This window comes from Kitasatospora sp. NPDC006697 (assembly GCF_042869935.1).
GTDB lineage: Bacteria > Actinomycetota > Actinomycetes > Streptomycetales > Streptomycetaceae > Kitasatospora.
In genome coordinates, this window is the sequence record NZ_JBIAGU010000036.1 from 1 (window position 1) to 54121 (window position 54121).

General features: G+C 74.5%; 59 protein-coding genes (1 of these 59 cut by a window edge). 31 read left to right on the plus strand and 28 right to left on the minus strand.

Annotated elements, in window-relative coordinates; genetic code table 11:
* The first annotated feature begins 132 nt into the window (after positions 1-132).
* On the plus strand, positions 133-750 hold the full coding sequence (locus ACFYNO_RS34800; protein ID WP_388021538.1) for an HIT family protein: 618 nt from the start codon (positions 133-135) through the stop codon (positions 748-750).
* Positions 751-827: 77 nt separating this feature from the next.
* Here the strand turns inward: ACFYNO_RS34800 and ACFYNO_RS34805 are convergent, their stop codons facing one another.
* Positions 828-1604 (minus strand): lysophospholipid acyltransferase family protein, encoded by a 777-nt coding sequence (locus ACFYNO_RS34805; protein ID WP_388021539.1) that lies wholly within the window; start codon positions 1602-1604, stop codon positions 828-830.
* Between the two features lie 244 nt (positions 1605-1848).
* On the opposite strand from ACFYNO_RS34805, the gene ACFYNO_RS34810 reads away from it, so the two are divergent.
* From ACFYNO_RS34810 to ACFYNO_RS34830, 5 genes are all read left to right on the plus strand, one after another.
* The gene (locus ACFYNO_RS34810; RefSeq protein ID WP_388021540.1) at positions 1849-2181 is read left to right on the plus strand and encodes a thioredoxin family protein; all 333 of its coding nucleotides are present in this window, start codon (positions 1849-1851) and stop codon (positions 2179-2181) included.
* A 270-nt stretch (positions 2182-2451) separates the two neighbouring features.
* Complete coding sequence (locus tag ACFYNO_RS34815; protein WP_388021541.1) at positions 2452-3237, plus strand: electron transfer flavoprotein subunit beta/FixA family protein; 786 nt, start codon at positions 2452-2454, stop codon at positions 3235-3237.
* 42 nt (positions 3238-3279) lie between these two features.
* Positions 3280-4245, plus strand: a complete 966-nt coding sequence (locus tag ACFYNO_RS34820) for an electron transfer flavoprotein subunit alpha/FixB family protein (protein WP_388021542.1) — start codon at positions 3280-3282, stop codon at positions 4243-4245.
* Positions 4246-4331: 86 nt separating this feature from the next.
* Positions 4332-5732: an AMP-binding protein gene (locus ACFYNO_RS34825; RefSeq protein WP_388021543.1), complete on the plus strand. Its 1401-nt coding sequence runs from the start codon at positions 4332-4334 to the stop codon at positions 5730-5732.
* Positions 5733-5922: 190 nt separating this feature from the next.
* On the plus strand, positions 5923-6918 hold the full coding sequence (locus ACFYNO_RS34830; protein ID WP_388021544.1) for an NUDIX domain-containing protein: 996 nt from the start codon (positions 5923-5925) through the stop codon (positions 6916-6918).
* Between the two features lie 69 nt (positions 6919-6987).
* On the opposite strand, the gene ACFYNO_RS34835 is transcribed toward ACFYNO_RS34830, so the two are convergent.
* Entirely contained in the window at positions 6988-8352 is a 1365-nt protein-coding gene (locus tag ACFYNO_RS34835; RefSeq protein WP_388021545.1) for a dipeptidase, read from the minus strand.
* Between the two features lie 150 nt (positions 8353-8502).
* Here ACFYNO_RS34835 and ACFYNO_RS34840 point away from each other — a divergent pair, with 150 nt between their 5' ends.
* The 4 genes from ACFYNO_RS34840 (at position 8503) to ACFYNO_RS34855 (ending at position 12098) form a co-directional block, all read left to right on the plus strand.
* Positions 8503-9789, plus strand: a complete 1287-nt coding sequence (locus ACFYNO_RS34840) for a geranylgeranyl reductase family protein (RefSeq protein WP_388021546.1) — start codon at positions 8503-8505, stop codon at positions 9787-9789.
* 128 nt (positions 9790-9917) lie between these two features.
* The gene (locus ACFYNO_RS34845) at positions 9918-11159 is read left to right on the plus strand and encodes a sensor histidine kinase (RefSeq protein ID WP_388021547.1); all 1242 of its coding nucleotides are present in this window, start codon (positions 9918-9920) and stop codon (positions 11157-11159) included.
* The gene (locus ACFYNO_RS34850) at positions 11156-11827 is read left to right on the plus strand and encodes a response regulator (protein WP_388021548.1); all 672 of its coding nucleotides are present in this window, start codon (positions 11156-11158) and stop codon (positions 11825-11827) included. The genes ACFYNO_RS34845 and ACFYNO_RS34850 overlap by 4 nt, the downstream gene beginning before the upstream one ends.
* A 112-nt stretch (positions 11828-11939) precedes the next feature.
* Positions 11940-12098 carry a hypothetical protein gene (locus ACFYNO_RS34855; protein WP_388021549.1) on the plus strand — a complete coding sequence of 53 codons (159 nt, stop codon included), beginning with the start codon at positions 11940-11942 and terminating at the stop codon, positions 12096-12098.
* A 63-nt stretch (positions 12099-12161) separates the two neighbouring features.
* On the opposite strand, the gene ACFYNO_RS34860 is transcribed toward ACFYNO_RS34855, so the two are convergent.
* Positions 12162-13859 carry an MFS transporter gene (locus ACFYNO_RS34860; RefSeq protein WP_388021550.1) on the minus strand — a complete coding sequence of 566 codons (1698 nt, stop codon included), beginning with the start codon at positions 13857-13859 and terminating at the stop codon, positions 12162-12164.
* Positions 13860-14128: 269 nt separating this feature from the next.
* On the opposite strand from ACFYNO_RS34860, the gene ACFYNO_RS34865 reads away from it, so the two are divergent.
* The 6 genes from ACFYNO_RS34865 (at position 14129) to ACFYNO_RS34890 (ending at position 18767) form a co-directional block, all read left to right on the plus strand.
* Entirely contained in the window at positions 14129-14377 is a 249-nt protein-coding gene (locus tag ACFYNO_RS34865) for a hypothetical protein (protein WP_388021551.1), read from the plus strand.
* Between the two features lie 15 nt (positions 14378-14392).
* Entirely contained in the window at positions 14393-15103 is a 711-nt protein-coding gene (locus tag ACFYNO_RS34870; RefSeq protein WP_388021552.1) for a hypothetical protein, read from the plus strand.
* A complete protein-coding gene (locus ACFYNO_RS34875) occupies positions 15104-16015 on the plus strand; it encodes a DUF6895 family protein (protein WP_388021553.1) in 912 nt (303 codons plus the stop codon).
* Entirely contained in the window at positions 16012-17052 is a 1041-nt protein-coding gene (locus tag ACFYNO_RS34880) for a serine hydrolase domain-containing protein (protein ID WP_388021554.1), read from the plus strand. The genes ACFYNO_RS34875 and ACFYNO_RS34880 overlap by 4 nt, the downstream gene beginning before the upstream one ends.
* 112 nt (positions 17053-17164) lie before the next feature.
* Positions 17165-17944: an enoyl-CoA hydratase family protein gene (locus ACFYNO_RS34885; RefSeq protein ID WP_388021555.1), complete on the plus strand. Its 780-nt coding sequence runs from the start codon at positions 17165-17167 to the stop codon at positions 17942-17944.
* A gap of 70 nt (positions 17945-18014) precedes the next feature.
* Entirely contained in the window at positions 18015-18767 is a 753-nt protein-coding gene (locus ACFYNO_RS34890) for an acyltransferase (RefSeq protein WP_388021556.1), read from the plus strand.
* Positions 18768-18788: 21 nt separating this feature from the next.
* Here the strand turns inward: ACFYNO_RS34890 and ACFYNO_RS34895 are convergent, their stop codons facing one another.
* Together ACFYNO_RS34895 and ACFYNO_RS34900 are read right to left on the minus strand one after the other, a co-directional pair.
* The gene (locus ACFYNO_RS34895; protein WP_388021557.1) at positions 18789-19268 is read right to left on the minus strand and encodes a HutD family protein; all 480 of its coding nucleotides are present in this window, start codon (positions 19266-19268) and stop codon (positions 18789-18791) included.
* Positions 19265-20506, minus strand: a complete 1242-nt coding sequence (locus tag ACFYNO_RS34900; protein WP_388021558.1) for an MFS transporter — start codon at positions 20504-20506, stop codon at positions 19265-19267. The genes ACFYNO_RS34895 and ACFYNO_RS34900 overlap by 4 nt, the downstream gene beginning before the upstream one ends.
* Before the next feature lie 17 nt (positions 20507-20523).
* Between ACFYNO_RS34900 and ACFYNO_RS34905 the strand changes: the two genes are divergently transcribed.
* From ACFYNO_RS34905 to ACFYNO_RS34915, 3 genes are all read left to right on the plus strand, one after another.
* Positions 20524-21768: an ROK family protein gene (locus ACFYNO_RS34905; RefSeq protein WP_388021559.1), complete on the plus strand. Its 1245-nt coding sequence runs from the start codon at positions 20524-20526 to the stop codon at positions 21766-21768.
* Positions 21769-21837: 69 nt separating this feature from the next.
* On the plus strand, positions 21838-22665 hold the full coding sequence (locus ACFYNO_RS34910; protein WP_388021560.1) for an alpha/beta hydrolase: 828 nt from the start codon (positions 21838-21840) through the stop codon (positions 22663-22665).
* Between the two features lie 105 nt (positions 22666-22770).
* Complete coding sequence (locus ACFYNO_RS34915; RefSeq protein WP_388021561.1) at positions 22771-23100, plus strand: hypothetical protein; 330 nt, start codon at positions 22771-22773, stop codon at positions 23098-23100.
* A 12-nt stretch (positions 23101-23112) separates the two neighbouring features.
* On the opposite strand, the gene ACFYNO_RS34920 is transcribed toward ACFYNO_RS34915, so the two are convergent.
* Positions 23113-23871 carry an SDR family NAD(P)-dependent oxidoreductase gene (locus ACFYNO_RS34920; protein WP_388021562.1) on the minus strand — a complete coding sequence of 253 codons (759 nt, stop codon included), beginning with the start codon at positions 23869-23871 and terminating at the stop codon, positions 23113-23115.
* Positions 23868-24350, minus strand: coding sequence for a YbaK/EbsC family protein (locus ACFYNO_RS34925; protein ID WP_388021563.1), 483 nt, complete (start codon positions 24348-24350; stop codon positions 23868-23870). The genes ACFYNO_RS34920 and ACFYNO_RS34925 overlap by 4 nt, the downstream gene beginning before the upstream one ends.
* A 94-nt stretch (positions 24351-24444) precedes the next feature.
* Between ACFYNO_RS34925 and ACFYNO_RS34930 the strand changes: the two genes are divergently transcribed.
* On the plus strand, positions 24445-24963 hold the full coding sequence (locus ACFYNO_RS34930) for a helix-turn-helix domain-containing protein (RefSeq protein WP_388021564.1): 519 nt from the start codon (positions 24445-24447) through the stop codon (positions 24961-24963).
* Between the two features lie 5 nt (positions 24964-24968).
* On the opposite strand, the gene ACFYNO_RS34935 is transcribed toward ACFYNO_RS34930, so the two are convergent.
* The 5 genes from ACFYNO_RS34935 to ACFYNO_RS34955 all read right to left on the minus strand — a co-directional run bounded on the left by ACFYNO_RS34935 (position 24969) and on the right by ACFYNO_RS34955 (position 28492).
* Positions 24969-25769 (minus strand): class I SAM-dependent methyltransferase, encoded by an 801-nt coding sequence (locus tag ACFYNO_RS34935; RefSeq protein ID WP_388021565.1) that lies wholly within the window; start codon positions 25767-25769, stop codon positions 24969-24971.
* A gap of 47 nt (positions 25770-25816) precedes the next feature.
* Positions 25817-26341 carry a GNAT family N-acetyltransferase gene (locus tag ACFYNO_RS34940; RefSeq protein WP_388021566.1) on the minus strand — a complete coding sequence of 175 codons (525 nt, stop codon included), beginning with the start codon at positions 26339-26341 and terminating at the stop codon, positions 25817-25819.
* 41 nt (positions 26342-26382) lie between these two features.
* Entirely contained in the window at positions 26383-27009 is a 627-nt protein-coding gene (locus ACFYNO_RS34945) for a hypothetical protein (protein ID WP_388021567.1), read from the minus strand.
* Between the two features lie 122 nt (positions 27010-27131).
* Entirely contained in the window at positions 27132-27656 is a 525-nt protein-coding gene (locus tag ACFYNO_RS34950) for a hypothetical protein (RefSeq protein ID WP_388021568.1), read from the minus strand.
* A 68-nt stretch (positions 27657-27724) separates the two neighbouring features.
* Entirely contained in the window at positions 27725-28492 is a 768-nt protein-coding gene (locus tag ACFYNO_RS34955; protein WP_388021569.1) for a phytanoyl-CoA dioxygenase family protein, read from the minus strand.
* 213 nt (positions 28493-28705) lie between these two features.
* On the opposite strand from ACFYNO_RS34955, the gene ACFYNO_RS34960 reads away from it, so the two are divergent.
* Positions 28706-29794, plus strand: a complete 1089-nt coding sequence (locus ACFYNO_RS34960) for a hypothetical protein (RefSeq protein WP_388021570.1) — start codon at positions 28706-28708, stop codon at positions 29792-29794.
* Here the strand turns inward: ACFYNO_RS34960 and ACFYNO_RS34965 are convergent, their stop codons facing one another.
* Positions 29795-30358, minus strand: a complete 564-nt coding sequence (locus ACFYNO_RS34965; RefSeq protein ID WP_388021571.1) for a hypothetical protein — start codon at positions 30356-30358, stop codon at positions 29795-29797. It abuts the gene before it with no gap.
* Between the two features lie 114 nt (positions 30359-30472).
* On the opposite strand from ACFYNO_RS34965, the gene ACFYNO_RS34970 reads away from it, so the two are divergent.
* On the plus strand, positions 30473-31552 hold the full coding sequence (locus ACFYNO_RS34970) for a hypothetical protein (protein ID WP_388021572.1): 1080 nt from the start codon (positions 30473-30475) through the stop codon (positions 31550-31552).
* Positions 31553-31565: 13 nt separating this feature from the next.
* Here the strand turns inward: ACFYNO_RS34970 and ACFYNO_RS34975 are convergent, their stop codons facing one another.
* From ACFYNO_RS34975 to ACFYNO_RS34995, 5 genes are all read right to left on the minus strand, one after another.
* Complete coding sequence (locus tag ACFYNO_RS34975; RefSeq protein WP_388021573.1) at positions 31566-33509, minus strand: tetratricopeptide repeat protein; 1944 nt, start codon at positions 33507-33509, stop codon at positions 31566-31568.
* Between the two features lie 95 nt (positions 33510-33604).
* On the minus strand, positions 33605-34090 hold the full coding sequence (locus tag ACFYNO_RS34980) for a hypothetical protein (RefSeq protein ID WP_388021574.1): 486 nt from the start codon (positions 34088-34090) through the stop codon (positions 33605-33607).
* 84 nt (positions 34091-34174) lie between these two features.
* A complete protein-coding gene (locus ACFYNO_RS34985) occupies positions 34175-34312 on the minus strand; it encodes a DUF397 domain-containing protein (protein WP_388021575.1) in 138 nt (45 codons plus the stop codon).
* A 144-nt stretch (positions 34313-34456) separates the two neighbouring features.
* Complete coding sequence (locus ACFYNO_RS34990) at positions 34457-34678, minus strand: DUF397 domain-containing protein (RefSeq protein ID WP_388021576.1); 222 nt, start codon at positions 34676-34678, stop codon at positions 34457-34459.
* Positions 34675-35505, minus strand: a complete 831-nt coding sequence (locus ACFYNO_RS34995; protein WP_388021577.1) for a helix-turn-helix domain-containing protein — start codon at positions 35503-35505, stop codon at positions 34675-34677. The genes ACFYNO_RS34990 and ACFYNO_RS34995 overlap by 4 nt, the downstream gene beginning before the upstream one ends.
* Positions 35506-35681: 176 nt before the next feature.
* On the opposite strand from ACFYNO_RS34995, the gene ACFYNO_RS35000 reads away from it, so the two are divergent.
* From ACFYNO_RS35000 to ACFYNO_RS35010, 3 genes are all read left to right on the plus strand, one after another.
* Complete coding sequence (locus ACFYNO_RS35000) at positions 35682-36164, plus strand: ATP-binding protein (RefSeq protein ID WP_388021578.1); 483 nt, start codon at positions 35682-35684, stop codon at positions 36162-36164.
* 137 nt (positions 36165-36301) lie between these two features.
* The gene (locus tag ACFYNO_RS35005) at positions 36302-36595 is read left to right on the plus strand and encodes an SHOCT domain-containing protein (RefSeq protein WP_388021579.1); all 294 of its coding nucleotides are present in this window, start codon (positions 36302-36304) and stop codon (positions 36593-36595) included.
* Positions 36596-36644: 49 nt separating this feature from the next.
* On the plus strand, positions 36645-37745 hold the full coding sequence (locus ACFYNO_RS35010; RefSeq protein ID WP_388021580.1) for a PLP-dependent cysteine synthase family protein: 1101 nt from the start codon (positions 36645-36647) through the stop codon (positions 37743-37745).
* Here the strand turns inward: ACFYNO_RS35010 and ACFYNO_RS35015 are convergent.
* From ACFYNO_RS35015 to mscL, 5 genes are all read right to left on the minus strand, one after another.
* Positions 37742-38539 (minus strand): DeoR/GlpR family DNA-binding transcription regulator, encoded by a 798-nt coding sequence (locus ACFYNO_RS35015; protein ID WP_388021581.1) that lies wholly within the window; start codon positions 38537-38539, stop codon positions 37742-37744. The genes ACFYNO_RS35010 and ACFYNO_RS35015 overlap by 4 nt on opposite strands.
* A gap of 64 nt (positions 38540-38603) precedes the next feature.
* Positions 38604-41009, minus strand: coding sequence for a right-handed parallel beta-helix repeat-containing protein (locus ACFYNO_RS35020; protein WP_388021582.1), 2406 nt, complete (start codon positions 41007-41009; stop codon positions 38604-38606).
* An 81-nt stretch (positions 41010-41090) separates the two neighbouring features.
* Positions 41091-41963: an MOSC domain-containing protein gene (locus ACFYNO_RS35025; RefSeq protein WP_388021583.1), complete on the minus strand. Its 873-nt coding sequence runs from the start codon at positions 41961-41963 to the stop codon at positions 41091-41093.
* Between the two features lie 115 nt (positions 41964-42078).
* A complete protein-coding gene (locus ACFYNO_RS35030; protein WP_388021584.1) occupies positions 42079-42648 on the minus strand; it encodes a DUF6643 family protein in 570 nt (189 codons plus the stop codon).
* A gap of 197 nt (positions 42649-42845) precedes the next feature.
* Complete coding sequence (gene mscL, locus ACFYNO_RS35035) at positions 42846-43286, minus strand: large conductance mechanosensitive channel protein MscL (protein WP_388021630.1); 441 nt, start codon at positions 43284-43286, stop codon at positions 42846-42848.
* 289 nt (positions 43287-43575) lie between these two features.
* Here mscL and ACFYNO_RS35040 point away from each other — a divergent pair, with 289 nt between their 5' ends.
* Positions 43576-44229 (plus strand): thiol:disulfide interchange protein DsbA/DsbL, encoded by a 654-nt coding sequence (locus ACFYNO_RS35040; protein ID WP_388021585.1) that lies wholly within the window; start codon positions 43576-43578, stop codon positions 44227-44229.
* 7 nt (positions 44230-44236) lie between these two features.
* On the opposite strand, the gene ACFYNO_RS35045 is transcribed toward ACFYNO_RS35040, so the two are convergent.
* Complete coding sequence (locus ACFYNO_RS35045) at positions 44237-45382, minus strand: glycosyltransferase (RefSeq protein WP_388021631.1); 1146 nt, start codon at positions 45380-45382, stop codon at positions 44237-44239.
* 74 nt (positions 45383-45456) lie between these two features.
* Between ACFYNO_RS35045 and ACFYNO_RS35050 the strand changes: the two genes are divergently transcribed.
* The gene (locus ACFYNO_RS35050; RefSeq protein ID WP_388021586.1) at positions 45457-46239 is read left to right on the plus strand and encodes a glutamate racemase; all 783 of its coding nucleotides are present in this window, start codon (positions 45457-45459) and stop codon (positions 46237-46239) included.
* 21 nt (positions 46240-46260) lie between these two features.
* Here the strand turns inward: ACFYNO_RS35050 and ACFYNO_RS35055 are convergent, their stop codons facing one another.
* Together ACFYNO_RS35055 and ACFYNO_RS35060 are read right to left on the minus strand one after the other, a co-directional pair.
* Positions 46261-47253 (minus strand): polysaccharide deacetylase family protein, encoded by a 993-nt coding sequence (locus ACFYNO_RS35055; protein WP_388021587.1) that lies wholly within the window; start codon positions 47251-47253, stop codon positions 46261-46263.
* A 146-nt stretch (positions 47254-47399) separates the two neighbouring features.
* Positions 47400-47915 (minus strand): PTS fructose transporter subunit IIA, encoded by a 516-nt coding sequence (locus tag ACFYNO_RS35060; protein ID WP_388021588.1) that lies wholly within the window; start codon positions 47913-47915, stop codon positions 47400-47402.
* A 165-nt stretch (positions 47916-48080) separates the two neighbouring features.
* Here ACFYNO_RS35060 and ACFYNO_RS35065 point away from each other — a divergent pair, with 165 nt between their 5' ends.
* From ACFYNO_RS35065 to ACFYNO_RS35075, 3 genes are all read left to right on the plus strand, one after another.
* Complete coding sequence (locus ACFYNO_RS35065; protein ID WP_388021589.1) at positions 48081-48350, plus strand: DUF397 domain-containing protein; 270 nt, start codon at positions 48081-48083, stop codon at positions 48348-48350.
* 616 nt (positions 48351-48966) lie between these two features.
* Entirely contained in the window at positions 48967-49461 is a 495-nt protein-coding gene (locus ACFYNO_RS35070) for a hypothetical protein (RefSeq protein ID WP_388021590.1), read from the plus strand.
* A 251-nt stretch (positions 49462-49712) separates the two neighbouring features.
* Entirely contained in the window at positions 49713-50888 is a 1176-nt protein-coding gene (locus ACFYNO_RS35075) for an acyl-CoA dehydrogenase family protein (protein ID WP_388021591.1), read from the plus strand.
* Between the two features lie 28 nt (positions 50889-50916).
* Here ACFYNO_RS35075 and ACFYNO_RS35080 read toward each other — a convergent pair whose 3' ends face one another.
* The gene (locus ACFYNO_RS35080) at positions 50917-52038 is read right to left on the minus strand and encodes an aminoglycoside phosphotransferase family protein (protein ID WP_388021592.1); all 1122 of its coding nucleotides are present in this window, start codon (positions 52036-52038) and stop codon (positions 50917-50919) included.
* Positions 52039-52562: 524 nt separating this feature from the next.
* On the opposite strand from ACFYNO_RS35080, the gene ACFYNO_RS35085 reads away from it, so the two are divergent.
* The gene (locus ACFYNO_RS35085) at positions 52563-54029 is read left to right on the plus strand and encodes a hypothetical protein (protein ID WP_388021632.1); all 1467 of its coding nucleotides are present in this window, start codon (positions 52563-52565) and stop codon (positions 54027-54029) included.
* Positions 54030-54048: 19 nt separating this feature from the next.
* Here ACFYNO_RS35085 and ACFYNO_RS35090 read toward each other — a convergent pair whose 3' ends face one another.
* On the minus strand, positions 54049-54121 hold the 3' end of the coding sequence (locus ACFYNO_RS35090; protein ID WP_388021593.1) for a hypothetical protein. 104 nt of this gene lie beyond the right edge of the window; the window shows 73 of its 177 coding nt (coding positions 105-177); its start codon lies beyond the right edge, outside the window; its stop codon occupies positions 54049-54051.

Genomic DNA, 54121 nt, shown 5'->3' on the forward strand with positions numbered 1-54121 from the left:
AGCCTCATAGCGCCGATGGTACTGCAGGGGGGACCCTGTGGGAGAGTAGGACGCCGCCGAACAATCATTCAGAAGAAGCCCCCGCCGTTTATTCGGTGGGGGCTTCTTCGCGTTTCTGCCAGTATTCGGGCCATGATCGACAATCAGACCACCGAGCCCGGCTCCACCGAAGCCGGCGCCTTCGTCCGCAGCCTCCCGATCGGAGAGCGGATCCCGCTGCCCGCCGACGGCATCCCGTTCTGGGACGTCTTCCCCTACGAGGGCGACATCCAGATCAAGGTGCTGGAGCCTCCCGTGCTGCCCGAGCCGCCCCGCAACGGCGAGCACGGCCCGGAGGGCTGCTTCGCCTGCGAGCGCGGCGCGGAGGACCCGGCGGTGATCTGGGCGAACGAGAACTGGATGGTCCGGACGATGCAGGAGCCGGCCGCGCTGCCGGTGATGGTGTCGCTGCTGCCGCGCGGCCACTACGACCTGACCGATCTTCCGGCCGAGCTGGTGGCCGAGATGGGCGTGCTGCTCCAGCGGGTCGAGCGCGCGATCCTCTCGCTCGGCGGGATCGCCCGGGTGCACGTCAACCGCTGGGGCGATGGCGGCGCCCACCTGCACTGGTGGCTGATCGCCCGTCCCGAGGGGATGCTGCAGATGCGCGGCACCTGCCTGCCGCTCTGGGACGACCTGCTGCCCAAGCAGTCCGCCGAGGCCTGGGCCGAGACCAGCCGCCGCCTGGCGCAGGCCCTCGCGACCGCCTGAACGACCGATGGGGTGCCATCCGCACGCGACCGCGTGCGGATGGCACCCCATCGGATGCCCGGCCCTGCCGAAAGCTTTCAGCCCGTCAGCGCGGCGGCCCGGCGGGCGGCCTTGGCGGCCGCCTCCTGCTCGTCCAGCTCCTCGGCCCGCTCCGGCGTCGGTGCGCTGCCGCCGAGGTGCGCCGGGAGCCACCAGCTGTCCTCCGGCCCCTTGGGGCGCGCCGGGTACTCGCGCTGGGCACGGTCCAGCATCTCGGTCATCGCCGCCCGCAGCCGCCGAGTGACCATCACCGGCTTGTCGGTCGGCGCCAGGTGGATCGGCTCGCCGACCACGATGGTGACCGGAACGTGCCGCTTGGTCAGCGTCTTCGGGTGCCCCTTGGTCCAGAGCTGCTGGGTGCCCCAGAGCACCACCGGCAGCAGCGGCGCGCCGGCGTCGGCGGCCATCCGGGCCGCGCCGGTCTTGAACTTCTTCAGCATGAAGGACCGGCTGATGGTGGCCTCGGGGAAGACGCCGACCACCTCCCCGGCCTTCAGCGCCCGCACCGCCTCGTCGTAGGCGGGCTGGCCGTCGGTGCGGTCCACCGGGATGTGCTTCATGCCGCGCATCAGCGGCCCGGAGATCCGGTGCCTGAAGACGTCGTCCTTCGCCATGAACCGGGTCTTGCGGCGGGAGTCCTTGTAGCCGCCCATGCCGGCGAAGATGAAGTCCAGGTAGCTGATGTGGTTGCTGACCAGGACGGCACCGCCGGTGGCCGGCACGTGCTCGGCGCCCTGGATGTCCAGTCGCACGTCCAACGCCTTGAAGAGGGTCAGCGCCGCGCGGATCACCGGCGGGTACACGAACTCTGCCACGGTCAGCCCTACTTCTTCCGACGGGCCCTAGCCCGGTACGACGGCTCCCGCCCGGCCGCACGGTCCGCCTGGCGCTGGGCCGCGGCACGCCGCGGCTGACACGGGTGTTTCTGACCAGAATGGTCTCTCCTGACAACGCCTCCTGTCACCCGGGGGTGCCCGTGCGCCGCGAGATTGTCATCACACCGCGTACGGTTGGCCTCGCGGATGCGCGCCAGGGCGGCGCGCGGAGAGGGGCGGTGCGGTGCGGCTGTCGGCTGCCGAGCTCGGCGTGGACGGGCCGTTGGGGAGTCGGGCGACGCTCGTCCAGTTCTCCACCGCGTTCTGCCAGCCTTGCCGGGCCACCCGCCGGGTGCTGGCACAGGCCGCTGAGCTGGTGCCGGGCGTGCGGCACGTCGACCTCGACGCGGAGCAGCAGCTCGAACTGGTGCGCCGCCTGGCCGTGGACCGCACCCCGACCACCCTGGTGCTGGACGCCTCCGGCGCGGTGGTGCGCCGGGCGGCCGGACAGCCCCGGCGGGCCGAGGTCCTGGCGGCGCTCGCCGCCGCTGTGGAATCCTCTTCCGCAGGCCCGTGAACGGCCGTTCACCGGTGGGTTGACCTCGGAGAACGCCGAGAGCTTCGTCACAATGACCAGGGGGTTGACCGCCCTGGTATTGCGGCAGGGCGCGGGCGACCGATATTTAGATACTGACGAGTAACCAGAGCGGGAAGCTGCCGAGTATGCTGCCGGAAGTGCCGGTCGGGACAGCTGTGATCCGCTGTCCGTAGCGGGTGCCGCCAATGGGCGGACCCCTCCGTTTGCACTGCCGCAGCCGCCGGACGAGACCAGTACAGGAGACAGGCCGTGAGCTTGAGGATCGTTGTCTGTGTGAAGTACGTGCCCGACGCGACCGGTGACCGTCGCTTCGCGGACGACACCACCACCGACCGGGACGCCGTGGACGGCCTCCTGTCGGAGCTCGACGAATACGGTGTCGAGCAGGCGCTTCGGATCGCCGAGGCGAACGACGGCGCCGAGGTGACCGTGCTCACCGTCGGCGGCGACGACGCGAAGGACGCGCTGCGCAAGGCGCTGTCGATGGGCGCCGACAAGGCCGTCCACGTCAACGACGACGACATCCACGGCTCGGACGTCATCGCCACCTCCGCGATCCTCGCCAAGGCGCTCGAGAAGACGGGCTACGACCTGGTGGTCTGCGGCATGGCCTCGACCGACGGCACCATGGGCGTGCTGCCGGCGCTGCTGGCCGAGCGCCTGGGCCTGCCGCAGGTGACCCTGCTCTCCGAGGTCTCGGTCGAGGGCGGCACCGTCAAGGGCCGCCGCGACGGCGACGCCGCCACCGAGCAGGTCGAGGCCGCGCTGCCGGCCGTCGTCTCGGTGACCGACCAGTCCGGCGAGGCCCGCTACCCGTCCTTCAAGGGCATCATGGCCGCCAAGAAGAAGCCGGTCGAGAGCCTGGACCTGGACGACCTGGACATCGAGGCGGACACCGTCGGCCTGGCCGGCGCCTGGACCGCGGTGGAGACCGTCACCGAGCGCCCCGCCCGCACCAAGGGAACGATCGTCAAGAACGAGGGCGAGGGCGGCAAGCAGCTCGCCGCCTACCTCGCCGAGCAGAAGTTCATCTGACCCGCCGCCAGGCCCACCACGTTCCTCAGGAGAGAACACATCATGGCTGAGATCCTGGTCCTCGTGGACCACGCCGACGGCGCCGTCCGCAAGCCCGCGCTGGAGCTGCTCACCCTGGCCCGCCGGATCGGCGAGCCCAGCGCGGTCGTGCTCGGCGCCGGTGACGCCGCCGCCGGCATCGCCGCCAAGGCCGCCGAGTACGGCGCCGCCAAGGTCTACACCGCCGACGCCGCCGAGTTCGCCGACCTGCTGGTCGTGCCGAAGGTCGACGCGCTCACCCAGATCGCCAAGGCCGTCAACCCGGCCGCCGTCCTGGTCACCTCCTCCGGCGAGGGCAAGGAGATCGCGGCCCGCGTCGCGCTGCGCCTGGGCTCGGGCATCATCACCGACGCCGTCGACCTGGAGGCCGGCGCCGACGGCACCCCGATCGCCACCCAGTCGGTCTTCGCCGCCTCCTTCCAGGTGAAGTCCAAGGTCACCCACGGCGCGCCGGTCATCACCGTCAAGCCGAACGCCGCCGCCCCCGAGGCCGCCCCGGCCGCCGGCGCGGCCGAGGCCGTGTCGGTGGAGTTCACCGGCAACGCCGCCAAGGTCACCTCCCGCACCCCGCGGGTCTCCTCCGGCCGCCCCGAGCTGACCGAGGCCGCGATCGTGGTCTCCGGCGGCCGCGGCGTCGGTGCCGCCGACGGCTTCGGCGTGGTCGAGGAGCTGGCCGACGCGCTCGGCGCGGCCGTCGGCGCCTCGCGCGCCGCCGTGGACGCCGGCTGGTACCCGCACAGCAACCAGGTCGGCCAGACCGGCAAGCAGGTCTCGCCGCAGCTGTACATCGCCGCGGGCATCTCCGGCGCGATCCAGCACCGCGCGGGCATGCAGACCTCGAAGACCATCGTCGCGATCAACAAGGACGAGGAGGCGCCGATCTTCGAGCTGGTCGACTACGGCGTCGTCGGCGACCTGTTCGACGTGCTGCCGCAGCTCACCGGTGAGGTGAAGGCGCGCAAGGGCTGAGCCCGCGCCGGCCCGCCGCCGCAGGGCGCGCTCCCCGGAACGGGGAGCGCGCCCTGCGGCCGTTGCGGGCCCGTTAGAGTGCCGACGTGAACCTCTTGACGGCACTTCAGGACGGTCAGGGCGACGCGGCCGATGCGCTGCGGATCGACGGCCTGGCGCTCAGCCGGGAGCGGCTGCTCGGCGCGGCGGGCGCCGTGGCGGCGCGGGTCGGCGGCGCCCGGGCGTTCGCGGTGGTCGCCACCCCGACCGCGCAGACGGTGGCGGCGGTGGTCGGCGGCCTGCTCGCCGGGGTGCCGGTGGTGCCGGTGCCACCGGACGCCGGCCCGGTGGAGCGCGCGCACATCCTGCGCGACTCGGGCGCCGAGCTGCTGGCGGGAGCCGACGGCGAGCTGCCGCCGGGCCTGGCCGCGCTGCCGGTGGACCTCGCGGAGCAGCACGACTTCGCCGACGCCGAGCCCGCGCCCGAGCGGCCCGCCTTCGTGCTCTACACCTCCGGCACCACCGGCCCGCCGAAGGGCGCGCTGCTCTCCCGGCGCGCGGTCGCGGCCGATCTGGACGCGCTGGCCGCGGCCTGGGGCTGGACCGCCGAGGACACCCTGGTGCACGGCCTGCCGCTGTTCCACGTGCACGGGCTGGTGCTGGGCGTGCTGGGCGCGCTGCGCACCGGCGGGAAGCTGGTGCACACCGGCCGCCCGACCCCGGCGGGGTATGCGGCGGCGGCGGGCAGCCTCTACTTCGGCGTGCCGACGGTCTGGTCCCGGGTCGCGGCCGACGAGCCGGCGGCCCGGGCGCTGGCCGGGGCCCGGCTGCTGGTCTCCGGCAGCGCGCCGCTGCCGGTGCCGGTCTTCGAGCGGCTGGCCGCGCTGACCGGGCACCCGCCGATCGAGCGGTACGGGATGACCGAGACCCTGATCACCGTCTCCACCCGCTTCGACGGCGAGCGCCGGCCGGGCAGCGTCGGGCTGCCGGTGGCCGGGGTGGCCACCCGGCTGGTCGGCGAGGACGGCGAGCCGGTGCCGGCCGACGGCGAGAGTGTCGGCGAGCTGCAGGTCAGCGGCCCGACCCTGTTCGACGGCTATCTCAACCGCCCCGACGCGGACGCGGAGGTCCGCACCGCCGACGGCTGGTTCCGCACCGGCGACGTGGCCGTGCTCGGGCCGGACGGCTTCCACCGGATCGTCGGCCGGGCCTCGGTGGACCTGATCAAGAGCGGCGGCTTCAAGATCGGCGCGGGCGAGGTGGAGGCCGCGCTGCGGGACCACCCGGCAGTGGCCGACGCGGCCGTGGTCGGCGCGCCGGACGCGGACCTCGGGCAGGCGGTGGTGGCCTTCGTGGTGCCGGACGGCGCGGTGACCGGCGATCAGCTGACCGCCTTCGTGGCCGAGCGGCTGTCGGTGCACAAGCGGCCCCGGCGGGTGGTGCTGGTGGACGAGCTGCCGCGCAACGCCATGGGCAAGGTGCTGAAGAAGCGCCTGCTGGAGGGGTGAGGCGGCGCGGGGGACCACCCGGGAGTGCGCCGGGAGCGTGCGGGAGCGGGTGGGCGCGCGCGGACGCCCGGGAAGTGACCGGACGTCAGCTCGGCAGGCATGAGGAGTCGGCCGGTGCGGGTACCACCCGGAGCGGGTGCCGGGCTGCCCGGCGCCGCGGACTTGGGGTAGGCCGAGGTCAGGGGAAGTCGTGATCGTCTGGGTCAACGGGTCATTCGGCGCGGGCAAGACCAGCGCCTGCCGGGAACTGGTGGAGCTGTTGCCGGACAGCCGGCTCTTCGAGCCGGCCGAGGTCGGGGCGGCCCTGCGGCAGCTGCTGCCTGAGCGGCGGCTGGCGGAGGTGGCCGGCTTCCAGGAGCTGCCGTCCTGGCGCCGGCTGGTGCCGGAGGTGGCCGCGGCCCTGCTCAGCGAGGTGCCCGGCACCCTGGTGGTGCCGATGACGCTGCTGCGCGAGGAGTACCGGGACGAGATCTTCGGCGCCCTGGCCGCCCGCGGGCTGACGGTGCACCACTTCGTGCTGCACGCTGAGGAAACGATCCTGCACGACGGCGAGGCGCTGGCCGCCTACCGGGCCGCCCAGGGCTGGCTGCACCGCGACGCCCGGGTGGTGGACACCACCGGGCTGACCCCCCGCCAGGTCGCCGAGACGCTGGCCGAGCTGGTCAAGGACGGCAGCGCGCGCTGCCCGATCGTGCGCAGCGCCCCGACCGGCGCGGACACCGTGGCGGCGGCCGTGCTGCTCTTCGACGAGCAGGACCGGGTGGTGCTGGTCGACCCGGTCTACAAGCCCGCCTGGGAGTTCCCCGGCGGGGTGGTGGAGCGGGGCGAGGCGCCCACCGACGCGGCCGTGCGCGAGGTGGCCGAGGAACTGGGCCTGCAGCTGGAGCCCGCGGCGCTGCGGCTGCTCGCGGTGGACTGGGAGCCCGCCACCGACGGCCGCCGCGGCGGCCTGCGGCTGGTCTACGACGGCGGCCGGCTCACCCCCGGCCAGCGCGCCGCGCTGCGGCTGCCCCCGGACGAGCTGCGCGCCTGGCGGGCCGTCACCCCCGAGGAGGCCGCCGACCTGCTGCCGCCGAACCGCCACCGCCGCCTCACCGCCGCGCTGACCGCCCGGACCGGCGACGCGCCGCACTACCTGGAGGCGGGCACCCCGGCCGCGCTGGGGCCCGGGCTCAGGGCGCGCTGAGCGATCCGGGGCGCACGGCCGTCAGGCTGACCCGCGGTCACCCTGACGGCCCACCGGATCACCGTGACGTCACTTGCCCCAGCCGGCCGCGTAGTCGCGCAGGAAGAGCGCCTCGCCGAGGGTCATCCGCTCCAGCTCCAGCGGGTCCACGCTCTCGTTCACCGCGTGGATCTGGGTGGTCGGCTCCTCCACGCCGAAGAGCACGATCTCGGTGTCCGGGTAGAGCTCGCGCAGCGCGCTGCAGAGCGGGATCGAGCCGCCCATGCCGGAGACCGCCAGGTCGACGCCGAAGGCCTCGCGCATCGCGCTGCCCAGCGCCTCGAAGGCGGGGCCGGAGGTCTCGGCGCTGAACGGGGAGCCGCTGGCGCCCGGGGTGACGGTGACCTGGACGCCGTAGGGCGCCACCGACTCCAGATGGGTCATCAGGGTCCGCTGGGCGGCGTGCACGTCCATGCCCGGCGGCACCCGCAGGCAGAGCTTGGCGCGGGTGGCGGCCTGCACCGAGCCGGCGGCGCCGAGCACGGGCGGCACGTCGATGCCGAGCACGGTCACCGAGGGGCGGGCCCAGAGCCGGTCGGCGACCTTGCCGCCGCCGATCAGCTGCACGCCGTCCAGCACCTTGGCGTCGGCCCGGAACTGCTCGTCGGAGTACTCGAGGCCGGTCCAGGTCTGGTCGCAGGGCAGGCCCTTGACGACGGTGCCGCCCCGCTCGTCGTAGAGCGAGTCGAGGATCCGGATCAGCGCGGCCAGCGCGTCGGGCGCGGCGCCGCCGAACTGGCCGGAGTGCAGGTTGCCGGCCAGCGTGCGGACCTCGACGAAGACGTCGCAGGCGCCGCGCAGCGAGGCGGTGGTGGTGGGCTGCCCGGCGGCGAAGTTGCCCACGTCGCCGATCACGATCACATCGGCGCGCAGCAGGTCGGGGTTGGCCCGGGCGTACTGCTCCAGGCCGCCGGTGCCCTGCTCCTCCGAGCCCTCGACGATCACCTTGAGGTTGACCGGCAGTGCCCCGGTGGTCTCCCGCAGCGCCCGCAGCGCCGTCAGGTGCATCAGGATGTTGCCCTTGCAGTCGGCCGCGCCGCGCCCGTACCAGCGGCCGTCGCGCTCGGTCAGCTCGAACGGCGGGCTGTCCCAGGCGGCCGCGTCCAGCTCGGGCTGCACGTCGTAGTGCGAGTAGAGCAGCACGGTCGGGGCGCCCGGCACGCCGAGCAGTTCGCCGTAGACCGAGGCGGTGCCGTCGGGCGTGTCCACCAGCCGAACCCCCGTCAGGCCCTCGGCGCGCAGCGCCCCGGCCACCCACTCGGCGGCGGCCCGGCACTCCCGCTCCAGGCCGAGGTCGGCATCGGCGACGGACGGGAAGGCCACCAGCTCGGCGAGTTCGCGCCTGGCCCTGGGCATCAGCGCACGGACGGCGGCGGCGAGAGCGGATTCGGTCATGAGGGTCTCCGGAAGCGCGTGGACGATCTTCTGCGCGTCGAGCATAGGTGGCGGGCCGGGGCGCGCGTGGCGCCGGTAGGGCGGGAGTCCGGGGCTCGGCGCATAGGATGACCCGTCGTGAGAGATTCCGGTAACACGTCTGATCCCAGCTTGTCCGCAGAGCCGGCTGCTCCGGCGGAGCCGGCCGAGCCGGCGATGGGTGCGCCCGGCACCGCCTCGCCCGGCCCGGACGCACCCGCCGCCGAGCCGGTCGGCGACGATCCGCTCGACGGCGTCTGGGACGTCGTGGTGGTCGGGGCCGGACCGGCCGGCAGTTCGGCGGCGCACGCCGCCGCGGTGCAGGGCCGGCGGGTGCTGCTGCTCGACAAGGCCGAGCACCCGCGCTACAAGACCTGCGGCGGCGGCATCGTCGGCCCGTCCCGGGACAGCCTGCCGGCCGACTTCAAGATTCCGTTCCAGGACCGGGTGCACGCCGTCACCTTCGCGCTGAACGGCCGCTACACCTTCACCCGGCGCTCGAACCGGATGCTCTTCGGGCTGGTCAACCGCACCGAGTTCGACCAGCGGCTGGCCGAGGCGGCCGAGCAGGCCGGCGCGGTGCTGGTCACCGGGGTGACGGTGACCGGGGTCGAGCAGGGCGGCACGGACCGGCGCACCGCGGTGGTGCTGCTGGCCGACGGGCGCCGGGTGCTGGCCCGCGCGGTGGTCGGGGCGGACGGCAGCGCCAGCCGGATCGGCCGGCACGTGGGCGTCACCTTCGACCAGATCGACCTCGGCCTGGAGGCCGAGATCCCGGTGCCCGAGCAGGTCAGCCGTTCCTGGGAGGGGCGGATCCACCTGGACTGGGGGCCGCTGCCGGGCTCCTACGGCTGGGTCTTCCCGAAGACCGACTCCGGCTCGCTGACCGTCGGCGTCATCTCGGCGCGCGGCGACGGCGAACTGACGAAGCGTTATCTCGCGGACTACATCCGCCGGCTGGGGCTGTCCGGCTTCACGCCGACGATCGAGTCCGGGCACCTGACCCGGTGCCGGGCCGAGGACTCGCCGCTCTCCCGCGGCCGGGTGCTGGTGGCGGGCGACGCGGCCGGGCTGCTGGAGCCGTGGACCCGGGAGGGCATCTCCTACGCGCTGCGCTCCGGGCGGCTGGCGGGGGAGTGGGCGGTGCAGGTGGCAGAGGCCGGCACGCCGCAGGACGTGCGGCGCCAGGCGCTGAACTACGCCTTCGCGGTCAAGGCCGGGCTGGGCGTGGAGATGCGGGCCGGCAAGGTGATGCTGGCGGCGTTCGAGCGGCGGCCGCACCTGTTCCACCTGGCGGTGGGCGTGATCGGGCCGGCGTGGAAGGCCTTCGCACAGACCACCCAGGGGCACACCAGCTTCGCGCAGATCCTGCGGCAGTACCGGGCGGCCCGGCGGCTGGCGGCGATGGCCGCGCGCTGATCGGGGCGCCTCCTGCGGGGGTGCGCCTACTGCGTGGGGAGTACGCCGGGCCACCGCGCCGGTCGGACGCGTCCCGGCCCGCCCGCGCCTAGCCTTCGAAGCAGGAGCGTCGCGGAGGGCGGTGACGGATGAGCGAGGGCGCCGAGGAGCGGGACCGGGCGTGGCAGCCGCCGTGGCAGCCGCCGTGGGTGCGCGGGGGCGGGCGGCACCGGCCGGTGGCGGTGCTCGCCGTGCTGGTCGCGGTGGTCCAGGTGGCCGGCAGCTTCCCGGCCGCCCGGCACCAGGTGCCGCCGCGGCACGCGCTGGACGCCTTCGCCGTCGCGCTGCTGCTGGCCGGGCCGGCGCTGCTGTTCCTGCGGCGGCGCCGGCCCGGCGCGGTGGTGGCGGGCACGGGCGCCGTGCTGCTGGTCTACCTGGGCGCCGGCTACCCGTACGGGCCGGTCTTCGCCGGGTTCGCGGTGGCCTTCGTCGGCGCGGTGCTGCGCGGCTGCCGGCGGGCGGCCTGGCTCAGCCTGGGCGGGGTCTGGCTCGGGCACCTGCTGCTGGCCCTCGCCGTGCCGGCCGGGCGGTTGCCGGGTGCGGGGCACGGCGGTTGGTGGCAGGAACTGGGGGTGACGGCGCTGGCGCTGCTGCTGGCGGCGGCGGCCGAGCTGCTGCGGTTCCGGCACGAGCGGATCGCGGCGCGCCGGGCGGCCCGGGCGGCGCGGGCGCAGCAGCGGGCGGACGAGGAGCGGCTGCGGATGGCCCGCGAGCTGCACGACATCCTGGCGCACAGCATCTCGCTGATCCACCTGCAGGCGGGCGTGGCGCTGGAGCTGATCGACGACCGGCCCGAGCAGGCCAGGGCCGCGCTGACCACGATCAAGGCGGCCAGCAAGGAGGCGCTGGGCGAGGTGCGGCAGGTGCTGGGCACGCTGCGCGGGCCGGGGGCGCAGGCGCCGCGGCGGCCCGCGCCGGGGCTGGACCGGCTGCCCGAACTGGCCGAGCAGGCGGCGGAGGCCGGGCTGGCGGTGGCGGTGCGGACGGCGGGCAGCGCGCGGGCGGTGCCGCCGGGGGCGGGGCTGGCGGCGCTGCGGATCGTGCAGGAGGCGCTGACCAATGTGATCCGGCACTCGGCCGCCCGGGAGGCGGAGGTGCTGCTGGACTGGAGCTCGCCGGAGGGGCTGACGGTGCGGGTGACCGATCCGGGGCCGGCGGGGCGGCCGGAGCCGGCCGATCCGCCAGGTGGCGGCAACGGGCTGCCGGGCATGCGGGAGCGGGCGACGGCGCTGGGCGGAACGCTGGCGGCGGGTCCGTGGCAGGGCGGCTTCCGGGTCGAGGCCTGGCTGCCGGTGGCGGGGGCGGGCGAGGAATCGGAGGCCGACGGATGATCAGCGTGCTGCTGGCGGACGACCAGGCGCTGGTGCGGGCCGGATTCCGGGCGCTGCTGGACGCGCAGCCGGACATCACCGTGGTGGGCGAGGCCGAGGACGGCGCGGCGGCGGTGCGGCTGGCGGGGGAGCTGCGGCCGGACGTGGTGCTGATGGACATCCGGATGCCCGGCACGGACGGGCTGGCGGCGACCCGGCAGATCGGCGGGCGGCCGGAGCTGGCCGGGGTGCGGGTGGTGGTGCTGACCACCTTCGAGCTGGACGAGTACGTGTTCGAGGCGCTGCGCGGGGGTGCGGCCGGGTTCCTGGTGAAGGACACCGAGCCGGCCGACCTGGTGCGCGCGGTCCGGGTGGTGGCGGCGGGGGACGCGCTGCTCTCGCCCGGGGTGACCCGGCGGCTGATCGGCGAGTTCGCGGCCCGCTCGAAGGAGCCCGGCGGCGGGACCGGGCCCTCGCTGGAGCTGCTGACGGACCGTGAGCGCGAGGTGCTGACCCTGGTCGGGATGGGGCTCTCCAACGAGGAGATCGCCCGCCGCCTGGTGGTCAGCCCGCTCACCGCGAAGACCCACGTCAGCCGCGCCATGGTGAAGCTGGGCGCCCGCGACCGGGCCCGGCTGGTGGTGCTGGCCTACGAGTCGGGCCTGGTCCGGCCCGGCTGGCTGGGCTGAGCCGGGCGGTTCGGCTCCTCGGGCGATTGGCTTTTCGAACAGATACGCCATGTACATGACCGACAGCGGAAGGTAATGTCGTTCCCGATCCCAGGTCGAAGGAGGGGCAAGGATGGACCGCGAGAAGATCCCCAGAGTGATCGAGGGCACCGAGACCTTCGTGCTCGACCCAGAGGACGAGGACCAGGAGTGCACCCGCCCCTGCTGCCGCGCCGAGCCGGGACCGGAGGGGCCGGACCACTGGGGCCACTGGCTGAAGCCGCCGGCCTGACGGCGTGCCACCGGTGCCCCGCTCTCCCCGGGAGCGGGGCACCGCCGCCGTTCCGACGGCCCGTCAGCCGTGGCAGGCCGAGCCGCGCGGCCAGCTGTACCGGCCGTCGATCCGGTACTGGCCGGGGGCGGCGGCGGTGAGCCTGGTCCAGTCGCCGTCCTGGGCGAGGCAGGCGCCGGCCGGGCCGTGCACCGTGAGCCAGGGCGACCAGGGCACCCGCACCGTCACCGAGCCGGCGGCCGGCACGGTGAGCAGCACCGAGCCGTCGTCGGCCCGGTCGACCACGGCCGGGGCGTCGACCATCGGCTGGGCGTCGGTGAACTCGAAGAGCGTCCAGTGCGGGTCGTGCCAGACCTCGGTCAGCCAGCTCGGGCGGGCGGCCACCAGCTTGCCCTCGGCCTTGCCGGCAGTGTCCAGCTTGGCGTTGGGCAGCACCACGTAGCGCACCGACCACTTGCGCAGCCAGTCGTGGTACCGGTCGGCGGTCAGCGAGCCGTCGTAGAAGGCGGCGTTGAGCTCGACATCGGCCTGCCGGTTCCAGCCGCGGGCCAGCTCCACGGTGGGCAGCAGGCGCCAGGCGTCCCAGTGGTCGTCCCGGGGCACCGACTCCACCCGGGCCTGGTCGGCGTGGCGGGCGCGCAGCTCGGCGAGCAGCCCGTCGGCCGTGCCGGCCGGGGGCGGGCTCGGGTTGCCGCGCAGGTCCGCGTTGACCGTCCAGGCCATGGCGAGCGCGCAGGCCAGGGCCAGCGCCACCCGTTTCCAGCGGCCGGCCGCCGCCCAGGCCTCCGAGCAGAGCGCGCCCAGCAGCACCACCCCGCCGAAGAGCAGACCGAGCCGCTGCACATTGCCGCCGATCGGGCTGGTGACCGCGGTGGTGGCCAGCGTGCCGGCCGCGTAGAGCCAGGCGCCGATCCGCACCGCCCGCCACCGGCCGGGCACCAGCAGGGCCACGGCCAGCGCGCAGAGCGTGGTGTAGATCGTGGTGGAGACCGGGATCGGATAGACCCCGCCGAACGGGAAGGCCAGGCTGGTGCCGACCACCAGCACCGGCGGCGGCAGCGCCAGCGCCAGGCCCAGCCGGCGCCGCCGGGTGAGGAGCAGCGCCGCCGCCAGCACCTCCACGAAGAGCCCGGCCACCGGGCTGCCCAGGGTGGCCAGCGCCGCCAGCGCCCCGGCCGCGAGCAGCCGGGGCCAGCGGGCCGGCCGGCCCGGCCCGGGCAGCGCCACCACCGCCGCGGCCAGCGCGAAGGCCAGCCCGACCGCGAAGGTGGCCCGCCCGGCCACGATGTCACTGGCCATCGCCAGGCCGCCCCAGGCCGAGACCAGGGCCGGCCGCCGCACCGGCGAGCGCGCCACCAGTACCGCCAGCAGCGCCCCCGAAGCGGTGGCCGCCGCCACCGCCACCGGCAGCACCCCGAGGGCCGCCATCAGATAGGGCGTCAGCAGGCTGTAGGAGGCCGGGTGGATCCCGCCGTACCAGCCGAAGTCGTAGGCGGCGCCCGGGTGGCGGGCGGCGAAGTCGCTCCAGGCCGCCTGGGCCGACAGGTCGCCGACCGGCCCGGCCAGGAAGACGGCCCAGACCACCCCGACCAGCAGCGCCACCCCGCCACCCGCTGCCACCGCCCGGAGCAGTGGCAGCGGCAGCCGCCGCTCCGGCGTGACCGGCGCCGCCGGGGCGGTGGGACGGCTGCGCTGGGCGGGCAGTCCGGGGCTGGTGGCGACCCCCGGCGGGGCCGCAGCGGCAGGGTTGTCGCTGATCATGAGCAGAACGTTAGAGCCGGCCGCCTGACCTGGGCATCGGCCTCCGGTACCGGCCTGCGGAGGCGATCTCATCCTGCGGATGTAGGCCGCCGTTCGCGGGGAGTTGACGACACGTCAACCAAATGCTGACGAATCCGACAGGATTCGACTTCTCGCGAACGACAGTCCGCCAGCCCTCACCCGAATGGCCTAGCAGCAGCCCCCGGCCCCCACCCGGTCGGCGCAGCGTGGAAGTACCGGACCCGACTTTACCCAAGGAGGTAACCGGTATGTCTGTCCACGAAGTTGGCGCCTACGAGTTCATGGTGCCCACGGCCGGCGATCAGGACGAGGTGCGCTCGCTGATCGCCACCGGTGAGGCGTCCCAGTCCTACGGACCGGGCTCCGCACAGGGCCTGGCACTGCTGCTGCTGGCCGCGGCGGCACTGCTCTCCACGGACCCGCGGAAGAAGGAGGCCCCGGTCGAGGACGCCTACCAGGGCGCGGTGCAGAACCTGGCCTGCGCCCAGGTGTTCTAGAGGACCACGGTTTCCGTGATCACCAACCATGAGACGGTGCCTGGTGCGGTCGAAACGGCCGCCCAGGCACTGGCCGCCGAACTGGTCCAGGCGATCCGCGGCACGGCCGACCCGGTCAGCCTGCACCGCGAAGTCGCCGCCCGCCCCGAACCCGTCCCGGCCCTCGCCGCGATCCGGGTGCTCGGGGCCGACGTGCTCAGTGCCCACCTGCTCACCGGGCACGCCCTGCCCGCCGCCGACGCCGAACTGCTGCACGCCGCCGTCGGCGCATTCCCCGCCCCGCCCGGCACCGACCCGGAGGCCGCCCTCTGGGCCCTGCGCGACCAGGCGCTCACCGCCGCGCTCGCCGAACTCGGCGTCGCCGCCGGCGACTGGCCCGGCCTCGCGGGCCGGGCGCCCGCCGCCGCCGAACCCGGGAACTGGGCGCCCTGGGCCGCCGACCTGGTGCGCTGCTCCCCGCTCGCCCTGCCCCCGCTGGAGGGCCCGCAGCGCGAGCAGGCCCGCCGCCGCCGGCTCGACCTCGGCCGCGGCCTCAGCCGCGCCCTGCTGCGCCGCGACCACCTGAGCGCCGCCCGGCTCGCCCGCTGGCTGGCGCTGGACCACCGGCAGCTGCCGGAACCGCTGCTCGCCCCCGCCCTCGACCACATCGACCAGCTCGCCGCCGACCAGCCCCGCACCATGCTGGAGAGCGCGCTGGCCCGCCGCCTCGCCCGAGGGGAGCGCTGAATGGACACCACCACCGTGCGCCGCGCCCAGCAGGTCGCCGACCAGGCGCTCGGCTGGCTCGGCGCGATGCGCACCGCCTTCGCACTGCCCCGCGACGTCCCGCACTGGGAGATCGACGGCGAGCAGCTGAAGGCGCTGGCCGAGCTGGCGCTGAGCGCCGCGATCACCCGCCGCGAGGCGGTCGCCGGACCGCGCACGGCGCAGGCCGCCGACGAGCTGCTGGACTTCGCCTGGCGCGAGTTCGACTCCGGCGACCTGCTCTACGAGCTGCAGCGGCACACCCCGCCGGCCACCCACCCGACCGAGATCTACTCGCACTTCGTGATGGCCGGCCTGCACCACCCGCCGCTGGAGGCCCTGGCCGCCCACCTGGCCGGCCTGCGCGCCGCCCGGGTGCCCGAGCACGTGCCGAACCGGCGGCTCGCCGTGCTGGCCGCCCGCCGCCGGATGGGCCTGCCCGATCCCCCCGACCTCGCCGACCAGATCGCGCTGACCTGGCTCGGCGGCACCCCCGAGCCGTGGATGCTGGACACCTACAACGCCTACGGCGTCACCCACACCGTCTTCCACCTCACCGACTGGGGCGCCGCCCCGGAGGGCTTGCCCGCCGAACTGCAGGAGTACCTGCACCGCTGGCTGCCGGTCTGGGTGGAGGTCTTCACCGAGACCCGCAGCTGGGACCTGCTCGGCGAACTGCTGATCACCGACGTCTGCCTCAGCGAGCCGGACTGGCACCCGCAGGCCTGGGAGCGGCTGGCCGCGGCGCAGCGCGCGGACGGCATGCTGCCCAACGGCCTGACCCGGGCGCCCGACGACCCGGCCGCCGCCTTCCGCAACCACCACCACCCGACCATCGTCGCCGCGGTGGCCGGCACCCTGACCGTCTCCCGCGCCCTGGCGGTGGCGTCATGACCGGGCCCGCCCCGACCGCCGCGGCAGGCACCGACCTGAGCGGCACCCTCGCCGCGGCCGCCGCCCCGCTGCTGGCGGAGCGCCAGGTGCCCGGGCTGGCGGCCGGGTTGGCCCGGGGCGAGCAGCAGGAGCTGCTGCTCGCCGGGTGGGCGGCGAGCGGGCGGCTGGTCGGGCCGGGCACCCGGTTCGCGCTCGGCTCGCTGACCAAGACCTTCACCGCACTGCTGCTGGCCGCGATGGCCGAGCGCGGCGAGGTCGGCTACCAGGACTCGATCGCCCGCCACCTGCCCGCCGGAGCCGCGCCGCAGTCCACCGTCACCCTGCTGGAACTGGCCACCCACACCGGCGGCCTGCCCAAGCTGCCGCCCAACCTCTTCCGGCGCGGCGCCCGGCAGTGGCTCAGCAACCCCTACCGCCGCTACCGCCCGCAGGACCTCTACCACGCCACCGCCCGGCTGCACCCGGCCCGGCGCGGACAGGTCCGGTACTCCACCTACGGCGTCGGCCTGCTCGGCCGACTGCTCGCCAACGCGGCCCGCACCGACTACCCGACCCTGCTCACCGAGCGGGTGCTGCGCCCGCTGGGCATGCGGGACAGCACGGTGGCCGGGCCGCACGAGCTGCTGCCCGGCGCGGCCACCGGCTACCACCACGGGCGGGCCGCCGAGCACTGGACCTTCGACGCGCTGGCCGGCGCCGGCGCGCTCTACACCAGCGGTCCCGACCTGATGCGCTACCTGGAGGCACAGCTGCACCCCGAGCGGATCCCGGAGCTGACCGCCGCGCTGACGGCGGCCCAGCTGCCGCGCACCCGGGGCGAGCACGGCGGCAACCGGATGGCGCTGGGCTGGAACCTCAAGGAGGTGGACGGCCGGGCGCTGCTCTGGCACACCGGCGGCACCCGCGGCTTCACCGCCTACGTCGGCTTCAGCCCCGAGGCCGGCGCCGGGGCGCTGATCCTCGCCAACACCGGGCCGACCCTGCCGCAGCCGGTGGTGCGGGCCGGGCGGCGGCTGTTCCGCGCCGTGCTGCCCTGACGCGCAGGTGTGGCCAGGGGCCCGTGGTGTTCTCGGCCCGGGCATGCCAGAGTCGTTCCAGTCCGTTCCGACCCACCCTCACATCGGATCACTGGAAGGCAGGTCCACACCGATGACCAGCGCCGCAGCAGGCCCGTTCGTCCGCGTCACCACCGCGGGCGCCGTGACCACCCTCGAGCTCGACTCGCCGCACAACCGCAACGCGCTCTCCACCCGGCTGATGGCCGAGCTCACCGAGGGACTGGCCAAGGCCGCCGCCGACCCGCAGGTGCGGGCCGTGGTGCTGGGCCACACCGGCAAGGTGTTCTGTGCGGGCGCGGACCTCTCGGAGGCCACCGGCGACGACCCGACGGTGGGCCCGCGCGGACTGGTCGACCTGCAGCGCGCCATCGTGGAGTGCCCCAAGCCGGTGATCGTGCTGGCCAACGGGCACGTCCGGGCCGGCGGCCTGGGCCTGGTCGGCGCGGCCGACCTGGCGATCGCCGGTCCGGCCTGCACCTTCGCCTTCACCGAGGTGCGGCTGGGCCTGGCGCCCGCGGTGATCTCGCTGCCGCTGCGCCCCAAGCTGGAGCCGCGGGCCGCCGCCCGCTACTACCTGACCGGGGAGACCTTCGACGCCGCCGAGGCGGCCCGGATCGGCCTGGTGACGATCGCCGCCGAGCAGCCCGAGCAGGCGCTGGCCGAGGTGCTGGACGCGCTGCGGCTGGCCTCGCCGCAGGGCCTGGCCGAGTCCAAGCGGCTGGTCAACGCGGAGGTGCTGGCCTCCTTCGCGGCCGACACCGAGGCCCGGGTCGAGCAGTCGGCGCGGCTGTTCGGCTCGCCGGAGGCGCAGGAGGGGATGCGGGCCTTCCTGGAGCGCCGCCCCGCGCCCTGGGCCGTCAGCCAGGACTGAGCGTCTGAGCTGGTGTGATGTTCGTCCCGCGGCGGGTCGGGCGGGCGGTCGCGGCGGCTACCGTGTGCGCATGTCCATTGCCTCCGGTCTGCTCGCCGCCGTCCGCTCCCGGGCCCGCCGCGCCGGCGGCCGGGCCGTGCACCGCGGCTGGCGCTGGGTGCGCGAGCACGGGGCGGTGACCGGGGCCAGCCCCGGGCCGTACCGGTTCGGGGAGCTGGGCGACGGCAGCAAGCTGGCCTTCCCGACCGGCACCATCTTCAACGAGGGCTCGATCCGGATCGGCCCGTTCTGCATCATCGGCGAGCAGGTGACGCTCTCCGCCGGGTTCCTGCCCGGGCTGGACCTCGGGCCGGAGCCGGTGATCACCATCGGCGGGGGCTGCGTGATCGGCCGGGGCAGCCACCTGGTGGGGCACCAGTCGATCGTGCTGGGCGACGACGTGTGGACCGGGCCGAACGTCTACATCTCCGACCAGGCGCACGAGTACCGGGACACCACGCTGCCGATCGGCAAGCAGTGGCCGCGCAACGAGCCGGTGGAGATCGGCGCGGGCAGCTGGATCGGCACCGGGGCGGTGATCCTGCCCGGAGCCCGGTTGGGCCGCAACGTGGTGGTCGCGGCCGGCTCGGTGGTGCGCGGCGAGGTGCCCGACTTCAGCGTGGTGGCCGGCGCGCCCGCCCGGGTGGTGCGCAGCTACAGCGAGCTGGAGGGCTGGCAGCCGCCGTTCCGCAACCCCGCGCCGACGCCGCTGCCCGAGGGCGTCACCGCCGAGCAGCTGCGCGCGCTGGTGGGCTGGGACCTGCGGCCGCCGGGCGAGGTCTGAGGCCTGGGGTCTGAGGCCTGGTCAGAGGGTGAGGACCGCCTGCCGGCCGGGCGGGGTGCGCAGGGTGTCCGGGTGGCTGACCAGCACGGCGTCCAGGCTGTCCAGGTCGAGGGCGAGCAGCGGGCGCCCCGGGGCCGGGCGGAGCTCGGGACCGGGCGCCAGGGTGACGGCGCCGTCCGGCTGACGGGTGATCAGGTTGAGCGCCGTGACCGGGCCGCCGAGCAGCCGGGACGCGGCCGGCTCGCCGCCGGGGAAGGCGAACGGGCGCAGCGGGCGGAGCACCGCCGGCGCCGCACCGCCGACCGTGAGCTCGATGCCCTCGCCGGAGAGCACGGTGAGGATCCGGTCCTGGCCGGGGAAGGCGGAGAACGGGCCGTCGGCGGCGATCTCGGCGAGGCTCACGCGGGAGAAGTCGGTGCTGACGACTTCCCGGGTGAGGCCGCCGCCGTTGCGCCAGGGGACGGGCAGCCGGTCGGCGGCCGGCAGGTGGTCAATGCTCATGCGACAGTCTCACCCCTGGCCCTGTCCTTTGACGCCGGCCGGTTGACCAGCAGCGAGAGCGCCGCCGAGCCGGCGCTGGCGGTCGCCACCGTGGTGAGCGCCACCGGCAGGCTGATCGCATCGGCCAGGAACCCGATCACCGGCGGCCCGATCAGCATGCCCGCGTACCCGAGCGTGGAGGCGGTGGCCACCCCGGACGGGCCGCCGATCTCGCCGGCCCGGGCCATCGCCAGCGGGAAGAGGTTGGCCAGCCCCAGCCCGACCAGCACGAACCCGAGCAGCACCAGCGGCACCGACGGGCTCAGCGCGGCCACCAGCATGCCCAGCCCCGCCAGCGCCCCGCCGGCCGGCATCACCCGGGCCGGGCCGAACCTGACGGCCAGCCAGGTGCCGGCCAGCCGCCCGAGGGTCATCGCGAAGGCGTAGGCCGCGTAGCCGAAGGCGGCGAGCGAGGCGGTGGCGTGCACGTCGTCGGTCAGGTGCAGGGTGGCCCAGTCGGCCAGCGAGCCCTCGCCGTAGGAGCTGCAGAGCGCGGTGAAGCCGATCAGCAGCACCAGCCAGCGCGCGCCCGGCAGCCGGGACGGGCCGGCGGTGCTCGCGGAGACGGTGCGGCTGGGAGTGCTCCCCACCGGGCGGCGCAGCAGCACGGCACCCGCGCCGACGGTGACCAGCAGCCCGAGCACCCCGCTCAGCGCCAGCGCCCAGGCCGCCGTCAGCGAGCCGGCCAGCAGCCCGCCGACGCCCGCGCCGATCAGCCCGCCGAGGCTGTAGCCCGCGTGGAAGCTGGGCATGACGGGCCGTCGCAGCTCGCGGACGATGTCCACGGCGGCGCTGTTCATCGCCACGTTGGCCGCGCCGTACCCGGCGCCGAAGAGCAGCAGCACCGCGCTGAGCGTCGCCACCGAGTGCGCGTGCGGCGGCAGCACCACCGCGGCGCTGAACACCGCGAGCGAGGCGACGGTGATCCGCCGGCTGCCGAACCGCAGGCAGAGCCGCCCGATCAGCGGCATGGTGGCGACCGCGCCGGCCGAGACGCAGAGCAGCGCCAGGCCGAGTGCCGAGTGCGAGGCGTGCACCTGGGCGCGCACGTCGGGGATGCGCACCACCCAGGCGGCGAAGAGGAACCCGTCGATGGCGAAGAAGGCGGTGAGTGCGGTCCGGGCGGCGGACCAGGCGGGCGGGAGGTCGGCGGAGGATATCGGGCGGCGGGCGGACGCTGTTTTGTTTAGGAGCGGCACAAAGTCAGAATAGAGGAGTGCCACACACGTCGACAAGCCGATTCGATCCGGTCCGCCGCCCCGCCCCGGACCGCGGACGGAGCCTGCTCGGCCCCGCCCTGGAGCTGATCCACACCGACCGGGCCCCGACCCGCTCCGCGCTCACCGCCGCGCTCGACGTCACCAGAGCCACCGCCGGCGCCGTCGCCGCCGAACTCTCCGCGCTCGGCCTGGTCACCGTGGACGCCCACCCGATCGGCAGCGGCCGCGGCCGCCCCTCGCACCGGCTCGCCCCCAACCCCGACGGCCCCGTGGTGCTCGCCGCCCAGGTGCACGCTGACGGCCTGTCGGTCGCGCTCGGCGGCCTCGGCGGCGCCCTCGGCGAGGCCGTCTACCACCCGCTGCCCGCCAGCACCGAGCCCGAGCGGGTGCTCACCGCCGTCGCCGAGGCCGGCGCCGAGCTGGTCCGCGCCGACCGCCGCCGCTGCCTCGGCGCCGGCCTGGCGCTGCCGCACCCGGTCCGCGAGCCGGAGGGCACCGCGCTCGCCGCCCTGCACTTCGACTGGCCCGGCGGCACCCCGGTGGCGCGGCTCTTCGCCGAGGCGATGGCCGCCCAGGACCTCGGCCCGCGGGCCCGCCGCCCGCTGCCCACCGCCGTCGGCAACGACGCCAACCTGGCCGCGCTCGCCGAGCACCGGCACGGCGCCGGCCGGGACGCCCGCCACCTGCTGCTGGTCACCTCCGGCCACGTCGGCGTCGGCGGCGCGCTGGTGGTGGACGGCCGGCTGCACACCGGCAGCGCCGGACTCGCCCTGGAGGTCGGCCACCTGACGGTCGACCCGCTCGGCCGCCCCTGCCCCTGCGGCAATCGGGGCTGCCTCAACGTGGAGACCGACGCGGACGCGCTCTTCGCCGCCGCCGGGCGCACGCCCGACCCGGCGCTGCCGCTGCTGGACCAGGCCCGGGCGCTGGCCCGCTCGGCCGACGGCGACCCGCACACCCGGGCCGCCGTGGACCGGGTGGTCGACCGGCTCGGCCTGGGCCTGGCCGGACTCGCCAACATCCTCAACCCCGACCGGATCGTGCTCAGCGGCCTGCACCAGGACCTGCTGGCCGCCGCGCCCGAGCGGCTGCCCGAGGTGGTGACCCGGCGCAGCCTGTGGGGGCGCTGCGACCAGGTGCCGGTGCTCGCCTCGGCGCTGAACCACGCGGGCCTGGCGGGCGCGGCGGAGCTGGCCTGGCAGCCGTACCTGGCGGACCCCCAGGCGGTGGCGGCGGGCTGACGCCGCGGCGGGGTGACGCTCCGGCGCGCTGCGGACCCCGCCGCGCCACGGCGACGTAGCTTGTCGCCCATGGCAGACGAAGCACCCGCGACCACGGTCGTCCTGATCCACGGCCTCTGGATGACCCCGCTCTCCTGGGAACACTGGGTCACCCGGTACCAGCAGCGCGGGATGACGGTGATCACCCCCGGCTACCCCGGGATCGAGCCCGGCGAAGCCGGCGTCGAGGCGCTGCGGCGCGACCCCTCGCCGCTGGCCGGGCTCGGCGTGCGCGAGGTCTTCGACCACCTGTGCGAGGTGATCGGCGCGCTCGACGGCAAGCCGGTGATCATGGGCCACTCGTTCGGCGGGGCCTTCGTGCAGCTGCTGCTGGACGCGGGCTACGGCCGCGCCGGGGTCTCGCTCGACGGCGCGGCGGTGAAGGGCATCCGGGCGCTGCCGCTCAGCGAGATCAGGGCCACCTTCCCGGTGCTGCACAACCCGGCCAACAAGAGCCGGGCGGTGCCGATCACCGAGAAGGACTTCCACTACGCCTTCACCAACACCCTCACCGAGGAGGAGTCGAAGGCGGTCTACGACCGCTACGCCGTCCCGGTCTCCGGCCGCATCCTCTTCCAGGGCGGCTTCGCCAACGTCACCCCGCACGCCGCGACCACGTACAACTTCGCCAACGACGACCGCGCTCCGCTGCTCTTCGTGGCCGGCGGCAAGGACCACATCCTGCCGCCCGCCGTGCAGCACGAGAACTACGTGAAGAACACCAAGCACTCCGAGGCGATCACCGCCTACAAGCTGTTCGACGGCCGCAGCCACTACACCTGCGGCGAGCCCGGCTGGGAGGCGGTCGCGGACTTCGCGCTCGACTGGGCGCTGGCGCCGGTGGCCGGGGAGCTCTGACCCACCGGCCGGCGCACGGCCGGGGCGGAGGTGACGGGAGATGCCGGTCTGATGCACCATCAGACCGACTGATCGTCAGTGCCCCGTGTTGTGAGGAGACCCACCGTGACCACCGAGCAGATACCCGCGACCGCCGTCGTCCGCATCTCGACCGCCACCTTCGACCCCGCCCGGTACGCGGAGGTCCACGCGATGAACATCGAGATCAGCAGCTACCTGGTGCCGGCGATCACCGCGCTGCCCGGCCTGCTGCACTTCTACGCCGGTGTCTCGCCGGACGGGTCGATGGTGCACGTCAGCGTCTGGGAGAGCGACGAGCAGGCGAAGCAGCTGAGCTCGCTCAAGGAGATGGTGGTGACCGCCCGCAAGGAGGCCGAGGACGCGGGGGCCACCTTCAGCCCCGTCGTGCACTACCCGGTCGACTGGACCATCTGACCGGGCCGGCCCCTAGTGCGCGGTCCAGCCGCCGTCCACCGGGAGCACCGCGCCGGTGAGGTAGGAGGCGGCCGGGCTCGCCAGCAGCAGTGCGGCGCCGACGAGTTCGGCCGGGTCGGCCCAACGGCCCATCGGGACCTGGTGGTCGAGGAACGCGCGGACGTGCGGGTCGTTGTCGACGCCCTCGTTCAGCGGGGTGCGGAACGGGCCGGGTGCGAGGGCGTTGACGCAGATGCCGGTGCCGGCCAGCTCGACGCCGAGGCTGCGGGTGAGCTGGACCACCGCGCCCTTGCTCGCCGCGTAGCCCGCCCGCCCCGCCGCGCCGACCAGCCCGAGCGCGCTCGCCAGGGTGACGATCCGGCCGTACCCCGCCGCCCGCATCACCGGTACGGCGGCCTGGCAGGCGAGGAAGGTGCCGATGACGTTGACCTCCAGGCAGCGGCGCAGCGCGGCCGCGTCGAGTGCCGCCAGTTCGCCCCGGGCCTGGACGCCCGCGCTGGTCACCAGCACATCCAGTCGGCCGTGGGTGTCGACGGTCTGCCGGACCAGGGTGCGCAGCCCGTCCTCGTCGGTGACGTCGCAGGCCCGGCCCTCGGCGGTGGCGCCGGTGCGGGCGGCGATCCCGGCCGCCGCCCGGTGACAGGACGCCGGGGACCGGCCGGACACCACGACGGTGCAGCCGGCGGCGGCCAGGCCCTCGGCGATGGCCCGGCCGAGGCCGGCCGAGCCGCCGGTTACCAGGGCGACCTGGCCGGTCAGCCCGCCCGTCACGCGGCGACCGGGAGCAGCAGGCCGCCGGTGAGGGTGAGGAGTTCGGCGGCGGTGGTCGGGAAGACGGTGTGCGGTGTGCCCGCGGCCGCCCAGACCTGCGGGTACTCCGTCAGCGCCTCGTCCACCACGGTCGGGAGCCGGCGGGGGTGGCCGACCGGGGCCACGCCGCCGATCGCCTGCCCGGTCGCCTCGCGCACCTGCTCCGGGCTCGCGCGCCGGAGTTCGCCGCGCCCCCAGCGCTCGGCGAGCGCCGCGGTGTCCACGCGGTGGCGGCCGCTGGTCAGCACGAGCACCGGTTCGTCCTCGGAGAGGAAGACGAGGCTGTTGGCGATCGCGCCCACCTCGCAGCCGAGGGCGGCGGCGGCCGCGGCGGCCGTGCGCGCGGCATCCGCCAGCTCGCGGACCCGGCCGGCGGCGCCGGCGGCGGCGAGGGCGTGGGCGACCTGCTGGGCACGGGCAGGGAGTTGGTCGGAGGTCATGGCTCTGCCTTCGGTTGGCTCGGCGTTCTGTTTATGGAACGATAGGCGGTGCGGGATCGCCGATCAACCGGATTGCGGGAAGGGAACGGGCGCGATGGAGTTGGCCGTTCGGGTCGGCGCACGGTTGCGGGAGCTGCGCGCGGCGCGCGGGCTGTCGCTGTCGGAGCTGGCGCGCCGGGCCGGGATCGGCAAGGGCACGCTCTCCGAACTGGAAGCCGGCCGGCGCAACCCCACCCTGGAGACGCTGTACGCCCTCACCACGTCACTCGAAGTGCCGCTGAGCGCCGTGCTGGACGACCCGGCGCTGCGGGCCGAGCTCTCCGGGCGTGCGGTGGACGCTGTGCTGCTGGAGCGGTTCGAGGGCACGGACGCGGTGACGGAGACCTACCGGGTGCGGATCCGGGCGGGCGCCGTGCAGGAGTCCGCCGCGCACGCGAGCGGGACCACGGAGCGGATCATCGTGCTCGCGGGCACGGCGCGGGTGGGCAGCGCGGCTGCCCCGGAGCTGGTGGGGCCCGGCGGCCACGGGAGTTGGGCGGCGGACGGGCCGCACCTGTACGAGGCGGTCGGCGGGGACGTCGAGGCGCTGCTGGTGGTGCGGTATGTGAGGTGAGCGGCTCAGCGCTGCCCGGAGGCCAGCACCGCCACGGCGGGAAGGTCGATCAGTCCGTCCGCCGCCACCCGCTCGGCCGCCAGCCGGTCGTAGGCGGACTTGATCCGGGCCCGCACCTCGGGGGTCTGCCCGGCCACCACCAGGCCGATGTTGGCCACGCCGCGGGCCACGCCGGACCACCAGACCTCCGGGTCCTCCCGGTGCGTCCAGGCCAGCTCACCGCTGTCCACCCCGGCCCAGCCCGCCTGCTCCAGCAGCCCGCGCAGCCCGTCGGCGGTGCGGTCGAAGTTCACCGGCAGCGTCGGGAGCGCCGGGCGCTCCACCGCGGCCTCGTCCAGCGCCAGGTTGAACAGGGACATCGACTGGTTGCCGGTGTCGTGCCAGATCGTCACCGCCAGCCGGCCGCCCGGACGGACCACCCGGCGCAGCTCGGCCAGCGCCGCCCACGGGTCCTCCACGTGGTTGACCACGAAGTTGGCCACCACGGCGTCGAAAGAGCCTTCCGGGAAGGGGAGCTCGGGCAGCACCGCGTGCCGCACCCCGGCCCCCGGGGCGTTCGCGGCGGCCAGCGCCACCATGCCCGGCTCGGCGTCCACGGCCACGACCTCGGCACCCCGGGCCAGCGCCGCCACCGCGACCGTGCCCGGCCCGGTGCCGACGTCCAGCACCCGCGTTCCGGCGCCGACTTCGGCCGCGTCCAGGAGCGCCCCGGCCGTCGCACCGCACAGCGCCGCGAAGCTCTCCGCGTACGCCTGGGCCGCGCCCGTCCACATCCGCCGCTCGTGCGCGTCGAACTCTCCGGCCATGGTGCGCCCTCCCTGTTCGTCACCGATCCGGCCGTCAGCCTACGGGGCTACCGGTCGGCGGCGGCCGTGAGGTCCATCCGCCAGACGTTCGAGCGGATGAAGTGCCCCTTGGGGTACTCGAACTCGCACTCCTCGACGAAGGCGAACCCCGCCTTCCGGCAGACCGCGTTCGAGGCGAGGTGGTGGACGGAGGGGAAGGCGTGCAGAAAGCGGTGCCGGCCGTCCGCCCTGGCCTCGGCGACGACCGCCAGGGTCGTCGCCACCGCCAGGCCCCGCCCCTGGAACTCCGGCAGGATCCCGTACCCCGTCGCGTAGGCCGGCTCGCCGCCCCACTCGTGGTCCCAGAAGCCCGTCGACCCCACGACCTCGCCCCCTGGGAGCAGCACGACCCGGAACATGGTTCCGTTCGCCTCCGGATCGAGGTAGCGCCGGTGTCGGTCGAGGAGCTGCCCCTCGGTCTCCGGGCCGCCCAGGTATTCGGTCATCTCCGGCGTGTTGGCCCGGCGGAGCAGGTCCAGATCGCCCTCGGACCAGGGTTCGAGGCGCAGGTGCGGAACGGTGAGGGATGCCATGGCGGCACGATACGGGCGGGGTCCGACAGCGAGGGCAGTTGCTAGGCGATCGCCCGGACCAGGCCGTGCAGCCAGCGGCGGTACTGCTCGGTGCCGCGCAGCCGCTCGGGCACCAGGAACTCGCGCGGGCCGGCCCGGCGGATCTCCTCGTCGGCGACCACCAGAAAGTGCAGCGAGAGGACGAACGGCTCGGCGCGCTGCCCGATCTCGGCCTCCACCGCGCGGACCACATCGCCCTCGATGTCCAGCTTGCCGCCGTCCGGCGCGGTGCTGCGCGGGGCACCCGACTCGTCGAACTCGTCCGGCTCGTGCCAGCGCAGCAGCGCCGGATCCCAGCGCCGGCGCGCCAGTTCGCGCAGCGGGTCCGGGAGGTCGTCGAAGTCCGGCGCGCGCACGCCCGCGCCGGGAAGGGTCAGGTGCTCCTCGTCGCGCGGCGCGAACGCCTCCAGGACGGCCGCCTGCCACCACTCGCGCCACTGGTCGCCGAGCGCGGGGTCGGCCTCCGCCGCGCTCGGCCCCGGCAGGTCCGCGATGTCCAACGGCCCGGGCACCAGCCCGCCCGCCGGCACGTCGATCCGCTCGACGGCGCGCAGCCAGAGCGGGTAGTGCAGCAGGTCACCCCATCGGCGGCCGTTGATGGACCAGGACGGGTATCCCAGACGGTTCATCAGTTCTCCTTGGCTGGAGGCCATCCAGGCTACCGCGACGCCAGGGAGCCCGGCAGGGAGATGCGCATCCTGCCGCCACGCGCTGCGGCGCAGAGCCTCGACGTGGTCGGTGCCGGGTGCCGTCAGCCCTGGTTCGCGCCCGGCGGGGGAGGGGTTCCGAAGGTCACGTCGCCCATCGTGACGTTCACGCCGGCCACCGAGCTCTCCCGGGCCTCGATCCGCACGTCGCCCTTGATGACGATGCTGTCGTCGCCGGCCGAGGTGCCGCCGCTGCGCCCGGCCAGGGCGACGAGCTCGCGCAGCTGGGCGGCGACTTGGTGGCGGTCGGCCTCGTCGAGCTCCTCGAGCAGATCCCGGAAGCGGGTCTGCCAGGAGGAGGCGACCTGGCCGCGGGCCCGCTCGGTGGCGCCGGGCTCGACGCGCTCCAGCTCGGCCGAGCTGCGGTCCAGCCGGTCCAACGCCGTCTGCTGGGCGGCTTCGGGAGCGTGCCCGCGGTGGAAGACCCGGGCCGCTGCCGCGCGGAGGCCGTGCCAGGCGTCGGTGCCCACGGCCTGGGCGATCGCCGTGCCGGCCGTGCCGGCCAGGGCTGTCAGCTCCGGATCCAACGTCCACTCCCCAGCGTTCGGCGGGTGGACGCGCTCGCCCATCCCCTGTCCGGGCAGCCTACTGCGGGCGGCTGACCAGCTGACTGACGCCGCGTCAACCGCCAGCGCCGTTACCGGACTGCCGCCGAGCGGAACTCCAGCAGCGGATCGGTGACCGCCTCCCGCCAGCGCTTGCGGTGGCCGGCCGCGTGCAGGCGGTAGTAGACCGTCTCGCGGCGCGGATCGCCCGCCGCACCGTCGTGGTTGCCGATGTTGTGCGCGAGGAGGTAGTGCGCGAAGAGGACGCTGCCCGCCGGGCCGGTCGCCTGGGTCGGCTCGCCGAGCTCGATGCGCGGGTACGGGCCGGGGCCCAACTCCTCGACCCGGCCCAGGGCGTCGGCGCCGTGCTCGGCCAGGTAGGCGCCGAACCGCAGGTGGGTGCCGGGCCAGACCCAGAGGTTGCCGCGGTCGGGCAGCCGGTGGTCGGTGAGCCAGAGGCCGGCGAGGAGGGAGAAGGTGCCGGGGCGGCCGTCCGGTTCGCCGGGGGTGAGGCCGTCCACGTGCGGGCCGCCGGGCCGGTGGGGCCAGGGCGGGACGGTGGTGGCCAGCTGGGCGAAGTCCGGCTCGCGGCGGCCGAGTCCGGGGTGCAGGAGCTGCTCGGCAAGGTCGACGATGCCGGAGCGGCGGTAGAGGTCGAGCAGGGGGTGGGGGTCCGGCTGGTCGAAGCGCGGCCAGAGGGCGTACGGCCCGACGTGCCCCTCGGGTGCGGGCTCGGCGTCGAGCAGGGCCGCCACCTCGGCCCGGGCCGCGGCGAGTTCGGATTCGCCGAGCACTCCGGGCACCACGAGGTAACCCTGCTCGCGGAAGGTGCTGCGCATGGTGTCGGTGATGGCGGTCATGGCAGATCAGTAGACGCATGGCCGTGTACTCCGGCAACCGGTTTTAGGTGGCCCGGTTCCGGGTTGACGCGCTGCGGGCGGTCGCGAATGATCAACTCGTCGGTGCGAAAAGGAGCGCGGCGGGCCTGCGGGAGCGGCCGTGGTGGCGGGTGGGCTGCTGGTGACGACCCGGGATGGCGTCGTTCCGGTGGCTCCGGGCATGAGGAGCTGATGATGCGGCAGTCGACCGGCAACGGTGGTGCGCGGTGCGGCGGCTTGCCGGTGGCCCTGCGGGAGGGGCAGGCGGTCCGGGTCGGCCGGCTGAGCCGCGAGGGGGTCAGCGGGCTCCTGGAGATGCCGGAGTGGGAGATCCCGGGGCAGCGGGTGCCGGCGGTCGGGATGACCACGGCGGCGCCGTCCGGGTCGGTGCTGGCGGTGCGGAACACCGGGGAGCACCAGTCGGCTTGGCGGTTCCCGGTGACGGGCGGGGCGGTGGAGCTCTCGCTCCCGCCAGGGGTGGCTTCGCACGCGGTGAGCCTTTCCGCCCTCGACGGCGGGCTGGCCGTGGCGCGGGTGGCGAGGCGAGGGGAGGACGGCGGAACGACGCTGTGGACCAGGCCGGTTGACGCCGATGCCTGGTCGGAGCCGATCGCACTGCCCGGGATCCTGGTGCTGTCCGTCGCGCCGGCGGTGGACGGCGGCCTGGTGGTGGGCGGCAAGCGGTTGGCGGGCGGGGCGGTGCTGGGCTGCTTGGACCTCGGTACCGGCGCGCTGACCGCGGTGGGCGGGCCGGCTCCCGCGAGCCTGCGGCCCGGGCGCGGTCTGCTGTCGTCGACTTGGGACCGCGAGCCGCCGGAGTACTTCCTCCGGGTGGCCGCGGTGCCCGGGATGACGACGGCGATCAGCGAGAGCGGCTACCTGTGGCAGGACACCGCCCTGCACGCGCTCGGCCCCGGCGGCCGGGTGCCCTGGTACCGCAGCCGCTGGGTCTTCGACGGTGTGGCTGGCGGGCCGCACGTGCACGAGGGGCGGGTCGTCCTGCTCGGCGCGAGGGGGCGGCTGCATATCGCCGATCCGGAGCGCCGCCGGTGGTCCGGCCGGCGGATCGGCAAGCTGCTGGGCGAGGTCTGCGGCGAGGCCGGCCCGCCACGTGTGGCGGGTGGGGCGGTGTGCGGCGAGGAGCTGTGGGTCGAGGTGGCGTTCGACGGCGAACCGGGGGACTGTGGGCGGTTCGTGGTGGCGGTGCGGCCGACGGGCGGGGCGGCGGAGCTGGTGTACCGCTGCCCGCCCGGGGAGGAGATCATCGGCCTGGGTCTCGACTGATCAGGGTGACACCACGAACTCGGCGAGCCAGACGAGCAGTTCGGGCCGCTCGGTGCGGACCAGGCGGCCGCCGGTGAAGCGCGGGTCGTCGGTCACCTCGGCGAGGGTGCCGGGCGGCGGGGGGAAGGCCGAGGCCTCCTCGTCCGAGTCGAACTCGGCCTCGGCGAGCACCAGGCCGTGCAGCGGGGCGTCGAAGACGTCGACACCCAGGGGCGGGAAGCTGTAGCGGGTCTTGCGGAGCGTGGCGGCCGGGAGGGCGAGGAGCCGGTCGTACTCGTCCGGGGAGAGGTAGATGTTGGTGATCAGGCCCTGGACCGGGCCCGGCCGGTCGGCGGCGACCTTCTGGGTGAGCTTCAACTCGACGCCACCGCTGTCCCGCAGTTCGACCAGGCGCAGGCGCAGGCGGGTGCCGTCGAGGTAGCGGTCGGTGACCCGGCGGACGGCCGTGGCGCTGTCGAGCGCGGGCGGGCTCGCGAGGAGGAACCGCCGCTCGCGCTCGACCCTCGCGTATTTGCCTTCCCGGAAGGGTAGTTGGGTTCCGAGGTCCTGCTGCTGCTCGGTCATTCGGCCTCCGGGGCGACGGGTCGGGTGGTTGGGCTCCGTCGCGGATCGCGGCCCGGCGACGTCGACCGCCCAGCTCAGGACGCTACCCTGCCGCAGCGGAAGGCGAGAACACGGATGAGCGAGAAGCGCGGCCGAAGACCCGAAGCGGGCGGCACCTCGCGCAGATCGGAGCGGGCGCAGAAGTTCGCGCAGCTCGCACCGACACTGCTCGGCCTGGTGGGCATGTTCTTCGGCCACAGCACCCACCACATCGACCAGGACATCCCGGGCCCGCACCCCGTGCCGGACACCTCGCACGGCCCCCACCCGGCCCCCGGACACGATCCCGCGCCCACCCCGCACCCGAGCACGTCGGACCACCCGAATCCGGTGGAGGCCGTCTCCGCGCTGCTCGCCAAGGACGTCATCAAGCAGTTGAAGCCCGAGGACCAGATCGCCCGGGTCTTCAAACTCCGGCGCAAGACGCGGGCGCGCCTCATGGCCGCCGGAGCGGTGGTGCTGCTGATCGGCTGGTTCGTGCCATGGCACGTGCTCATCTTCGACCCGACGACGGTCGGACCGCACGGCTCGATCGACGTGGGCTCGAGCGACACCCTCACCGTCAACGGCCAGGTGGTGCACCAGTATGCGCACTGGTACAACGGCCCCGCCGAGGCGGCCGCCGGGGCCAGTGCGCCGGTGCACATCCCGGCGGCCGTGATGTACGTGACGAGCACCGCGCTGGTGCTGATGGCGCTGCTGACCGCCGTCGCCACCAGCAAGAACCCGTCCTGGGCCGTGCGCAGGGGACTGGCCTCGCTGGGCAGCGTGATCCCGCTGGTGCAACTGGTCGTCTTCGTGCAGCAGTTGCCGAAGAACTGGGCGACGGGCCCGCTGCTGAAGGCCAACGTCCAGGGGTTCCTGGCCAAGTACGGCAACGGCCCGGAGGCCGTGGCCGCCGCGCGGCACCTGTCCCTGCACCTCTTCCTCGGCTACTACGTGCTGCTCCTCGGCATCGGGCTCGCCGTACTCGGCACGCTCTCCGGCCAGAAGCCCGAGCCGCAGGCGGGCGACGGGGGCGACACGGTGCTGATCGCGACGAAGGACCGGGCGGGGACCGGGAAGACGGTGCACAAGGCGGTCACGCTGGTGCTGAAGCTGGCGACAGTGGCGCTGCTGTTCTGGGCGGCGGTGGAGATCGCCACCCGGATCTAGATGGTGGAGGGGGCTAGCGGAAGATGCTGCGCCACCAGGGCTTGCGCACAGCGGCTGCCTGCTGGTGATAGGCAGCCAGGACGGTACGGGCATTGAGCGTGTCGGGGTGTTCGTGGCCGAGTTGCTGTTCGTAATCCGCGAGAACCTGCTCCAGCAGTGTGATCGCTTCGCCGGTTCTGCCTGCCTGCCGGTAACAGGCGGCCAGGTTGGCCCGGGCCAGGATGGTGCTGGGGTGTTTGTGGCCGAGAAACCGTTCGCGGTCGATGATGACTTGCTCGTCGATGGTGATCGCTTCATCGGTTCTGCCCACCTGCCAATAGCAAGCGGCGAGGTTGGCCCGGGCCGTGATGGTGCTGGGGTGCTTGTCGCCCTGTATCCGTTCGCGGTCGGCGAGGACCTGCTCCAGCAGTGTGATCGCCTCATCGGTTCTGCCTGCTCGCCGATACGAGGCGGCGAGGTTGGTACGGGCGGTGAGGGCGTTGGGGTGCTTGGGGCCGAGCATTCGCTCGTAATCGGCCAGGACTTGCTCCTCTATGGTGATCGCGTCGTCGGTTCGGCGCGCTTGCCAGTAGGAGAAGGCGAGGAGGCTCCGGGCGCTGAGGCTGTCGGCGTGCTCTTGGCCCAGCAAGCGTTGGGCGTCGCCGGCGATGACGTGCCAGTAGCTGACTGCGGCAGTGTCGAGGCCGGCCTGCAGAAGGCTCTTTCCCATCCGGTACAGGGCCGGGTGGCCGTCGGGCTGCCAAAGGTCGTCGCCAGCCTCGGCGGCCAGTGCTTCGGTGTTGGCACGGAGGACGGCCGCGAGATTGAAGTCGGAGTAGTCCTCTTCGGGCCAGATTTCGAAGAGCGCGTCTGCGCCCACCCGTACGGCTGCGCGGGTATCGGCCGCAGGAGTGGTCTCGCGCGCCGCACGGGCCGTCAAAGCATGGACCCGGACCGCACGGTGGCCGTTCTTGGGGTTGAGGGTGACGAGCGCGTAGCGGTGCAGGAGGCGTAGCACCGCCCGGGCCTCCTCCGGGCTGACGGGACGCTCCTGGGGCACGGTCCGTAGCTCCGTCAGGTACCCGGTGACCGCCTCGGTGCTCCACAGGCTCTCCGGATGCCCCGCCGGGTCCAGACGAGCAGCGAGGCGCAGCGCCGGGACGGCGAGGCCCACCGGCTCGCGCTGCTGGGCCGCGTCCAGGGCGAGCAGCAGTGAGGCGGTGACCTGGCGGCCGTAGCCCTCGGTGTCGGCCTCCGGCGGGAGCAGGGTCTGCAGGCTGGAGCGGCGCTCGGTGAGCAGGGCGAGGTAGCGGGCACACGCGACCTGCTCGTTGATCATGTAGGCGGCCGCATGCCCGAGGGCGAGGGGGAGCTGTCCCAGTTCGTCGATGACCGCACCGGTCTCCTCGTCCAGCAGGTGGTCCATCCCGGCGCCCGCGAAGCGGTCGCTCAGGTACGCCAAGGCCTCGGCCTCGGTGTACGTGCTGACGTCGATCACGGCGCGGCCGTGCCCCGAGACCAGCGCGTCGCGGCGTCGCGTCGTGGCCAGCACCCGGCCGTTGCCCGTGGCGGACGGCGGTTGCGGCCACCACGGTTCGCAGCCTCGCACGTCGGTGAGGTCGTCGAGCACGACGAGCCAGGTGCGGTTCGTGGTCGCCAGCCAGCGGAGGAAGGCGCGGGCGTCCGTCTCGGGATCCTGGCCCGAGGCGCCCGGCGCCTGGACGTGCTGGGCCGCCGTGGCGTAGGTGGTGATCACCTGTTGGGTCTCGGCGGCGTTGATCCAGACGATGACGTCGATGCCGGTGGTGTGGGCCCGGTGGGCGTAGTCGGCCGCGAACTGGGTCTTGCCGACCCCGCCGCCGCCGGAGAGCACCTGGGTGAGGACGACGGTGGAGTGCGTGGCCCGGGCCTGGTCGATCCGTTCGCGCAGGTCGGGGCGCTGCTGGAAGGCGGAGGCAAGAGCCGGTGCGGTGCCCACGCGGACGGGCTGCCAGCCCGTGGGCGGCGGTGGTGTGGCGGCGAAGTAGGCCCGCTCCGCCATGACGTAGGCGGCGGGGGCGCCCCCGGGCGCGGTCAGCCGTTGGCCGGGCCCGGCGGGAGAGGGTTTCCGAAGGTCACGTTGCCCATCGTCACGTTCACGCCGGCGACCGAGTTGTTCGAGGCGGTGACCTGGGTGTCGCCGCCGATGACGATGCTGTTGTCGCCGGCCGTGGCAGCGCCCCGGGCCTGCTCGGCGAGGGCGATCAGCGCGCGCAACTGGTCGGCGATCTCGGGGAGGTCGGTGGCGGGCGCGTCGGCCAGCAGGTCCTGGAAGCGGGTGCGCCAGGAGGCGGCGATGTCGGTGCGGGCCTGGCCGGCGGCCTCGGGCTGGGCGTTCGCGAGGTCGGTCGCGGTGCGGTCCAGCCGGACGAGGGCGGTCTGCTGCTCGGCCTCGGGAGCGTGACCGCGACGGAACAGCCGGGCCGCTGCGGTGCGGAAGCCGTGCCAGGCGTCGGTGCCGACGGCCTGGGCGACCGCCGTGCCGGCCGTCGTGGCGAGTGCTATCAGCTCCGCGTCCATTGGTGTTCTCCCCACCCTCGGGCAGGGCGGATGCGTCTCTCCGCCCTGGCACCGGAAGCGTACTGCGGTGGAGGTGACGGATCGTCAACGGTTCTGTAACTGGTGGTCAGGGGGTCGGGAACCGGTTGCCGGGGCGACCTCTACACAGTTGGCTCCGCCGTTGCCACTGTGGGAGGACTTGATCCACTTGAGTGCGGACAGATCGGGGATCGTGTTCGGCATCGGTGGGCCTCCAGGGTGCCGGTGTCGTGAGCGGATCGTATGTCCCGCAACGTGACGAGGAAATGCCGTTACCGGACAATGGAGTTGTGGAACGCCGAAGCCCCGGCGGGGAGGTTCCGGCCGGGGCTCTCGGGTGGGCGTGGCTCAGACGGTGCCGAACTCGCCGCTCTTGACGCCGGCGACGAACGCGGTGAAGGCGGTGGAGGTGAAGACCAGGGAAGGCCCGTGGGGGTCCTTGCTGTCGCGGACGGGGACGGCGCCGGTGGTGGCGGCGCGAGGCGCCCACTCGATGCACTGAGCCCCGCCGTTGCTGCTGTACGAGGACTTGACCCACTCCACCCGGGAGAGGTTGAGGGTGGTGCTCATTCTGGCAGTGCCTCCATGATGGACCGGATGAAGGCCGCCGACTCGCTCGGCGACAGGGCACAGGCCCTGAGGAGATCGTATGCGCGGAGCCGGGCGGCAACAACGCTCCGATCCTCCAGCAGCGTTCCGGTCGTGATGCTCTCCTCCCAAGCGACTTGACCCCCGTCAGCCGTGGTCAGGAGGGTGAGCGAGCCGCCCACCATGTAGTACGGGCCGCGGTCGAACGGCATGACCTGGATGACGGTATGGGAGGTGAGGGTCATGTTTGCCAGGCGTTCGAGCTGCGCCCGCATGACACTCGGCCCACCGAAGGGCCTGCGCAGAACGGCTTCGTCGAGGATGGCGGAGTACTCGGGCGGCGGATCTGCCCGCAGCAGTTCCTGACGGCTCATCCGGGCGATGACGAGCCCTTCGAGCTGATCACCACTTAGCTTGAGATTCCCAGCACGGAACTGCGCTCGTGCGTAGTCCTCAGTTTGCAGAAGTCCCGGAACGACCTGACACACGTACTCCTGAATCAATCGCGACCGCGCCTCGATTTCCATCCGCTGCCGGAACGGCTCCGGATGAATCTCGTTCCGCGCATGCTGGTACAGGTTGACGAAGTGCCCGTCCGTCCCGAACGCCGCGTCCAGCATCGGCGGCAGCTCCTCCGGGATCATCACCTCCGCCGCCTCGATGCGTGACAGGTGCGACTTGCTGTACCGCACCACCCTCGCCAGGCCCTCCAGGCTCATGTTCGCCGCCTCGCGGTAGCGGCGGACCTCGAAGCCGAACAGGTGGCGGACGGAACGATCGGGCGTCAGCGGCCTGGATTTGGCTCCCACGTGCAGCCTCCCTCTTCCCACACGCGGTGGGGACGTGGTTCACCCCCAAAGAGTAAGGCGGACAAGGCACCTTTTTCTCACGGATCGTCAATATCCGCTGGGCGCACGGCAATCAGCTTCAAAAGTCGGACGCCGAGAAAGTACGACAAACCCCCGGCGTGAGAAAGCAGGTCGACATGCGGGACGTTACCGCCCTTTCGTTCGAACCCGAGTCGGAGGAGGACGAGGAAGAGCGCTGGTTCGACCGGCCGCCCGTCGTGACCGAGACCGGATGGTCGGGCTGGCTGCCCCGCCACCCGCGCTCGGCGGCGGTGGCGCGGGCCGCGCTGCGCGCCTTCCTCGCCTGTCGGCCCGACGGCGGACTGTACGTCGAGACCGGCGAGTTGGTGGTGAGCGAGCTGGTGGCCAACGCCGTCCTGCACGGCGGCACCGCGGAGACGGACAAGCTGGTCAACGTCCGCTTCGACCTCGCCCCCGGGCTGCTGCACATCGAGGTGCACGACGCGAGCGAGGCGCTGCCGCAGCCGCGTACCGTCGGGCTGGAGGCCGAATCCGGCCGGGGCCTCTGGCTGGTGGAGCAACTGGCGCTGGAGTGGGGCTGCGGCCCCCGGGACGGCATCGGCAAGCGGGTCTGGGCCGCCTGCGGTCCCCAAGGCTGACCGCCCTCCACTCCGCCTACTCCCCGTGGGGTACGCCGACTGCCGCCGCCGGGACGACGCCCGAGCCGCCCCGCAGCGGGAGTCTGACGGGGACGGGTCCGGTGGAGGCCGGGCCGTGAGCAAGGAGATGGATCCCCATGTACGCCACTGCCTCGGCGGTGCTGGCCGACCACGCCTGGCACCCCTGGTTCCTGTTCTTTCCGCTCTTCTGGCTGATCTTCCTGGTGGTCGTCTTCGCCGTCCTGCGCCGCACCGTCTGGCGGCGGCGGGCCGGCTGGTGCGGTCCCATCGGCCCCTACGGTCCCGGCCACCACGGCCCCGGTGCGCTGACGGTCCTCGGCGAGCGGTACGCCCGCGGTGAGATCGACGAGGAGGAGTACCGCGCCCGCCGCGACGTGCTGACGGAGCCGAGGGAAGACCGGCGCCCATAAGCGGAAGCTGTGCCCGCTGTAACGATTACTTTCCGTTACAATGGTTCACATGGACGCCATGGACGTGGACCGCACCGACCTCGAGTACCGCCGCTGGTTGAAGGAGGCCGTCCGCAAGGTCCAGGCCGACAACAACCGCTCCGCGGACACCCACCTGCTGCGGTTCCCGCTCCCGGCGGAGTGGGGGATCGACCTCTACCTCAAGGACGAGTCCACCCACCCCACCGGCAGCCTCAAGCACCGGCTGGCCCGCTCGCTCTTCCTCTACGCGCTCTGCAACGGGTGGATCCACCCGGGCAAGCCCGTGATCGAGGCGTCGAGCGGGTCCACCGCCGTCTCCGAGGCGTACTTCGCCCAGCTGATCGGGGTGCCGTTCATCGCCGTGATGGCCCGCTCGACCAGCAAGGCCAAGATCGAGCTGATCGAGTTCCACGGCGGCAGCTGCCACCTCGTGGACGACCCGGCCGAGGTGTACGGCACCTCGGCCCGGCTGGCCGCCGAGACCGGCGGGCACTACATGGACCAGTTCACCTACGCCGAGCGGGCCACCGACTGGCGTGGCAACAACAACATCGCGGAGTCGATCTTCGCCCAGCTGAGCCTGGAGCCGCACCCCGAGCCGAGCTGGATCGTCGCCACCGCCGGCACCGGCGGCACCTCGGCCACCATCGCCCGCTACGTGCACTACCAGCAGTTCGACACCCGGATCTGCGTCGCCGACCCGGAGAACTCCTGCTTCTTCGACGGCTGGGTGCGCCACGACCCGGAGGCGGTCTGCTCCGGCGGATCCAGGATCGAGGGCATCGGGCGGCCCCGGATGGAGCCCAGCTTCGTGCCCGGCGCGATCGACCGGATGATGAAGGTGCCCGACGCCGCCTCGATCGCGGCGATCCGGGTGCTGGAGCGGGTGCTCGGCAAGAAGGCCGGCGCCTCCACCGGCACCGGGCTGTGGAGCGCCCTGCGGATCAGCGCGGAGATGCGCGAGCGTGGCGAGCGCGGCAGCGTGGTCACCCTGATCTGCGACCCGGGTGACCGCTATCTCGACAAGTACTACTCCGATGCCTGGTTGGCCGAGCAGCGGCTCGACATCGCCCCGCACCTGCAGGCGCTGGAGGCCTACCTGGCCGGCGCCGACTGGCCGGAGGCCTAGGCGAGCACCAGGTCCCGGACGTACTCCCGGGCGGCCTCGGCCGCCTCGTCGCCGAGCGCCGAGTCGGTCACCCAGGTGTCCACCTCGGCAAGCTCGGCGAAGGTGGAGAGCCCGACCACGCCCCACTTGGTGTGGTCGGCGACCACCACGACCCGGCGGGCGGAGGAGACGAAGTTCCGGTTGGTCTCCGCCTCGGCCAGGTTCGGGGTGGAGAGCCCGGCCTCCGAGGAGAGCCCGTGGGCGCCCAGGAAGAGCAGGTCGAAGTGGAGCGAGCGGATCGCCCGGTCCGCCACCGGCCCGACCAGCGAGTCCGAGGGGGTGCGCACCCCGCCGGTCAGCACCACCGTGGTGCCGCCCGCCTCGCCCTGGCGCTGGGCCCGCTCGAAGACGTCGGCCACCCGGACCGAGTTGGTCACCACGGTCAGCTGACCGACCGTCACCAGGTGCTGGGCCAGGGCGAAGGTGGTGGTGCCGCCGGAGAGCGCGATCGCGCTGCCGGGCGTCACCAGCGCGGCCGCCGCCCGGGCGATCTCCTCCTTGGCGGTCAGTTCCAGGGAGGACTTCGCCTCGAAGCCGGGCTCGTGGGTGCGGGCCTCCTCGACCGGCACCGCCCCGCCGTGCACCTTCTCGATCGCGCCGACCTTGGCCAGTGCGTCCAGGTCGCGCCGGATGGTCATGTCGGAGACGTTCAGCCGCCGGGTCAGCTCGTTGACCCGGACCCCGCCCCGCCTGCGCACCTCGTCCAGGATCAGTGCCCGGCGCTGCTCGGCCAGCAGGTTGCTGTTGTCGGCCACGTACTCCGCCCCGCCTCTCTAGGGATCCGTTCCGGGGATCCATGGGATGTCTGTACCTATGGGATCATCCTGCCACGCCTGACACGGGGTGCGGGAGCGGGAGGTCGGCCGGGACCAGCAGTTGGAGGTCTTCGGTGGACGGATTCGGCAGCTGGGCCACCCGCATCGCGTGCCGCTCCACCATGGTCTCGAAGACCAGCCGCGCCGTCCGCCCGTTGCCGAAGGTCGGACCGCGGTGCAGGGTGGCGAAGTGCGCCAGCAGCGCCTGGGCGGTCGGCTCGGCCAGCTGGTACTCGTGCTCCACGCACTGGGTGCGGGCGATCTCCAGCAGCTCCGCGTCCGAGTAGTCGGGGAACGCGACGGTGCGTGAGAAGCGCGAGGAGATACCCGGGTTGGCGGCCAGGAAGCGCTCCATCTCGGCGGTGTAGCCGGCCACGATCACCACCACCTCGTCCCGGTGGTCCTCCATGAGCTTGACCAGGGTGTCGATCGCCTCCCGGCCGAAGTCCCGGGCGCCGTCCTCCGGGGCCAGCGTGTAGGCCTCGTCGATGAACAGCACCCCGCCCCTGGCCTGGTCGAACGCGGCCTGGGTGCGGATCGCGGTGGAGCCGATGTGCTCGCCGACCAGGTCCACCCGGGCCACCTCGACCAGGTGGCCGCGCTGCAGCACCCCGAGCGCGGCCAGGATCTCGCCGTAGAGCCGGGCCACCGTGGTCTTGCCGGTGCCGGGGGAGCCGGTGAAGACCAGGTGGCGGCGGAGCGAGGGCGCCTTCAGCCCGGCCTGCCGGCGCCGGCGGCCGACCGAGATCAGGTCGATCAGGGTGCGCACCTCCTGTTTGACGGTGGCCAGGCCGATCAGCGCGTCCAGGTCGGCCAGCGCCTCGTCGGCCGGCCGGCAGTCCGGGATCGGCGCGATCTGCGGCGGCGCCACCAGCGGCGGGCCGGCCGTGGTGAGCTGGGCGGTGCGCTGCACGGGGACGGTCTCCGGCGCCGGGGCCGGCGCCACGTCGTCCGAGGTGCAGCCCTCGGCCAGCGGGCCCGGCTCGGAGAACTCGAAGCCGGCCCGGCGGTTCTGCTCGGCCCGGCAGCGGGTCAGCACGGTGCGGCAGCCGTCGATCACGTGGAAGCCGAAGCCCTTGCCCTGCAGCGCCCGGCACTCCTCGAAGGTGCCGCGCCCCTGCGCCGAGACGTAGACCGCCGCCTCCGCGCTGCCCCGCACCACGCAGCCGCGCAGCACCGGGTCGGCGCCCTTGGTGACGATCACCCCGGTGGCCACCTCGGAGATCTCGCAGTCGGTCAGCGTGCCGCCGCTGCCGTGGTCGCGGAACCAGAGCCCGGTGCCGGCCTCCTGCACCCGGCAGCGGGCCAGCTCCACGGTGGCGCCGGAGCTGACCGAGACCGCCGAGCTGCGGATCCGGCTGAAGGAGGTGTCGGTCACGGTGGCCCGGGAGTCCCGGTCCAGCACGAAGAGCGCGTCCGGCAGGTCGTGCAGCGCGCAGTCGGTCAGGGTCAGCCGGGCGCCGTCGCTGACCCAGATCGCCGGGTAGTCGCCGGTGCTGTCCTCGATGCCGCAGCCGGTGGCGGAGACCGTCGTGCCGGCGTCCCAGACCGAGAGCGCGCCGCGGCCGAAGGAGCGGATGGTGCTGCGCTCCAGGGTCAGGGTGGAGCGGCCGCGCAGGTCGGCTGCGTTCTCCGGCAGGTCGTGCAGCCGGCAGTCGAGCAGCTCCAGCTCGGCCTCGGTGTCCAGGGTCAGCCCGTTGCCGGTGGTGCGGTGGATCTCGCAGTCGGTGAGCCGGCCCAGCGCCCGGGACTCGGCCTGCACCCCGCTGCCGCGGATCTCGTAGATCTCGCAGCCGGTCAGCTCGGCCAGGCTGCCCGCGTCGCTCAGCAGCACACCGGCGCCGGCCGCGTGGTGCAGCCGGCTGCGGTGCAGCCGCGCGCTGGAGCCCTCCAGCACCGCCAGCCCCGCCTGGCCGGCAGCGGCCACCTCGCACTCCTCGAACCGGGCCACCGCCGCCCCGCGCAGCCGCAGGCCCAGGCCCGAGGGGTTGCTGACGGTGCAACCGGTGAAGAGCACCTCGGCCCGGTCGCCGACCTCGATGCCGACCGCGGCGTGGCCGTCCACCCGGCAGCCGATCAGCGTGGCGGTGGCCGTCGGGCCGGCGATCCGGACGGTGGCGCAGGAGGAGTCGTAGCCCTCCAGCACCAGGTCGCGCACGGTGGCGCCGGCCGTCACGGTCAGCGCGGTGCCGGAGGGCGGGTCGATCCGCACCGTGCCCGGGCCTTCGGCCGGCAGGACCGTGACCGGCTTGTCCACCAGGACGTTCTCCCGGAAGACGCCCGGGCGCACGGTGACGGTGTCGCCCGGCTCGGCGGCGGCCAGCGCCTCGGTCAGCGTCGCGTACTCCCCGGCGCGCCGCCGCCAGCGGGAGCCGCTGTCCTGCGTGACCCGGACCCTGTGCTCAGTCATGACGCTCGGTGCCCCGCCTTCCGATGCTCGGGTCCTGCTTCCGTCGGCCCACGGTAGCGTGCCCGGACGAGTGGTCCTGGACTATGCGGCCGGCAGCCGGTCGCCGCGGGCCAGCACGGTGACCTCGTCGCCAAGCCGCAGCGTGCCGAGCGCGGACCCCGTCACCCCGTCGGGTCGCTCGGGTACCAAGTTGACGCCGAAGGCCGCCTTCTGATCGAAACGTCGGCGCTTCTGCAGGGTGCGCAGCGGCTCGGCGCCCCGGCGCTCGCCGCTCTCCTGGTCGGTGGTGGTGACCACGCAGCGGCCGCAGAGCTTGACGGCGCGGAAGGTGACGGTGCCGATCCTGACCCGGCGCCAGCCGTCCTCCTCCCAGGCCTCGGTGCCGTCGACCACCACGTTGGGGCGGAACCGGCTGACCGGCAGGGCCTCGCCGCCGCCGGCGGCCAGCCAGTCGTTCAGCGCGGCCAGCGAGGCGGAGGTGACGGCCAGCAGCGGGAAGCCGTCGGCCATGCTGACGGTCTCGCCGGGCTCGCTGAAGACCGGGTCGATGGTGCGGGCCAGCGGGTCGGCGAGGTGCAGCAGCCGCAACTCCTCGTCGTCCAGGACCTCGCGGAGCCAGCGCTGGGCCTTCTCCTCGGCCTCGGTGGCGGTGAAGTGGCTGCGGAAGACCTGGGCGGGGGTGGCCGGCTGCCCGGGCTCGGGGGCCGGGACCCGCAGGGTGCGCCCGTCGGGTGCGGTGAGCTGGAGTGCGCCGTCCTCCTCGGGCTCGGCGCGGAACAGGGCCAGGGCGGGCAGGTCGCGCTGGGTCACCGCGAGTCCGGACGGACGGGCCACCATCCAGCGCCGGTCGCCGCGCAGGCCCCAGGGCTCGACGACGGCCTCGCTCGGGCTCTGCCGGTACATCGACTTGACGGGGTATCGGTGGAGTCCGCGCAGCTCTGGCATGCCCTCCATCCTGCCAGTCTGCGCAGGGTGCAGATGCGCGGACCGCCCGGGGCCGCCGTGCGGCACACCGGGCGGTCCGTGGATGACCGTCCCCCTCGGTCGTCAGACCGTTTCCCGCCTCGGGTCAGTAGGCCTGCCCCGGGTAGGACTGCTGCTGCGGGTACTGCTGCTGCGGCGCGGCCGGCTGGGCGAACTGGCCCTGCCCGAACTGGCCCTGGCCGAACTGCTGCTGCGGAGGCTGCTGCTGCTGGAAGAACTGCTGCGGCGGCAGTGGCCGGACCGGGGCCATCGGCGCCGGGCCGCCGGGGGCGGCCGGGCGGAACTGGCCGGTCTGCTGGTCCCAGCCCTGCGGCGCGGCCGGCTGCGGGTAGCCGGGCGGCAGCGGCGCGGTGCCCATCCGCTGACCCGGCACGAAGCCGGGCGCCGGGTAGCCGGCGGGTGCCTGCGGGGCGGGGTAGCCGCCGGTGCCGGGGCCCAGGGCGAGGCGGGCCGGAGGAAGGGCCGGAAGGAGGCTGGTCGACTCCATGGCCGAGGCGTAGGAGTTCGAGGGGGCCGGCGGCAGGGCGGCCGGCACATTGATCGGAGCGATCTGCGGAACACCGCGCTCTGCGACCAGACTGTCGTAGATGGGCGTGCCCGAGGAGAAAGACGGAGGGTAGTAGCCGACTCCGTCGTAGGAGCGGGGCGAGGTCATGGGGCATACCGTAAGCCCAGAATGCGCCCCTGAGGAGACTGGGAGGGGTGGCAGTTCGAGATGTTTACGTACTCTTCGCCGGCGCAAACCTCCCCAATACCCGGAGACCGGACATATCGGCGGCGCTTTCCGGACAATCTGCGAACTTGCTGGGAAAGCGCGCTCCCACGCCGGGGAGCGCACTCCCGCGCGCGCCCTCAGCTGTGCTGGACCGCCTGAGCAGGGAATCCGGGCAGGCCGGAGACCTCGGAGGTGCAGAACGAGCAGCGCACGGCCGCCGCCGGGATGCGGCTCAGGCACTGCGGGCAGTCCACCTTGGCGACCGCGTCCTTGGGCTTGTCGAACCGGGCCTGCAGCTTGGTCACCGGCAGCACCACGGCGAAGTAGATCACCGCGGCGACCGTCACGAAGCTGATCGCCGCGTTGAGGAAGGCGCCGTAGGGGAAGGTGGTGCCGCCCACCTCGAAGGACTCCTTGGAGAAGTCGCCCACGGCGCCCGTCGCGACGCCGATCAGCGGCGTGAGGAACGCCGTGACGAAACCGGTGACCACAGCGGTGAAGGCCGCCCCGATCACGATGCCGACCGCCAGGTCGACCACGTTTCCACGCAGCAGGAAGCTGCGGAAGCCCTTCAGCACGGCTCTCACTCCAGGTGTGTACGGCGGGGAGGGGGTGTTCGCGGGGCGGCTGGCCGCCCGCGCCATCCCGCCATCCTGGCCAGCGACGGGGTGCCCGGTCCAACCCGCACCACCCGTACCAGTGGTGTGGTGTACGGGAGTTGACGCCTGATCGGATGCTTCGGACACGCACGCGCCGCGGCCCGCCCCGCAGGGCCGCCGTACCCTGGCGGGGGGATCGGCTGATCCGATCGGGCGAATGACGGGATGTCGGGTGGAGGCCCGGCGCAGCGGCTGGCACGGTGCCGGTATGAAAACCGCTGCTCGCGCCGCCGTCCTGCTGCTCTCCCTCGCCGGCGGTCTGGCCGGCGCCCCGGCCCAGGCCGAAGGCGCCTACGTCCCGCTCGCCCACCCCCAGCCGGTGCACCAGAAGGGCACCCGGGAGGTGGTCGAGTTCTTCTGGTACGGCTGCCGCCACTCCCAGCTGCTGGAGCAGCCGCTGGAGGACTGGGCCGCCCGCCAGCCCTCCGACGTGGTGCTCAAGCGCATCCCGGCGGTCTGGCCCGGCACCTCGGACCAGACGGTGGAGCGCGCCCACGCCCGCCTCTTCTACACCCTGGACCAGCTCGGCGAGGTGAACCGGCTGCAGCGCGCCGTCTTCCAGGCGGTGCGCGACCAGGGCCTGGACCTGACCACCGAGAACTCCGCCGCCGACTGGGCGGCCGGCCAGCAGGTGGACCGCGGCAGGTTCACCGCGGCCTACGAGTCCGACCAGGTGCGCCAGGAGGTGGAGCAGGCGCCGCAGGAGATGACCCGGTACGAGGTGGACGAGCTGCCGACCGCCGTGGTGCAGGGCAGCTACCGCACCTCGCCGAGCAAGGCGGGCGGGGCGGAGGCCATTCCGGGTGTGCTGGACCAGCTGCTGGCGAAGGTCGCCGGACCGCAGCCGGCCCACGCCAAGTGAGGCACCGTCAGTAGGTCCGGCCCTTCCAGGCCGCGCCCCGGCCCCGGTAGTGCTGCACCGCCGAGTCCACCGTCATCAGCAGGTAGAGCAGGGCGGTGAACGGCAGCAGCAGCGCGGCCGGGGCCGGCCGGCCGTAGTAGCGCACCATCGGCAGGTAGCTGCCGGCCATCAGCGCCCAGGCCGCCGCACCGGCGGCCAGCACCGGCAGGCCCGCGCCCAGCGCCCCGGCCAGCACGGCGGCCGGCGGCACCAGGTAGACCAGCGCCAGGCCGAGCACCGTGCCGAGCAGCAGCACCGGGGAGTTGCGCAGCTGGGCGTAGGCGCTGCGGGAGACCATCCGCCACAGCGGCCCCAGGCCCACGTACGGCCGCACGCTCAGCACCGTCAGCTCCGGGTCGCGCTCGGCCAGCCCCAGCCAGGTCCGGCCGCCGCCGCGCTTGACGGCGCGGGCCAGTGACACGTCGTCGATCACCGCGCCGCGGATCGCCGCCACCCCGCCGGCCCGCTCCAGCGCGGTGCGCCGCACCAGCGAGCAGCCGCCCGCCGCGGCGGCGGTGCGCGAGCCGGGGCGGTTGCTCCGGCGGAACGGGTAGAGCTGGGCGAAGAAGTAGACGAAGGCCGGCACGATCAGCCGCTCCCAGCGGGTGTCGGTGCGCAGCCGGGCCATCTGCGAGACCAGGTCGAGCCGGCCGTGCTCGGCGCCCGCCACCAGTGCGGCCAGGGTGCCGGGGCCGTGCGCGATGTCGGCGTCGGTGAGGAAGAGCAGGTCGGCCCCGCCCGCCAGCTCCACGCCGTGCCGCACCGCCCAGAGCTTGCCGGTCCAGCCCGGCGGCAGCGGCGGCGGGGTGGTCACGGTGAGCGGCAGGCCGCCGGCCGCGGCCAGCGCCCGGGCGGTGTCCGCGGTGCCGTCCGCACTGTGGTCGTCCACCAGGATCACCCGGGCCCGGCCCGGGTACTTCTGCGCCAGCAGACCCGGCAGGCTCAGCGGCAGCACCTCGGCCTCGTCCCGGGCCGGCACCACCACCGCCACCTCCGGCCACCTGGCGGGCTCCGGCCGGTCCGGGGGCAGGCGTTGGTCGGTGCGCCAGAAGAAGCCCTGGGCGAGCACCAGCCAGAGCCAGCAGAGCAGCGAGAGCGCGGTGATCCAGAACAGCGTCACCCCGGCAGTCTGCCGCAGCGGCGCGGCCGGAGCGGGCGGCACGGCCGGATCGGCTAGGGTCGATCACTGTGAAGATCGCACTGATGGACTCCGGGATCGGACTGCTGGCCGCCGCCGCCGCGCTGCGCGCGCTGCGGCCCGACGCGGACCTGGTGATCTCCAACGACCCCGACGGGATGCCCTGGGGGCCACGCAGCGCCGAGGATCTGACGGAGCACGCGCTGGCCTGCGCCCGGGCGGCCGCCGTGCACCGGCCGGACGCCCTCGTGGTGGCCTGCAACACCGCCTCGGTGCACGCGCTGGACCGGCTCCGGACCGAACTGGAGCCGGGCACTCCGGTGATCGGCACGGTGCCGGCGATCAAGCCCGCCGCGGCCGGCGGCGGCCCGGTGGCGATCTGGGCCACGCCCGCGACCACCGGCAGCCCCTACCAGCGCGGGCTGATCGCCGAGTTCGGCGGCGGCGCGGACATCACCGAGGTGCCCTGCCCCGGCCTCGCCGACGCCGTGGAGCACGGCGACGAGGCGGCGCTGGAGCGGACCATCGCCGCGGCTGCCGCGCTGACCCCCGCCGGCACCACGGCGCTGGTGCTCGGCTGCACCCACTACGAGCTGGTCGCCGAGCGGATCGCCGCGGCGGTGGCCGCCACCGGGTCGCGGCCCGCGCTGTACGACTCGGCCGCCGCGGTGGCCGCGCAGACCCTGCGCCGGCTGCCCGCCGAGGTCCGGGAGCGGATCGGCGGCGGCACCCTCACCGTGCTGCAGAGCGGCCGCCCGGGCACCCTGCCGCAGGCCGCCGCCCGCTACCCGCAGGGCCGCGCCCTGCTGGCCCCGGCCGCCGCTCCGGCGTGAGCCGCCGCCGGTCCGTCCGGCTCACAGCCAGCGGGAGACCGCCGGGTGCAGCCCGGAGAGCACCGCCTCGAAGAGGTCCCGGTGGCAGCTGGTGTCCACCGTGACCCGGCTGACCCGCAGCGCCTCCCGGGGCAGCCGGCGGCTCAGCCGGTGGTCGGTCAGGAAGGCCGACCGGTAGCCCAGTTCGGCCAGCACCCGGGCGGCCCGGGGGTCGTCGCTGCCGCCCGGGTAGGCGAAGGCCGTCGGCTCGGTGCCCAGCCAGCCCGCCAGCGCCTGGTGGGCGTCCGCCAGCTCGGTCAGCACCGTCTCGTCGTCGCACAGCCGCAGCTCCGGGGCGCCCAGGCTCTGGCTGCCGATGGCGATCCGGCCGGCCGCCAGCCGGCGCAGGTCCTGCGGGGTCAGCCGGTCGCGCCCGGGGGCCCGGGAGGTGGCGCTGACCCGCAGCTCGTGCAGGCTGCGGCGGCGGTCGGGGTCGGGGAGGGCGAGCAGCTGCTCCAGCCGGCCGAGCCGGCCGTGCGGCAGCAGCGCGCGGGCGTGACCGCCGTGCGCCAGCAGGTAGGCGGCCTCGTCCCGCCAGGACGGCCGGTCGGTGCCGACCAGTTCGGAGACCACGAAGGCCACCGCGGGCAGTCCGCGCGCGGTCAGGGCGGGCAGCGCGTGCTCCAGCACGCCGCGGTCGGCGTCGTCGAAGGTGATCAGCACGCTGCGGGGCGGCAGCGGGCGCCCGTTCGCCACCGCCTGCTCCAGCGCGGGCAGCGAGACCGGCACCGCGACCCGGCAGAGCCGGTCGAGCTGGGCGCCGAAGGCCCGCCGGTCGGTGACCCGGCGGTAGGCGAGCACCGGCAGCCGGCGGGCGGCGTGGGCGCGGAAGAGCGGGTGGGCGGGGGAGTGGCGCAGCCACTGCACCAGCCGGTCGGCGGCGGGCACGGGTGCGGCGGAGACCGGTACCAGCGCGGTGCCGGGTCGGTGGACAGTTGTCGGCTGTTCCGGTGTGGTGGTGTCCGAACGCGGCACGGTGCTCCCCAGGCGAGGCCGGGTCCTGACCCGGCGTGAGATCCCTCGACGCAGTGCAGACTCCTGCGCGCCACGGATGGTTGTACGCGATGGGGACGACATTTCCGACCCGCCGCTCCGCCCGCCGCCGGCCCCCGCGGCGCGGGTCAGACCTTGCGCTGCCGGTAGGCCTCCTCCGCCGCGTCCACCACCGCCGCCAGGTCACCGCCCGCCGAGGCGGTGGCCACCGCGGCGACCGCTCCCTCCACGAACGGCGCGTCCGCGAACCGCACCGGGAACGGCAGCCCGTGCTCGTCCGCCGCCGCGATCAGCGCCAGCACCGTGTGCACCGGGCCCGGCAGGTCGGCCAGCACCGCCACCCCATGGCCCTGGTCCACCCGCCGGGCCGCGGCGGCGATCAGCAGGGCGCTGCCGCCCAGCCCCTCGCCCCGGTGGCCGCCGGTGGCGGCCACCGCTGACGGGTCGTCGGTCGGCGCCAGCGACCGCGCCAGGTCGGCCGTGTCCTCGGCCAGTTCCCGGCTGTGCGAGACCAGCAGCACCCCGACCCGGCCCAGCGCCGCCGAGCGCACCGGCGCCTGGCTTGGCACCCGGGCCGCCGAGGGCGCCTCGCCGATCGGGATGACGTCCGCCCCGGCCCCGCCCCGCGGAGTGATCTGCGTCATCGGCTGCTCCCGTTCCTCGGCCCGTCCGGCTGCCGGACCACTCTCCCAAACCGCGGGCGCCCGGTCCCGTGCCCGCGCCGGGAGGAGCGGCAAAACCGCCTGCCGGGCGAGGGGCCCCGATAGGCTGGCGGGGATCTGGAGTTCCTTCGGGAGGAGCGGTACCAAGTGGCAACCGAAACGGGTACGAGCAGCACGGCCGACGGCACCGGAGCGGTGCCGGTGCAGCGCAAGCCGCAGCTGGACACCTCGAAGGCCGAGTGGCTCTCCGCCAAGCAGCCCGACGGCTCCCCGGGCGACGTGCAGATCGCCTTCGTCGAGGGCTACACCGTGATGCGGGACGGGCGGTTCCCGGACGGCCCGGTGCTGGTGTTCACGCCCGAGGAGTGGCACGCCTTCGTGCTCGGCGCCCAGGACGGCGAGTTCGACCTCACCTGAGCCCCCGTCCGGCGCCCGGCGGGTGCCGGAGACAGGCAGACGCCGTGCCGACCGCCCCCACGCGGTCGTGCACGGCGTCTGCTGTGCTACCCGGTTCGCGACACCGGGCGTTTCCTCCCGGTTCCCCGAAGCCGGCCCGCGCGGGCCGGCAGTCGCCGGGAGGAGGTGGCGGCGGGGCCTGGGCCCAGGCCGCCGGTGCCCGGGATCCGAACGCCCCCACGCGTCGGTGTCCCGGGCGCGGTCCGCGGGCGCGACAGAATCGGGGAACCCGCGAACCAGGCTTAGGGTGAAAAGGATTTGAGTTGGTGCCGATGGTGCTGGAAGACTCGCACAGTCCGGTGCAACCGCGCACGACGATGTGCCAGGGGAGAACGCGGGCGCACAGCAGTGCGCCGCAGCAGGCCACCCCCACGTGGATGAGGTCCACAGCAGCTGCCGTACATCGCGACCGTAGCCCGGACGGTTGCTCAGCGTCAACATTCGTCTCGGAGCGTGGAGCGGTCCGCTTCGTGAACCGGCTTCGAACGGCCTTCGAACGTGGCCGGTGGGGTGGCCGGCGCGCGCCGGCGGACCCGCCCGGTGCGGCGCGCCGGATCGGGCCACGTACCATGGCGGCATGTCTTTTCTCCGCCGACGTTCCGGCACCCCCGCGGGCCCGGACTTCGACGTGCTCGCCATGGACCCGGGTGACTGGCCCGGCCTCTTCGGTGCCGCGGTGATGACCGGCCCGGACGGCTCCTGCCAGGGCATCTTCCTGCGCTACGACCTGTTCGGCGGCCGCGGCCCGGCGATGTTCATCGGCAACCTGCCCGAGGGCTCCCCGGCGCGCGACACCCCCGACGGCGTGCCGTTCGAGGTCAGACAGCTGCTCGCCGCGCTCGAGGTCGAGGAGCCGGTGGAGTTCGTCTCGGCGGAGGACTTCCCGGTGATGCTCCGGGACGACCTGCTGATCGTGAAGAAGGTCAAGGTCTCCGAGGAGCGGGTGTTCTGCGCCCAGTTCGACCGCAGCGACCAGGTCCAGGTGACCATCGCCTCCTGGGACCGGCCGATCGCGGACGACCTCTACCAGCTGCTCAAGCCGCTGCCGGCGGACCTGTTCCAGCAGGGCTGACCGGCCGTCCGGGGCGCGCTTGACGCGTTCGAGCGGCCCTTCGTACAGTCACCACCATGCCCTCCCGCCGCCCGCTGCTGACCCGTCGCAGCTATCTGGACCTGCGGCGGACCGCCAGCGCGGTCTGTCGGTAGTCACGGCCGGGGGGCGGTCGCGCGCCGAGCGCGCGCCCGCACGCCCCCGGAAGCCCGGCACCGACCCGGCCGCGACGCGGCCCGGACCCCACTCCGACGGCCCCGGAGGCACCAGCCGTGACCAGCAGCACCCAGACCGCCGCCGCCCGCACCGAAGAGGCCGCCGAGCCGCTCGCCGAGGCGCTGGCCAAACTGCCCAGAGTCGTCGACCTGCTGGCCGCCCGGGCCGAGGAGCACGACCGCGACGGCGCCTTCCCCTACCAGGGCGTGGAGGCGCTGCACGAGGCCGGACTGCTGACCCTGACGGTCGGTCAGCGGCACGGTGGAGCGGCCGCCGGACTGGCCGACACCGTCCGGGTGCTGGCCGAACTCGGCCGGGGCGACGCCTCGGTGGCCCTGCTCGCGGCCAGCACCCTGCTGCAGCACGCCGAGCAGGCCCGCGGCGCGGGCTGGCCGGCCCCGCTCTACCGCCGGCTGCTGGCCGAATCCCGCCGCGGCCCGGCGCTGGTGGTCGCGCTCGACGCCACCGAGGCCCAGCTGCTGGCCCGCCGCGGGCCGGAGGGCTGGCGGCTGAGCGGCCGGCTCACCGGCTGCCCCGGGGCCGAGGCGCTGGCCTGGCTGGCGGTGCGGGTGCGCACCGACGAGGCGGTGCCGCGCACCGGCACCTTCCTGGTCCGGGGCGAGAGCGAGGGGCTGGAGGTGGATCCGGTCTGGGACCAGCTGGGGATGCGCGCCAGCGCCTGCCACGACCTGCACTTCACCGAGGTCGCGGTCGCCCCGGAGCTGGTCCTCGGGCTGCGGGCGTCGGGCGCCGAGGCGCCTGCCGGTGCCGAACTGGACACCGCCTGGCGCGATCTGGCACTGGCCGCGGTGCAGCTCGGGATCGGCCGGGCGGCCCGGGACTGGCTGGTCCGCTTCCTCAACCAGCGCACTCCGGCCAATCTCGGCGAGCCCCTGGGCACCCTGCCGAGCTACCAGGCGGCGCTGGGCGAGCTGGAGACGGCGCTGATCGGCGCCGAGGAGACGCTGCTCGGCCTGGCCGGCCGGATCGACGCGGGCGACCCGGCGGCCGCGGAGCGCACCGGCCCGGCCCAGCTGCTGGCCACCCGGGCGGTGGTCGGCGCGGTGCAGGCGGCGGTGGAGCTGACCGGCGGTCCGGGGCTGAGCCGGCGCCACCCGCTGGAGCGGCACCTGCGCGACGCGCTCAGCGGCCGGCCGCACGGGCGGGCTCCGCAGGCGGTGCTGGAGGCCGCCGGGCGGGCCGCGCTGGCCCGGTCGCCCCGGCGGCCCTGACGGGCGGTCGGCCGCCGCCGGCGGACGGTCAGCGGGTGCCCACCGCGGCGCGCACCGCGCGGCGGGCCAGCGCCGCGTCGTCGTACAGCCGGCGGATCATCAGCCGCTGCTCCTCGCCGGCCCCCGGCACGTCGTAGAGCCGCAGTTCGCGCATCAGCACCAGGGTCAGGTTGACCAGGAAGGCGTCCCGGGCCAGCGTGCCGCCGACCTGGGCCAGCTGGCTGATCTGGCGGCGGGCCGCGGTGTCGCCGGAGAGCACGCTCCAGAGCACCGCCAGGTCGTAGCCGGGCAGGTACCAGCCGGTCTGCTCCCAGTCGAGCAGCACCGGGCCGGACGGCGCCAGCATGATGTTGCCGAGCAGGGCGTCGCCGTGGCAGAGCTGCCAGCCGGTGTGCTGCAGGCCGTGCAGCAGCTGGCGCAGGTCGCCGGCGTCCCGGTCGGTCAGCTGGCCCACCGAGTGGTAGCGGCCGATCTCGAACTGGTAGTCGAGCGGCTGTTGGAAGACGTCGGTCGGCGGCCGCCAGAGGTTGAAGGACCGCACCGCGCCGAGGATCGCCCGCACCTCGCCGGGCGTCGGGGCGTTGGCCGGGTGCCGCTCGGTGGCCGCGATCCGGCCGGGGATGCGCTCGATCACCAGCACGCAGCGGTCGTGGTCGGCCGCCACCAGCCGGGGCATCCGGACCGGCGGGCGGTGCCGGACGAACGACCGGTAGACCGCCACCTCGCGGCGGAACCGCTCCACCAGCACGGCCCGGTTCTCGCCCTGCACGGCCTGCGGGGACAGGCACTTGGCGACCACCGGGGTGCGGCCGATGACGCCGGTGATCAGGATGTGGGCCGCGTCCTCGCGCAGCACCTGGCGGGCGGAGAAGGCCGGACATATCCGGGTGATGTGGGCCAGCGCGGCGCGCACCGCCGGCGCGGCCAGCGCGGCGTTGTCCACCCGGCTCCACCCTTCGGACGAGGGGGCGGACTGGGGCACCCGGGGGCGCAGACCGGGGCGCGGGACGAAGCCCGGTGCCTCGATGCGCCCGACCGGACGGGCGGGCAGGGCAGGCTTCGGCCCGAGCCGGCGGACCGCCCCGGGGGACGGCGGCCGTTGGACGGTGCCGATCCGGGACGCGGTGGGGGAAGTCGCTGAGGAGTACATGAGGGGGCGGGAGTCCCTTCCTTGCCGACGGCATATGCAAGCCAAGGCGGCGGCCCTGGCACGGTCAGTGCTGAGGGGGCGCGCCGGAGCCACGGGGGGCGTGCTCCGGCGCGCCGGCGTTGCCGGTGGGCGCCCGTCGGTGGTCGGTGGGTGGCCGGCCGGCGGGCGCACCGGGCGACCCGCCCGGTACCGACCCCGGCCGATCGGCCCGTTCGGCGCACCCTGGGGAAATGCGCCGGTCGGACCGCTCGGCCGGGCTCGGCGCCAGGCGCGCCACCCCGGTTCGCCACCCCTGCGCCGCACCGTCGGAACGGGTGGCGCGGACCCCCGGAGTGCCCCGGAGGCCGGTGTTCCCGGGCCGGTCGGCCCGGGGTGAGGTGGCGCATCTCTACCTGACACCCCCGCGGGACTGGCGAGCCAGGGGGTGAGCCCTGGCGAAGCCTGGCGAATGCCCGCCTGGCATGTGACAGGGCCTCTGACGGGTCGTTAGGCTCGAACCAGCCGAGGATCCTGGGGGCTTGAAGGTGAACAAGGAACCCAACAGCAGACTGGCCGACCTGTTCGCCCTGACCGGATGGTCGAAGGGCGAGCTGGCGCGGCTGGTCAACCGGCGGGGTGCGGCGATCGGGCAGCAGCAGCTCTCGACCGACACCTCCCGGGTGCGGCGGTGGATCGAGCAGGGGGAGATCCCGCGCGATCCGGTGCCGCGGCTGTTGGCGGCGGTGTTCACCGAGCGGCTCGGCCGTGTCGTCTCCATCGAGGACCTCGGCCTGTCCCGGAACCGGCGCGGAGCACCGACCCCGAGCGCGGGGGCGGTGGCCGCGGAACCGGAGCGCACGGCGGAGATCCTCACCGAGTACACCGGAATGGATCTCATGCTCAACCGACGCGGACAGGCCGACCAGGGCCCGGCGCTGCCGGGCACGGCCGTCATCCCCGATTCCCTCTACTCCTGGCTCTCCGGGTCGAGCGTGGCCGAGGCCGCGGCCCGCCCGGGGCCCCGGCAGCTGATCACCGGCAGCGCCGCCCGCCCGGTGGTCGACGTCTACGAACCCGGCCCGGTCGGACCCGACGAGGTCACCGCGCTGGAGCAGTCCTTCGAGGTGTTCCGCTCCTGGGACGCCTCCCGCGGCGGCGGGCTGCAGCGCAAGGCGGTGATCGGCCAGCTCAACGAGGTCGGCGGACTGCTGACCCACCGCCACCCGCCGGAGCTGGCCCGCCGGCTCTGGCTGGTGGCCGCCAACCTGGCGGTGCTGGCCGGCTGGATGTCGCACGACGTCGGCCTGGAGGGCACCGCCCAGCGGTACTTCGTGATCGCGGCGCAGGCCGCCAAGGAGGCCGGCGACCGGCCGCGGGCCGGCGAGGCGGTCTCCCGCGGCGCCCGCCAGCTGCTGCACCACGGGCGCGGCGAGGAGGCGCTGGAGCTGATGCGGCTGGCCCGGGCCGGCGCCGGCGACCGGCTGGCCCCGCGCAGCAGGGCGATGCTCAACACCGTGGAGGCCTGGGCGCAGGCCACCCTGGGCGACCGGCAGGCGGTGGCGCGGCTGCTCGGCGAGGCCGAGGAGCTGTTCGTGCAGGGCGGCGAGGAGGCCGAGCTGCCCTGGATGCGCGGCTTCAACCAGGCCGAGCTGCACGGCATGCAGTTCCTGGTCTACCGGACGCTGGCCGAGCACGACCCGGCGGCGGTGCGCCCGGCGCTGCTGCACGCGGTCGCCGCGATGGGGCAGCGGGCCCGCACCGGACAGGAGCGCTCCACCCTGCTGGACCAGGTGACGCTGGCCTCGGTGCACTGGATCTCCGGCGATCCGGAGGCGGCCGTGGCCCAGGCCCGGACGGCGCTGGGGATGATCGGCCACACCTCCTCGCACCGCACCTGGGACCGGTTGCGCCGGATGTACCGGCTCTCCGACCGGTTCGCGGACGAGCCGGCGGTGGCCGAGCTGCGGGCACAGATCAGGGCGGCGGTCCCACCGGTCCGCCGCCCCGAGTGATCCCCCGACCCGGGGCGGATCAGAGGGTGTCGACGCTCGCGGTGTGGACCTGGTCCCAGGCCTCCTGGACGTAGCGCTCGCGCTCGACCAGG

What these genes read in the sequence shown, in the direction of transcription:
- ACFYNO_RS34800 (WP_388021538.1), top strand. Translation starts at nt 133, where the DNA reads ATGATCGACAATCAGACCACCGAGCCCGGCTCCACCGAAGCCGGCGCC.
- ACFYNO_RS34820 (WP_388021542.1), top strand. Translation starts at nt 3,280, where the DNA reads ATGGCTGAGATCCTGGTCCTCGTGGACCACGCCGACGGCGCCGTCCGC.
- ACFYNO_RS34835 (WP_388021545.1), bottom strand. Translation starts at nt 8,352, where the DNA reads ATGACCGAATCCGCTCTCGCCGCCGCCGTCCGTGCGCTGATGCCCAGG.
- ACFYNO_RS34845 (WP_388021547.1), top strand. Translation starts at nt 9,918, where the DNA reads ATGAGCGAGGGCGCCGAGGAGCGGGACCGGGCGTGGCAGCCGCCGTGG.
- ACFYNO_RS34850 (WP_388021548.1), top strand. Translation starts at nt 11,156, where the DNA reads ATGATCAGCGTGCTGCTGGCGGACGACCAGGCGCTGGTGCGGGCCGGA.
- ACFYNO_RS34855 (WP_388021549.1), top strand. Translation starts at nt 11,940, where the DNA reads ATGGACCGCGAGAAGATCCCCAGAGTGATCGAGGGCACCGAGACCTTC.
- ACFYNO_RS34860 (WP_388021550.1), bottom strand. Translation starts at nt 13,859, where the DNA reads ATGATCAGCGACAACCCTGCCGCTGCGGCCCCGCCGGGGGTCGCCACC.
- ACFYNO_RS34865 (WP_388021551.1), top strand. Translation starts at nt 14,129, where the DNA reads ATGTCTGTCCACGAAGTTGGCGCCTACGAGTTCATGGTGCCCACGGCC.
- ACFYNO_RS34875 (WP_388021553.1), top strand. Translation starts at nt 15,104, where the DNA reads ATGGACACCACCACCGTGCGCCGCGCCCAGCAGGTCGCCGACCAGGCG.
- ACFYNO_RS34880 (WP_388021554.1), top strand. Translation starts at nt 16,012, where the DNA reads ATGACCGGGCCCGCCCCGACCGCCGCGGCAGGCACCGACCTGAGCGGC.
- ACFYNO_RS34885 (WP_388021555.1), top strand. Translation starts at nt 17,165, where the DNA reads ATGACCAGCGCCGCAGCAGGCCCGTTCGTCCGCGTCACCACCGCGGGC.
- ACFYNO_RS34890 (WP_388021556.1), top strand. Translation starts at nt 18,015, where the DNA reads ATGTCCATTGCCTCCGGTCTGCTCGCCGCCGTCCGCTCCCGGGCCCGC.
- ACFYNO_RS34895 (WP_388021557.1), bottom strand. Translation starts at nt 19,268, where the DNA reads ATGAGCATTGACCACCTGCCGGCCGCCGACCGGCTGCCCGTCCCCTGG.
- ACFYNO_RS34910 (WP_388021560.1), top strand. Translation starts at nt 21,838, where the DNA reads ATGGCAGACGAAGCACCCGCGACCACGGTCGTCCTGATCCACGGCCTC.
- ACFYNO_RS34925 (WP_388021563.1), bottom strand. Translation starts at nt 24,350, where the DNA reads ATGACCTCCGACCAACTCCCTGCCCGTGCCCAGCAGGTCGCCCACGCC.
- ACFYNO_RS34930 (WP_388021564.1), top strand. Translation starts at nt 24,445, where the DNA reads ATGGAGTTGGCCGTTCGGGTCGGCGCACGGTTGCGGGAGCTGCGCGCG.
- ACFYNO_RS34935 (WP_388021565.1), bottom strand. Translation starts at nt 25,769, where the DNA reads ATGGCCGGAGAGTTCGACGCGCACGAGCGGCGGATGTGGACGGGCGCG.
- ACFYNO_RS34940 (WP_388021566.1), bottom strand. Translation starts at nt 26,341, where the DNA reads ATGGCATCCCTCACCGTTCCGCACCTGCGCCTCGAACCCTGGTCCGAG.
- ACFYNO_RS34945 (WP_388021567.1), bottom strand. Translation starts at nt 27,009, where the DNA reads ATGAACCGTCTGGGATACCCGTCCTGGTCCATCAACGGCCGCCGATGG.
- ACFYNO_RS34950 (WP_388021568.1), bottom strand. Translation starts at nt 27,656, where the DNA reads ATGGGCGAGCGCGTCCACCCGCCGAACGCTGGGGAGTGGACGTTGGAT.
- ACFYNO_RS34955 (WP_388021569.1), bottom strand. Translation starts at nt 28,492, where the DNA reads ATGACCGCCATCACCGACACCATGCGCAGCACCTTCCGCGAGCAGGGT.
- ACFYNO_RS34960 (WP_388021570.1), top strand. Translation starts at nt 28,706, where the DNA reads ATGCGGCAGTCGACCGGCAACGGTGGTGCGCGGTGCGGCGGCTTGCCG.
- ACFYNO_RS34965 (WP_388021571.1), bottom strand. Translation starts at nt 30,358, where the DNA reads ATGACCGAGCAGCAGCAGGACCTCGGAACCCAACTACCCTTCCGGGAA.
- ACFYNO_RS34970 (WP_388021572.1), top strand. Translation starts at nt 30,473, where the DNA reads ATGAGCGAGAAGCGCGGCCGAAGACCCGAAGCGGGCGGCACCTCGCGC.
- ACFYNO_RS34980 (WP_388021574.1), bottom strand. Translation starts at nt 34,090, where the DNA reads ATGGACGCGGAGCTGATAGCACTCGCCACGACGGCCGGCACGGCGGTC.
- ACFYNO_RS34985 (WP_388021575.1), bottom strand. Translation starts at nt 34,312, where the DNA reads ATGCCGAACACGATCCCCGATCTGTCCGCACTCAAGTGGATCAAGTCC.
- ACFYNO_RS34990 (WP_388021576.1), bottom strand. Translation starts at nt 34,678, where the DNA reads ATGAGCACCACCCTCAACCTCTCCCGGGTGGAGTGGGTCAAGTCCTCG.
- ACFYNO_RS35000 (WP_388021578.1), top strand. Translation starts at nt 35,682, where the DNA reads ATGCGGGACGTTACCGCCCTTTCGTTCGAACCCGAGTCGGAGGAGGAC.
- ACFYNO_RS35005 (WP_388021579.1), top strand. Translation starts at nt 36,302, where the DNA reads ATGTACGCCACTGCCTCGGCGGTGCTGGCCGACCACGCCTGGCACCCC.
- ACFYNO_RS35010 (WP_388021580.1), top strand. Translation starts at nt 36,645, where the DNA reads ATGGACGCCATGGACGTGGACCGCACCGACCTCGAGTACCGCCGCTGG.
- ACFYNO_RS35020 (WP_388021582.1), bottom strand. Translation starts at nt 41,009, where the DNA reads ATGACTGAGCACAGGGTCCGGGTCACGCAGGACAGCGGCTCCCGCTGG.
- ACFYNO_RS35025 (WP_388021583.1), bottom strand. Translation starts at nt 41,963, where the DNA reads ATGGAGGGCATGCCAGAGCTGCGCGGACTCCACCGATACCCCGTCAAG.
- ACFYNO_RS35030 (WP_388021584.1), bottom strand. Translation starts at nt 42,648, where the DNA reads ATGACCTCGCCCCGCTCCTACGACGGAGTCGGCTACTACCCTCCGTCT.
- ACFYNO_RS35040 (WP_388021585.1), top strand. Translation starts at nt 43,576, where the DNA reads ATGAAAACCGCTGCTCGCGCCGCCGTCCTGCTGCTCTCCCTCGCCGGC.
- ACFYNO_RS35060 (WP_388021588.1), bottom strand. Translation starts at nt 47,915, where the DNA reads ATGACGCAGATCACTCCGCGGGGCGGGGCCGGGGCGGACGTCATCCCG.
- ACFYNO_RS35070 (WP_388021590.1), top strand. Translation starts at nt 48,967, where the DNA reads ATGTCTTTTCTCCGCCGACGTTCCGGCACCCCCGCGGGCCCGGACTTC.
- ACFYNO_RS35080 (WP_388021592.1), bottom strand. Translation starts at nt 52,038, where the DNA reads ATGTACTCCTCAGCGACTTCCCCCACCGCGTCCCGGATCGGCACCGTC.